At 36.8% G+C, this 57671-nt stretch carries 53 protein-coding genes and 1 riboswitch (2 of these 54 cut by a window edge); of the genes, 33 read left to right on the top strand and 20 right to left on the bottom strand.

Translation table 11 applies throughout. The features are described 5' to 3' along the window. From D8M06_RS04100 to D8M06_RS04065, 7 genes are all read right to left on the bottom strand, one after another. On the bottom strand, positions 1-285 hold the 5' portion of the coding sequence (locus tag D8M06_RS04100; protein WP_121203056.1) for a VOC family protein. 96 nt of this gene lie to the left of the window's left edge; 285 of the gene's 381 nt are visible here — the first part of the coding sequence; its start codon is at positions 283-285; the stop codon falls past the left edge of the window. Positions 286-1198: 913 nt separating this feature from the next. Next, entirely contained in the window at positions 1199-2203 is a 1005-nt protein-coding gene (locus D8M06_RS04095; protein ID WP_121203055.1) for a DUF3231 family protein, read from the bottom strand. 258 nt (positions 2204-2461) lie between these two features. Beyond that, the gene (locus D8M06_RS04090; protein WP_121203054.1) at positions 2462-3217 is read right to left on the bottom strand and encodes an amino acid ABC transporter ATP-binding protein; all 756 of its coding nucleotides are present in this window, start codon (positions 3215-3217) and stop codon (positions 2462-2464) included. An 18-nt stretch (positions 3218-3235) separates the two neighbouring features. Continuing rightward, positions 3236-3952 (bottom strand): amino acid ABC transporter permease, encoded by a 717-nt coding sequence (locus tag D8M06_RS04085; protein WP_241558802.1) that lies wholly within the window; start codon positions 3950-3952, stop codon positions 3236-3238. 12 nt (positions 3953-3964) lie between these two features. Continuing rightward, complete coding sequence (locus D8M06_RS04080) at positions 3965-4672, bottom strand: amino acid ABC transporter permease (protein ID WP_121203053.1); 708 nt, start codon at positions 4670-4672, stop codon at positions 3965-3967. A gap of 26 nt (positions 4673-4698) precedes the next feature. Then, entirely contained in the window at positions 4699-5571 is an 873-nt protein-coding gene (locus tag D8M06_RS04075; protein WP_121203052.1) for a transporter substrate-binding domain-containing protein, read from the bottom strand. A gap of 326 nt (positions 5572-5897) precedes the next feature. After that, positions 5898-7055 carry an acyl-CoA dehydrogenase family protein gene (locus tag D8M06_RS04065; RefSeq protein WP_241558801.1) on the bottom strand — a complete coding sequence of 386 codons (1158 nt, stop codon included), beginning with the start codon at positions 7053-7055 and terminating at the stop codon, positions 5898-5900. Between the two features lie 273 nt (positions 7056-7328). Here D8M06_RS04065 and D8M06_RS04060 point away from each other — a divergent pair, with 273 nt between their 5' ends. The 4 genes from D8M06_RS04060 to D8M06_RS04050 all read left to right on the top strand — a co-directional run bounded on the left by D8M06_RS04060 (position 7329) and on the right by D8M06_RS04050 (position 11437). Then, a complete protein-coding gene (locus D8M06_RS04060; protein WP_121203099.1) occupies positions 7329-7793 on the top strand; it encodes a flavin reductase family protein in 465 nt (154 codons plus the stop codon). A gap of 156 nt (positions 7794-7949) precedes the next feature. Further along, positions 7950-8054: riboswitch (SAM riboswitch) on the top strand. A 158-nt stretch (positions 8055-8212) separates the two neighbouring features. Next, positions 8213-8347: a hypothetical protein gene (locus D8M06_RS20255; RefSeq protein ID WP_277749462.1), complete on the top strand. Its 135-nt coding sequence runs from the start codon at positions 8213-8215 to the stop codon at positions 8345-8347. Positions 8348-8463: 116 nt separating this feature from the next. After that, a complete protein-coding gene (locus D8M06_RS04055) occupies positions 8464-9831 on the top strand; it encodes an LLM class flavin-dependent oxidoreductase (protein WP_121203049.1) in 1368 nt (455 codons plus the stop codon). A gap of 97 nt (positions 9832-9928) precedes the next feature. Next, positions 9929-11437, top strand: a complete 1509-nt coding sequence (locus tag D8M06_RS04050; protein ID WP_121203048.1) for a sodium:solute symporter family protein — start codon at positions 9929-9931, stop codon at positions 11435-11437. Between the two features lie 209 nt (positions 11438-11646). Here the strand turns inward: D8M06_RS04050 and D8M06_RS04045 are convergent, their stop codons facing one another. After that, positions 11647-12264, bottom strand: coding sequence for an RraA family protein (locus tag D8M06_RS04045; RefSeq protein ID WP_121203047.1), 618 nt, complete (start codon positions 12262-12264; stop codon positions 11647-11649). Positions 12265-12588: 324 nt separating this feature from the next. Here D8M06_RS04045 and D8M06_RS04040 point away from each other — a divergent pair, with 324 nt between their 5' ends. From D8M06_RS04040 to D8M06_RS04030, 3 genes are all read left to right on the top strand, one after another. Continuing rightward, complete coding sequence (locus D8M06_RS04040; RefSeq protein WP_121203046.1) at positions 12589-13443, top strand: malate synthase; 855 nt, start codon at positions 12589-12591, stop codon at positions 13441-13443. A 423-nt stretch (positions 13444-13866) separates the two neighbouring features. Beyond that, positions 13867-14832 (top strand): aromatic acid exporter family protein, encoded by a 966-nt coding sequence (locus D8M06_RS04035; protein WP_158591725.1) that lies wholly within the window; start codon positions 13867-13869, stop codon positions 14830-14832. A gap of 133 nt (positions 14833-14965) precedes the next feature. Continuing rightward, positions 14966-15115: an FbpB family small basic protein gene (locus D8M06_RS04030; protein ID WP_121203044.1), complete on the top strand. Its 150-nt coding sequence runs from the start codon at positions 14966-14968 to the stop codon at positions 15113-15115. 98 nt (positions 15116-15213) lie between these two features. Here D8M06_RS04030 and D8M06_RS04025 read toward each other — a convergent pair whose 3' ends face one another. Further along, entirely contained in the window at positions 15214-16371 is a 1158-nt protein-coding gene (locus D8M06_RS04025) for a tetratricopeptide repeat protein (RefSeq protein WP_121203043.1), read from the bottom strand. Between the two features lie 215 nt (positions 16372-16586). Here D8M06_RS04025 and D8M06_RS04020 point away from each other — a divergent pair, with 215 nt between their 5' ends. Both D8M06_RS04020 and D8M06_RS04015 read left to right on the top strand, forming a co-directional pair. Continuing rightward, positions 16587-18050 (top strand): MDR family MFS transporter, encoded by a 1464-nt coding sequence (locus D8M06_RS04020; RefSeq protein WP_121203042.1) that lies wholly within the window; start codon positions 16587-16589, stop codon positions 18048-18050. A 92-nt stretch (positions 18051-18142) separates the two neighbouring features. Then, positions 18143-19477, top strand: a complete 1335-nt coding sequence (locus D8M06_RS04015) for a CoA-disulfide reductase (protein WP_121203041.1) — start codon at positions 18143-18145, stop codon at positions 19475-19477. Between the two features lie 111 nt (positions 19478-19588). On the opposite strand, the gene D8M06_RS04010 is transcribed toward D8M06_RS04015, so the two are convergent. Together D8M06_RS04010 and D8M06_RS04005 are read right to left on the bottom strand one after the other, a co-directional pair. Next, a complete protein-coding gene (locus D8M06_RS04010) occupies positions 19589-20050 on the bottom strand; it encodes a hemerythrin domain-containing protein (protein ID WP_241558799.1) in 462 nt (153 codons plus the stop codon). A gap of 137 nt (positions 20051-20187) precedes the next feature. Beyond that, positions 20188-20592, bottom strand: coding sequence for a hypothetical protein (locus D8M06_RS04005; RefSeq protein ID WP_121203040.1), 405 nt, complete (start codon positions 20590-20592; stop codon positions 20188-20190). A gap of 417 nt (positions 20593-21009) precedes the next feature. Here D8M06_RS04005 and D8M06_RS04000 point away from each other — a divergent pair, with 417 nt between their 5' ends. After that, positions 21010-21981, top strand: a complete 972-nt coding sequence (locus tag D8M06_RS04000; protein ID WP_241558798.1) for an alpha/beta fold hydrolase — start codon at positions 21010-21012, stop codon at positions 21979-21981. A gap of 101 nt (positions 21982-22082) precedes the next feature. On the opposite strand, the gene D8M06_RS03995 is transcribed toward D8M06_RS04000, so the two are convergent. The 5 genes from D8M06_RS03995 to D8M06_RS03975 form a co-directional block, all read right to left on the bottom strand. Beyond that, positions 22083-22673 (bottom strand): lytic transglycosylase domain-containing protein, encoded by a 591-nt coding sequence (locus D8M06_RS03995; RefSeq protein WP_121203039.1) that lies wholly within the window; start codon positions 22671-22673, stop codon positions 22083-22085. Between the two features lie 62 nt (positions 22674-22735). Then, positions 22736-23407: an ABC transporter ATP-binding protein gene (locus D8M06_RS03990; protein WP_121203038.1), complete on the bottom strand. Its 672-nt coding sequence runs from the start codon at positions 23405-23407 to the stop codon at positions 22736-22738. Then, entirely contained in the window at positions 23400-24527 is a 1128-nt protein-coding gene (locus tag D8M06_RS03985; RefSeq protein WP_121203037.1) for an ABC transporter permease, read from the bottom strand. Before D8M06_RS03985 ends, D8M06_RS03990 begins: the two co-directional genes overlap by 8 nt. Further along, on the bottom strand, positions 24524-25747 hold the full coding sequence (locus D8M06_RS03980) for an ABC transporter permease (RefSeq protein WP_121203036.1): 1224 nt from the start codon (positions 25745-25747) through the stop codon (positions 24524-24526). Before D8M06_RS03980 ends, D8M06_RS03985 begins: the two co-directional genes overlap by 4 nt. Before the next feature lie 37 nt (positions 25748-25784). Next, positions 25785-27350, bottom strand: a complete 1566-nt coding sequence (locus tag D8M06_RS03975; RefSeq protein WP_241558796.1) for a DUF6583 family protein — start codon at positions 27348-27350, stop codon at positions 25785-25787. A 451-nt stretch (positions 27351-27801) separates the two neighbouring features. On the opposite strand from D8M06_RS03975, the gene D8M06_RS03970 reads away from it, so the two are divergent. Then, on the top strand, positions 27802-28278 hold the full coding sequence (locus D8M06_RS03970; RefSeq protein ID WP_121203035.1) for a GNAT family N-acetyltransferase: 477 nt from the start codon (positions 27802-27804) through the stop codon (positions 28276-28278). 55 nt (positions 28279-28333) lie between these two features. Further along, positions 28334-29245: a Gfo/Idh/MocA family protein gene (locus D8M06_RS03965; protein ID WP_121203034.1), complete on the top strand. Its 912-nt coding sequence runs from the start codon at positions 28334-28336 to the stop codon at positions 29243-29245. 114 nt (positions 29246-29359) lie between these two features. On the opposite strand, the gene sspI is transcribed toward D8M06_RS03965, so the two are convergent. Next, positions 29360-29578 carry a small acid-soluble spore protein SspI gene (sspI, locus tag D8M06_RS03960; protein WP_121203033.1) on the bottom strand — a complete coding sequence of 73 codons (219 nt, stop codon included), beginning with the start codon at positions 29576-29578 and terminating at the stop codon, positions 29360-29362. A gap of 103 nt (positions 29579-29681) precedes the next feature. Between sspI and D8M06_RS03955 the strand changes: the two genes are divergently transcribed. The 4 genes from D8M06_RS03955 (at position 29682) to D8M06_RS03935 (ending at position 35822) form a co-directional block, all read left to right on the top strand. Then, positions 29682-30419: a TrmH family RNA methyltransferase gene (locus D8M06_RS03955; RefSeq protein ID WP_121203032.1), complete on the top strand. Its 738-nt coding sequence runs from the start codon at positions 29682-29684 to the stop codon at positions 30417-30419. Between the two features lie 363 nt (positions 30420-30782). Next, the gene (gene pheS / locus D8M06_RS03950; RefSeq protein ID WP_121203031.1) at positions 30783-31817 is read left to right on the top strand and encodes a phenylalanine--tRNA ligase subunit alpha; all 1035 of its coding nucleotides are present in this window, start codon (positions 30783-30785) and stop codon (positions 31815-31817) included. A 17-nt stretch (positions 31818-31834) separates the two neighbouring features. Continuing rightward, on the top strand, positions 31835-34261 hold the full coding sequence (gene pheT / locus D8M06_RS03945; RefSeq protein WP_121203030.1) for a phenylalanine--tRNA ligase subunit beta: 2427 nt from the start codon (positions 31835-31837) through the stop codon (positions 34259-34261). A gap of 706 nt (positions 34262-34967) precedes the next feature. After that, complete coding sequence (locus tag D8M06_RS03935; RefSeq protein WP_121203028.1) at positions 34968-35822, top strand: LysM peptidoglycan-binding and 3D domain-containing protein; 855 nt, start codon at positions 34968-34970, stop codon at positions 35820-35822. 451 nt (positions 35823-36273) lie between these two features. Here the strand turns inward: D8M06_RS03935 and rnhC are convergent, their stop codons facing one another. Then, complete coding sequence (gene rnhC, locus D8M06_RS03930) at positions 36274-37215, bottom strand: ribonuclease HIII (RefSeq protein ID WP_121203027.1); 942 nt, start codon at positions 37213-37215, stop codon at positions 36274-36276. A 199-nt stretch (positions 37216-37414) separates the two neighbouring features. Between rnhC and zapA the strand changes: the two genes are divergently transcribed. The 12 genes from zapA (at position 37415) to uvrC (ending at position 51620) form a co-directional block, all read left to right on the top strand. Next, on the top strand, positions 37415-37681 hold the full coding sequence (gene zapA / locus D8M06_RS03925; RefSeq protein ID WP_121203026.1) for a cell division protein ZapA: 267 nt from the start codon (positions 37415-37417) through the stop codon (positions 37679-37681). 3 nt (positions 37682-37684) lie between these two features. Then, positions 37685-38230: a CvpA family protein gene (locus D8M06_RS03920; protein WP_121203025.1), complete on the top strand. Its 546-nt coding sequence runs from the start codon at positions 37685-37687 to the stop codon at positions 38228-38230. Positions 38231-38701: 471 nt separating this feature from the next. Then, positions 38702-40420, top strand: coding sequence for a DNA polymerase/3'-5' exonuclease PolX (gene polX, locus D8M06_RS03915; protein ID WP_121203024.1), 1719 nt, complete (start codon positions 38702-38704; stop codon positions 40418-40420). A 116-nt stretch (positions 40421-40536) separates the two neighbouring features. Further along, positions 40537-42876, top strand: a complete 2340-nt coding sequence (locus D8M06_RS03910) for an endonuclease MutS2 (RefSeq protein ID WP_121203023.1) — start codon at positions 40537-40539, stop codon at positions 42874-42876. Between the two features lie 92 nt (positions 42877-42968). Continuing rightward, a complete protein-coding gene (locus D8M06_RS03905) occupies positions 42969-43376 on the top strand; it encodes a DUF350 domain-containing protein (protein ID WP_121203022.1) in 408 nt (135 codons plus the stop codon). Positions 43377-43588: 212 nt separating this feature from the next. Further along, the gene (locus D8M06_RS03900; RefSeq protein WP_121203021.1) at positions 43589-45274 is read left to right on the top strand and encodes a long-chain-fatty-acid--CoA ligase; all 1686 of its coding nucleotides are present in this window, start codon (positions 43589-43591) and stop codon (positions 45272-45274) included. 128 nt (positions 45275-45402) lie between these two features. Then, positions 45403-45993, top strand: a complete 591-nt coding sequence (locus tag D8M06_RS03895; protein WP_121203020.1) for a TetR/AcrR family transcriptional regulator — start codon at positions 45403-45405, stop codon at positions 45991-45993. A gap of 51 nt (positions 45994-46044) precedes the next feature. Further along, positions 46045-46818: an enoyl-CoA hydratase gene (locus D8M06_RS03890; protein ID WP_121203019.1), complete on the top strand. Its 774-nt coding sequence runs from the start codon at positions 46045-46047 to the stop codon at positions 46816-46818. Between the two features lie 27 nt (positions 46819-46845). After that, positions 46846-47619 carry an electron transfer flavoprotein subunit beta/FixA family protein gene (locus tag D8M06_RS03885; RefSeq protein WP_121203018.1) on the top strand — a complete coding sequence of 258 codons (774 nt, stop codon included), beginning with the start codon at positions 46846-46848 and terminating at the stop codon, positions 47617-47619. Positions 47620-47645: 26 nt separating this feature from the next. Continuing rightward, positions 47646-48623: an electron transfer flavoprotein subunit alpha/FixB family protein gene (locus tag D8M06_RS03880; RefSeq protein ID WP_121203017.1), complete on the top strand. Its 978-nt coding sequence runs from the start codon at positions 47646-47648 to the stop codon at positions 48621-48623. 176 nt (positions 48624-48799) lie between these two features. Continuing rightward, complete coding sequence (gene trxA / locus D8M06_RS03875; protein WP_121203016.1) at positions 48800-49114, top strand: thioredoxin; 315 nt, start codon at positions 48800-48802, stop codon at positions 49112-49114. Between the two features lie 718 nt (positions 49115-49832). Continuing rightward, complete coding sequence (uvrC, locus tag D8M06_RS03870; protein ID WP_121203015.1) at positions 49833-51620, top strand: excinuclease ABC subunit UvrC; 1788 nt, start codon at positions 49833-49835, stop codon at positions 51618-51620. A 167-nt stretch (positions 51621-51787) separates the two neighbouring features. On the opposite strand, the gene D8M06_RS03865 is transcribed toward uvrC, so the two are convergent. Next, positions 51788-52225 (bottom strand): YslB family protein, encoded by a 438-nt coding sequence (locus D8M06_RS03865; protein WP_121203014.1) that lies wholly within the window; start codon positions 52223-52225, stop codon positions 51788-51790. Positions 52226-52619: 394 nt separating this feature from the next. Here D8M06_RS03865 and D8M06_RS03860 point away from each other — a divergent pair, with 394 nt between their 5' ends. The 4 genes from D8M06_RS03860 to D8M06_RS03845 all read left to right on the top strand — a co-directional run bounded on the left by D8M06_RS03860 (position 52620) and on the right by D8M06_RS03845 (position 56382). After that, on the top strand, positions 52620-53243 hold the full coding sequence (locus tag D8M06_RS03860; RefSeq protein ID WP_121203013.1) for a succinate dehydrogenase cytochrome b558 subunit: 624 nt from the start codon (positions 52620-52622) through the stop codon (positions 53241-53243). Between the two features lie 32 nt (positions 53244-53275). Next, on the top strand, positions 53276-55027 hold the full coding sequence (gene sdhA, locus D8M06_RS03855) for a succinate dehydrogenase flavoprotein subunit (RefSeq protein WP_121203012.1): 1752 nt from the start codon (positions 53276-53278) through the stop codon (positions 55025-55027). A gap of 20 nt (positions 55028-55047) precedes the next feature. Then, complete coding sequence (sdhB, locus tag D8M06_RS03850) at positions 55048-55812, top strand: succinate dehydrogenase iron-sulfur subunit (RefSeq protein ID WP_121203011.1); 765 nt, start codon at positions 55048-55050, stop codon at positions 55810-55812. 108 nt (positions 55813-55920) lie between these two features. Beyond that, complete coding sequence (locus tag D8M06_RS03845) at positions 55921-56382, top strand: acyl-CoA thioesterase (protein ID WP_121203010.1); 462 nt, start codon at positions 55921-55923, stop codon at positions 56380-56382. A 110-nt stretch (positions 56383-56492) separates the two neighbouring features. Here D8M06_RS03845 and D8M06_RS03840 read toward each other — a convergent pair whose 3' ends face one another. Further along, complete coding sequence (locus D8M06_RS03840; RefSeq protein WP_010651078.1) at positions 56493-56717, bottom strand: helix-turn-helix domain-containing protein; 225 nt, start codon at positions 56715-56717, stop codon at positions 56493-56495. Between the two features lie 751 nt (positions 56718-57468). Here D8M06_RS03840 and D8M06_RS03835 point away from each other — a divergent pair. Continuing rightward, a protein-coding gene (locus tag D8M06_RS03835) for a MarR family winged helix-turn-helix transcriptional regulator (protein ID WP_121203095.1) crosses the window boundary here: on the top strand, positions 57469-57671 show its 5' portion. The gene runs 184 nt beyond the window's last position; the window shows 203 of its 387 coding nt (coding positions 1-203); the start codon lies at positions 57469-57471; the stop codon falls past the right edge of the window.

Here is a 57671-nt window from a genome sequence, read left to right as displayed (position 1 = left end):
GTATCCTTTTGTCATAACTTTGTGATATACATCATTTACGTCTTGTACTTCTAAAACAATTTCCACTCCTAATCCTACTTGTTGAGCATCATCAGAGCTTTTAACTGGATGATTAGCAGGTAAGTTTTTCATTTCTCCTAAGCCTAAGACTACGTTCCCTTTACTAACAGGTATGTAACTGTAACTATTTTTCGTATCGTTTGGTGTATTAAAATCTAAAACATTCCGGTAAAATTCCACTGATTTTTTAATATTTTTAACAAATAATTCAAGTCTCAATTCCATAATTAATATCTTGTCCTTTCCTTAGTCAATGCTCTCTTTTCTTAATGACTTTATCTTACATTTTATATAGATTATTAATATCTATAATTTAGAATAATGTAGCTCTCGCTTACACTTATGATTGATTTGTGCGATCATTCGCTCCGGCAGAATACTTTGCTTTCCGTTGGCACGGCCTTAGCCTCCTCGGAAGAAAATCACTTCCTGCTCAGGTCTGGACACGTGCTATTCCCAAAGGACAAGGAAGGCTTCGTCAGCATTACATCGCACGAAGAAAATGTACTCTTTCATTTTCGAGGAGTCTCCGCATTCTTCCTCCGCTTAAATAGGTGCTCAAGATTATACTTTGAGCTTATATCTCTAGAAATTACGTTTTAAGACCATTATGATCCTTAAAACAGCATATTTCTATTTTATACAAGTAGAGGAGACGCATAGCGGAGGGAATAAACGGAGACTCCCGCGGAAAGCGGAGTGTATTTCCGTAGCGGTGTTAACGAATCGCTCCATTAGTTATATATTCTTAATTAAATATATCAGGAGTTTATATCAACTGTTAAACTTCATAAAGCAACAATCTATCTAGAAAGGGGCTTTGTAAAAATGTGAATTAAGCAGATAGAGCATGTCTAGTTTATCATAAAAAAACATCATTTTCTTAGAATAAACAATATATGAAATAATTTTTATTTAGCTTTATATCCGTGAAATAATTAACCCCTTTTCGAACATTTTAATATACCATCAATAATGTTCTAAATAAATATGAGGAAGTTAAATTCTTGAGTGGTGAGTGATTTAATTATTTAATTAGGGAATCAAAAAAGACCAAATCGTGTTTACGATTTGGTCTTTTCCCTTTGGAATAGAAAGCTGTGATATATTCTTCCTAATTATTATCCATGGTCGGAAATTATGGACGTCTTGCTAAGTTATTGCGATCAATTGCTGACGGAGGGTATTCCATCCAGCCATTTCTGATGGTGATATTCATACCATCTTCTGAAAATAATCCAACCTCCATTAAAAGACGACCAAGATACATGGCAATATCGCGTCTTGGACTTAGAGCCATGGCAACACCATAGTTTCCCATTCCTGCAGCGCTTAAAAGTCCTACATGGTACATTATCAGCTTATCGGAAAATGGTGCCTCTGTTGAGTCAGTTACTTCGTTTTGTCCGGAAGTAGAAAAGGGGATATCGTGTTTTTGTAAAAAAGAGCTGAAAATATCAATATGCTTTTTAGCCATCTTTTTCCCACGCATCATATATTTCCGAATAGTTGCATCCTTAGCTACCTGGCTGAAGCCTATGATAAGAGATAGTCCTAATCGATTGGTTTCAATGTTAGCGTATAATTGGGTAATTTCTGTTCCGGTTAATGTCCTTTGTTCTCCCATCCAACCTGCAAGAAAGTGTTGGTCTTTGACAAAACTCACCTCTTTTGGATAGGGGATAGATGGAGGGCGAATTTCAAATCCTTTGGTTAATAGTAGATCAGTTGCTATATTATAAAGCTCTTTAGTGGAATCTATGGATTTACCTATATAGGAACGAATGTCTTGTCTTACTAAATTTGGTAATGCAGAAGCGTAATTGGCTAAACCACCTTTTGCCATGTTTTTAACATACTTTAGATAAAAGGTATCAGAAAATAAGCGTTTCGCATCTGTATGAACATCCTCCTCACCGAATGCCTTCGGAACGGCAATTCCCTCTTGTTTAAAGATATCTTCTATCGTTTTAACATGTTGTTGTGATAAGTCTATTGCATAGTCTACCACTTTTTTAATTTCGGCATCTTCCAAGTGGGTAAGAAAGTATTTGAATACGCAGATAGACATACTATCTCCTAAGTAGTTAGCCCATAGAGTAGAGATTTCTGCAGATGTTAAGGGCTTCTCATGGTTGTGCATAGGATACTTGCCTCCTAAATAGATATCCTTTTTATTTGCTTTAGTATGTCCAATCCTTATTATATTATTAGCTGATTTTTTATTGGCAAACACCTTCACCTAAGATATCAATGAAGCATGAGATAGAGGGAGGATATCGATATCAACAAAAGTACGGATATATAGAGAGTTGCTCTATATTTATGTCGAGATATTAATACAAGAGGCCAGCCTCGTTCCCTTAGATTGAAGGGGACGAGGAACCTGTCCCCATGTCCCTTAAATATGATAAATAAAATCATCTGGTAAAACTCTTCTTAGAAATTTCCTTGTTCTTTCTTCCTTGGGGTTTTCGAAAAATTCCTTTGGTGGTCCTTCTTCTACGACGACTCCGCCATCCATGAAGACGACCTTATTGGCGACGTCTTTGGCAAAAGACATTTCATGGGTCACGACGAGCATGGTAGTTCCTTCTTTGGCGATGGTTTTCATGACTTCTAATACTTCGCCAACGAGTTCGGGATCCAGTGCGGAAGTTGGTTCATCAAACAGGATGATATCTGGACTTAGGGCGACGGCTCTGGCGATACCGACACGTTGCTGCTGGCCGCCTGACAGTTCAGCTGGATACGCGGTATATTTATCCTCTAATTCAACTTTATTTAAGGCGTTTTTGGCGATCTCAATTGCTTTTTCTTTGGGAATTTTTCTTCCAATGATGAGGCCTTCGGTGACATTTTCCAATACGGTTTTATTATTGAATAGATTATAGTTTTGAAAAACAAAGGCTGTTCGTTTTCTAATTGCTTGGATTTGTTTTTTGGATGCTTGATGTAGGTCTACTTGAATATCTCCAAAAATGGCTTCTCCCTTATCTGCTTTTTCTAGAAAATTAATGCATCGCAGTAGTGTGGTTTTTCCTGAACCACTTGGCCCGAGAACGACCACGACATCTCCTTTTCCAATCTGTAAATCTACTCCACTTAAAACGGTAGTTTCTCCAAAGGATTTGTGGATGTTTTGAATTTCTAGCATGGTTTCACCTCCAATGTATTAAGCAGCTGGTGCAATTTGATATTTTCTGAGACGTTTCTCGTACCGTTTAAAGGCATATTCTACCAAGCTGCAAATCAATAAATAGATAATAAAAATCGCAATGTAAGCCTCGATGTAGTTGTAGCTGGCATTGGCGGCAACTTGTGCTTTTAGCGTGATTTCCGGTAGGGACATGGCATAGCCTAAGGAGGTTGCTTTAATCAAATTAACGGTTGCATTACAAATATTCGGTAAGGCCACGACTAACGTCTGTGGAATAATGATTCGGATAAATGCTTGAGCCGTCGTTAAACCAACCGAATGGGCGGCCTCCAGTTGTCCCTTACTAACCGTGTTGATGGCAGAGCGAAATACCTCAATTAAGGTAGCGATTGTGTTTAAGGAAAACACAATAAAGGCGTACCAAATGGGATTCACTTCATATACATTCATGTTGATGTTGTATTTTTCAAAGATGGTCCCAAGCAATAAGGGGACACTGTTATAGATAATAAAGATCTGAACGATGACAGGTGTTCCGCGTACAAAAGAAACATACACCCGGGAAAATTGATTTAGAATCGGCATTCTATTAATTCTCGTTAATGCCAGTAAAAATCCTAGTGGCAGAGCAATGAGTAAGGAAACGATGGTAATAAGCATTGCGATAGGAACTCCTGTCAAAGCCACGAAAAACGTATCGATTAAAAATGGGATATCTAATCCATTCGGCACACTCCCACCCCCTTAAGCAGTTTTTAAATCTTTTCTCCCTTTGCTGAAGATTTTTTCTAATTTTAGGAAAAATTGTTCGATCATGATGGACAGTACCCAGTAAATGAGGGATAGTCCGATATAAATTTCCAATGCATGGGAATTATAGTTGCCAGCAATAATTAGATTTGCTTTGCCCATCACATCGATTAGGCCGATTGTGTAGGCGAGCGCCCCTTCTTTCATTAATTCCAGCAGGGCATTCCCGAAGTTTGGAAGGGCCACGACAAAGGCCTGTGGAAATATAATTCTCCCGTACGCCTGGGTGTTACTGAGTCCAACCGAAACGGCTGCTTCATATTGTCCTTTATCAATTGATTCATAGGCGGAGCGAATCACCTCGGACATTAAGGCGCCGAATTGAAGGCTGAACGTAATGACAACAAAAAAGGCGGAACTCATGTCGTTCAAGTTAATCCCGAAATTAATGAAAATGGCTGGAACCCCGTAATAGATTAAGAATAAGAGAACAATAGATGGCGTACAGCGCATGACGGTGGTGTACCCATGGGCAATCTGCTGAGAAAGCTTATTTTTTCCGAGTTTCATGATTGCTAAAAGCAGACCTAGCAGGCTTCCGAATAAAACGGAAAGACCTGCCACCATAAAGGTTACTTTTAAAAAGGGAAGCAGCGCTGGAATGGATTCCCATATATAGGTCGCATCGAAATATTTCTCCATATTGTGGCACCTCGTTCCTATTCCAGTTATCTCTCGACAGAGTCTAAGACTTTAAATAAATCTCTGCCATAAAATTCTGTGCTAAGCTCATTCGTTTTCTTTTTCTCTTTCAATTGTTTGATGGCTTCATCATAAGCATCAGCCAACTCTTGTTCATTTAGATTAAATAGTGGCCATGTTTTAATGACATTGAATTCGTTATAAACGACATCATTGACAAGGTTGTGGTAGGGTCCATCTTCTGCAGTTACTTGCTTTTCAAAAGAACCTTCGATCGCAACACCGCCATCGACACGGCCTTCATTCACCCATTGAATTACATCGACAGAGAATTGGTCGCCAGCTTCCAACTGGACAGGGTTATCTGGATTTTTCTGATTGTATTCATCAATAATCGTATATTGTGCATTATTTGCCGCAATTGGTGCTAGCGTGTAACCTGCAGAAGCAAAATCCTCTAGCGTTTCAATATGGGCATTTTCATTGGTTAAAACAAGGCCGATACTGCTTAACCCCAGGAATTCCTCTGGATAAATAAAGTTCTCCGACCGTTCCTCCGTCCAGAAAGCATTTTTCACCCCAGCATGGTATTTCCCTTGCTGTACTCCAATTAGTAAGTCATCACTGGTCGTTCCAACAAATTCAAACTCGTATTCTGGCAGTAGCTCATCTACTAGTTTCATCACTTCTACATCATAGCCCGTCGGATTTCCATCATCATCCAACCAGGAAATTGGCTTGGATGCTTGATCATAAGCGATTTTTACTGTCCGTACCTCGCCGTCAGAGGAAGCCTCTGCTTCTTGGGTACTGGAGGTAGTGTCTGAACCGCAACCGGCTAGGAGGGTGATTACCGCTAGGCCGGTAAGAAAAGGTTTGAAAAGGTTATTCTTTTTCATGAGTAATTCTCCTTTTGTTGTGATTTTTTGGATTTCGAAATGTGATCGGGTTGGGCGATATAAATTTAAGGGAAGCCCGATATAATCTCAGGAAGCCCGTTAAATTTAAGGGAAGCCGATATAATCCCAGGAAACCTGATAAATTCTCAGGAAACCCGATAAATATGCGGGAAGCCTGATATAATCTCAAGAAACCCGATATATCCCCAGCCCCCCAAAAAAACTCGAAATATCCCAATTCCTCCCACAAAAATTAACATCTCACCTAAACATATAATTCAAATGATTTTAGTCGGACTAACAACGTAATCTTACCTCTACTTCATTTATTCCTGATAACCCGCGATCGATTTTCCTGCTAACTGCATTATAGTCATATCATCCATTGGTGGGTTGTGCAGGCCTGCTCGAACGTCGCGATAGTAGAGTTGTAGGTTATTTTTCTCGGATAAGCTTCTTGCGCCAACAATTCGCATGGCTAGGTCTACTATTTCAACAGATTTATTGACGACCGATAATTTGGCTGCTCCTAGTTCAGGACCCATGGTGTCTCTGGTGGATTCATCACTTTCATCCCATTTTCTTGCTATAGAGAAAAGGAAATGTCTCGCTTCTAGTACAGCAAGTTCGATTTCACCGAGTTTTTGTTTTACATTTGGCAATTCTGAGATGGTGCCTTTGATACTGTTTGGCGAGTAGGTGGTTGCGAATTCTAAGGCTGCTTGTTGGGCGGCTTGGGCAATCCCTATATAGCAAGCAGGGATGTGTAATAGCCAGCCAGCTGGCTTTCTTTTGCCGGTAGATAGGATTTCCACTAGGTCGTCTTTGTCGACATGAACGTCTTCTAATACGAGATCGTGACTTCCTGTCCCACGCATTGCGATTGAATCCCAAGTTTCCTCGACTTTAACGCCATTTCTGTCGCGTTTTATTAAGAAGTTCCCCACATCATCGCTACCATCAATCGAAGCACTGACGACGAAATAGCTAAGGATAGGGGAGAGGGTCGTGAATGTTTTCCGGCCGTTAATTACCCATCCGGTTCCGTCTTCTTTGGCAAATGTCTCTGGTTTGCCACCACGTGTCGGGCTTCCGGTTGCGGGTTCTGAGGCAGCGTTATTCAAAAGGGCGCCTGTTTTCTTCACATCTTCTGCGACAGAAGTAAACGTTTCTTCCTTCCACGTTTTATTTTCGCCAAGATGTTTCATGATTCCCATGTGCCAACCGATGGAAAGGGCAGTGGATCCGTCTGCTTTTCCAATGATTTCCTGGTAACGAAGCATTTCATAAAGCGAGATTCCTAGTCCACCGTATTCTTTAGGTAAGGTTAGGGCTGGATAGCCAATGGCCTGTAATTCATGAAAATTTTCAAAAGGAAAGGTTCCGTTTTTATCATGTTCCAGTGCTCGTTTGGAAAATGGTTCTACGGTTTTGGTTAAAAGTTGAATTCGTTCTTCGCTGCTTCTTTGATTAAATAAACTCACTTGTATTCCCTCCATGTATTTCTTTTTTGTTTAATTCATACAATTCAAATCGGAATTATAAAGAATATTATTCCATGACATCCAATAATTTTCAATCCTTTTTTAATTTTTTATATATTCCATTAGAACATATAAACAAAGTTGACAACTCGGAATAATATGATTTAGCATATATTACTATATATGAATAAATTTGTATAGTGGGAATATTAATTTTATTTATTCGGAAGGGTGTTAGGAATGGTAATAGGGAAAGCTGAGGGGTATGGTTTGATGGATGATAAAAAGTTTCGTGAAGCAATGGGAAAGTTCGCTACTGGGGTTACCGTTATTTTAACGGAAGAGGATGGGGTTGTTCATGGGATGACAGCTAACGCCTTTATGTCCGTATCGCTTCATCCTAAATTAGTAACCATTTCGATTGGGGAAAAGACACGGATACTGAGTAAGGTTAAAAAGTCTAAAGAGTTTACAGTAAATATATTAGCGTCACATCAAGAAGAGTTGTCGCGTGTTTTTTCTGGTTCATTAAAAGATGAATGGGAAATGGATTTTGACCGAATCGATGGGAAGCCAGCTTTGCCTGGATCAATTGCGCAAATAGCTTGTGAGGTTGTTTCCGAATACGTGGAGGGGGACCATACCTTGTTTATTGGTAGGGTAAGAGAAGTTCAATTAGAAGAGGAGGACCCTCTTATATTTTATAATAGGAAATATCGATCTTTGTCTGAACTTTAATTCTGTTGGATGGTTCTCATGAGGAGAACAGTCCTAGTTCTATTCGGCGGAGTCCAACTATCCTACTATTTTTGAAAAAATCTAAAATTTCTGTTGACAACTCATTTGTTAATTCGCTAAGATATTAACAATTCCTACTAACTAAATATGATTTATCTCTTATCAAGAGTCGGGGGAGGAATCTGGTCCGTGGATCCCGCAGCAACCGTTACATGGTAACAAGGTGCTAATTCCAGCAAGCTTATGCTTGAAAGATGAGTGTATGAGACATAGATATTGCCTCTTTCCTCATCGGAAGAGGCTTTTTCATTTTCAGGCAGTGCTATGCAGCCAAGGGGTTATTCTTGTACTAAACCAAGTAAGATTATAGGTTAAATTGTATTTTGTTTGGGGAAAGAAAATGAAAGGAGAGATATAGGATGACGATGGCGAAAACATTGTACAAGAAAGAATATTTTCAAAGGATTCATGAATTAAAAGAGTATGCACCAACAGGATCGACCATTGATCATGGTGTGAATGTGTTGCATGCTTATCACTATAATCATTTCTAAATTTCTGCTTAGTGAAATATTTTTTGATACATGGAAGTTACCCTAGTCTTGAAGTTTTACAGTTGATAAAGAGAGTCAAAAGAAAAGATAAATTCAAATAAAAGGAGTGTTGATAAATGGCAAAACAAATTCATTTAAACGGTTTTGTACAAAATTCCCCTTCTCCACATTCAACGGGTTTATGGAAGCATAAGAAAGATGAGGGAATCAAACATAATCAGATAAGCTATTGGACAGAGACGGCAAAAGTTTTGGAACGTGGGATGTTTGATGCGGTTTTTATTGCCGATGTTCTTGGAACGTATTCGGTTTATGGAGGGAATCATGAATCCGCGGTAAGGCATGCGGTTCAGCTTCCGGCGCATGATCCGCTCCTGCCAATTTCGGCGATGGCTGCGGTGACAGAACACATTGGTTTTGCTCCGACGATTTCTGCGACCTATGCTCAGCCATATTCGTTAGCACGACAGCTGTCGACGTTGGATCATTTGACAGAAGGAAGGATTGCCTGGAATGTGGTGACATCTTATTTGGAAAGTGAAGCTATTAATCTCGGATTATCAGGACGACTTCCGAAAGAATTGCGCTATGATCGTGCCGATGAATTTTTAGAGGTTGTATATAAGCTTTGGGAGCACAGCTGGGAAGAAGATGCGGTTGTTTATAATCGGGAGAAGGATATTTTTGCAAATCCAGAAAAAGTACATGCAATCGATCACGAGGGAGAATTTTTCCGTGTGCCTGGTGTTCATCTGACGGAACCTTCTCCCCAACGGACTCCAGTGCTGTTTCAAGCAGGTGCCTCACCTAGAGGAAGGGATTTTGCTGCCAAACATGCAGAGGCTGTTTTCACGAAAGGTCATTCTTTGGAGGCTTTAAAGAGTTATACGAAAGATCTTCGGAATCGAACCATCCAACAAGGAAGAAAAGGAGAAGATATTCGTATTTTTCCAATGGTGCTGCCAATTATTGGTTCCACGGAAGCGGAGGCGTATGCCAAGTATGAAGACTTGAAGAATCATGTGAGTTATGAGGGAACAGCAGCATTACTTTCTGGACATACCGGTATTGATTTTTCTGTTTATAATCCGGATCAGTATTTGGAAGATATGGAGACCGAAGCGGTTCAGGGGAATTTGGATATGTATACGAAAGATCCGAATAAAAAATGGACGTTGCGGGAAGCGGTTCAAAACCATGGACTTGGCAATGGGACAGTGAAATTCATTGGTACTCCGGAGCAGATTGCAGATAAGTTGGAAACTTGGGCCATTGAAGGAGATGCAGATGGATTTAATATTGCACAATCCTATTCACTTGAAACTTTTCGAGAATTTGTGGACCACGTTGTACCGGAATTACAGAAGCGTGGAATTTATCGTACGGAATACAAAGGGAAAACGTTAAGAGAAAATTTGTTCGAAACAGGAAACCCACATTTGCCTGATAATCATCCGGCAAGGAAGAGGAAATCACTTATCTAATGTAAAGGGTCTTTGCTGAACTTTGTTTACGTTCTTAATTAAAGTAATCAACAGTCTATACAAATTGGGTGTTATTTTTTAGGAGGTGTGAAAAGAAATGAATGAAGTGACGCTTTATACATGGATAGGGTTTGTGTTGTTCTTAGTGATTATGCTGGCCCTTGGTTTTATTAGTTCGAGGAAAACGAAGAATGTCCGAGATTTTGCTATTGGTGGCGGAAGTCTTGGCCCTTATGTTCTTGGTTTTTCTTTCGCAGCTACGTACTTAAGTGCGGCGACTTTTCTTGGATATCCAGGGTGGTCGTATGAATGGGGGTTATCTAATCTCTGGCTGTTTCTAGCGATTATTGGTGGCGGTCCTATAGGGGTATTGATGGTGGCCAAAAAGGTAAGGAAATTAAATAGCAAGCAGAAGTCCCTATCATTGCCTGATTGGCTTGGTGATTTTTATAAAAGTGATATTCTTCGAGTGGGAACCGGACTGATCCTCCTTTTTAATATTTTCTATATCGCTGCTCAATTTGTGGCGGGTGCGAGAATATTTGAATACTTGCTCGGTATGAACTATACGACTGGACTACTATTTATTACAGCCATTGTGGTTTTGTATGTGTTTGTCGGTGGGGCGGTTGCTGATATTTATACAGATGCTGTTCAGGCCGTGACCATGGCTATCGCAGGGTTAACTATATTTATTTCGGGACTTGTCCTCTTTTGGGAAGGTGGGATTATTGGAACTTTTTCTGGTGTTGCCACCACACTTAGTCACCAGGATTATAACTTCGTTCAAGTATTTAATCCTGAATCTACCCATTTTTATTCGATAGGAACGGTGTTAGGTGCGATTACCATGCAATGGGCTTTTGCATCTGCTCCGCATTTATTCAACAAAGTATTAGGTTTGAAAAAGGAGAAAGACCTAGGTAAGATGATCCTAACATATGTGGTAACAGCTTCTTTAAGTGTCTTGGTCCTTTTTGGAGGCATTTATAGTAGAGTTGCGATTGGAGATGTGGCAGTTACAGCCGATTTAGCTTTGATGGAATATGTGACCTGGGCATTCCCAGCCATTCTTGTTGCTGTCTTTGGAGTCGTTATCCTAGCTGCTGCTATGTCCACAACAGATGGTTTGTTTGTCTCTATTTCGACCGTATTTGCCAACGATATTTTTCTGAAAGTCTTAGTCAAACGTGGCTATGTAAAAGTAGGGGAAGAAAAAGCACAAAGAATTGCTCTTCAGATTAGTAGATTTATGGTACCGTTAGTAGGTCTTGCTGCATTTTTACTCGTGCTTCATCCACCAGCCTATTTGGGGGATATCATGTGGATAGGGATATCTGGCGTTGCTGCAGGAACTTTAGGGCCGATTTTGTATGCCGTCTACGGAAAAAGAAAGGCTTCGGCTCGAGCGGCAGAAGCTTCGATGATTATTGGATTGGTTTCCTATCTTATCCTCTATTTCGGTAATATTATACCAAGTACGATGTCTGCTGGGGCGGTATCGACGTTTATCGGTATTGCAGCCATCATTGTATTATCTAGGTTTTTGAAAGATAAAGTCGAGACAGGGGAAGAAGTTTTTCAACAAGAAATGAAAGCAAATTGAATGAGGTTAGTAGTTTTTCCAAAAGGGAAGGTGGAATGAGGTGTTTGTGAATGGTATGTTATCGGTTTGGTTATATGGATTATTGGGATTTTATGTAATTATTGGTTTTTCTTTGTGGAAGTGGTATTGGAAGGAAAGGTAAGAGGATGAAAAAGGTACGGTTCTCGTTGGTCATTTTTTAAATGATGTATGAGAACCGCCCCTATGTTTCATTTTTTACTCAAAACCCCATCAATATATTTGTACACTTCTTCTGGTTTTCCTAAGACTTTTTGGTCGCGTGCGTTGTCTTTTGCTAGTTTCTTTTTGGCTTTTTGCAGTGTTTCCTCGGCCTTCTCTTGAGGTACGATAACGATACCGTTTACATCCCCTACGATAATGTCCCCCGGGTTTACTGGAACACCACCACATGAAATAGGGATATTGATTTCTCCTGGGTCGACTTTCAGACTAGCGGCTACGGTTGATCCTTTACAAAATACAGGATAATTTAATTCCCTTATCTCTGCAACATCTCTTACTACTCCATCTACGATGAATCCGCCTAGACCGACAGTCTGCGCCATGCCAATAACGAAATCACCAGCAATTGCTCGGTAAGTTTCTCCTTTTCCATCTATTACAAGGATATCACCTTGTGATGCTTCTTTAATAGCTCTTTGTATACCTAGATTATCCCCTGCAGGAATCTTTACGGTGAAGGCTCTTCCAGCTATTTTATATTCCTCCTTAAGAGGTTTGATTGAAGGATCAAGGTTGTTTAAGCCCCTTAATACATCGGAGACACAAGTGGTAGGCAGCGATTTAAATTCTTCTATCAGGTCCATTTATACCAACCTTTCATCAACAAATGATATGGATAATTTTATTATACAGAAAGATGTAAAAATAGAAAATAGACTATTATTAAAAAATTAATATATAACGTTATTGTTTATGTGTTCAAGATTTATGTTTAAATAAAATAATCTTTTATTTTACAATACCATTACATGCGTGTCAATAAGGAATTTGTGATTTTTTTGAGAACATGTTATAATTATCTTACAATTATTTTTTTAATCGAAATTCAGATATCAATGTAATGTTTCTAAAAGGAATGCGGGAAGCTCTTTTTTTATGTTCTTTTTACTATAAGGAGGATAAGGATCATGAATCTAATCAATAAGGAAGTTACACATAAGCGCTTTGGCAAGGGTAGTGTTGTTAAACATAATGAATCTTTAATAGAAGTACATTTTGCAACGGAAAATAAAAAGTTCGTATTCCCTGATGCGTTTGGTAAATATTTAAAACTAAATGATCAAAGTGCTGCTCATTCACTCGAAAAAGTTATACAAAAGCAGGAAGTGGAGCGACTAAAGAGAGAACAAGAGAAGGATGAGGAAAAAAAACTGCTTCGGAAAGAACGACTGCTTCGCTTAGAACATGAAAAACTGATGAAAAACCATAAACTTCACCCTAAATCACAAATGGTCTTTTGGTGTGACACTGAAGATCAGAAACGTTCGTTTACAGAGTGGGAATGTTTTACTGGTATTATAAAAAGTGGTATTAATAAAGGAAAACCTAACAAACCAACTCGTATACATCAAAATAGTGCTTGTCTTATTACAGCAAGAGACTCCGCTATGCCTGAAAAAGACAGACGTATATTAGGCGTTTATATGGTGGGGGAAGATTTTATTGGGAAGCTATGTGAAGATGGATATATTCCTGCTCATTCTGAATACAGACTTCAACTAACAGACGAAGAATCGGAGAGGATGCTTTTCTGGGATTATTATGTAAATGAAAAATATCCTAACAAAATGACATGGAACACAGGGAAATACCGTTATTTTGATAACTTATGGATGGCTCAGATTTTACATGATTTAGTTTCGGTGAAAACTGACCCAAATGAACAAAAGTTGGCACAACAATTTTTAGATCATTTCTGTAGAATGAATCAAATAAGAAAAGAAGAGATACCAAAAGCTAATGGTGCATTAATGCGTATTTAAATGGTAATTCCCACAATGCTTTAAAAGTAAAAATAGGGCTGATTTGATTTAAAAGACGAATAAAGTATAAAAGTGGCTTCGGAAATATTCGTAGATTCCTATAGGGAGAAAAGTATTTGTGAGAACACGTAGGAAACTCCCCAACTCTCCAATGAATCTGATTATATTACCGAAGCATTTTTACGCCTTTTTTATATTCTCCAATTAGCGATTTGTCATCTAACAAGAGGATTTTCTAAGTTACATTTATTTTACATTGTGAATTATTATACATACAATGAAGTGGAAATACATTGTTTTTTTCAGGCAATAGCATAGAAATTAAGCACGAAAGAATGGGGGAGTTTTATTATAAGTTGCGGTTTATTAAATCGAAATATGAAACCATTTATATATTAAATACAGAGTAGGTGCATGGAAATAATGAGTGGTATGGGTTATCGGACGTTAAAGACAGCAGTTGGAGCGGGGTTAGCGATTTGGGTGGCTGATTTACTGCAGCTGGAGTTTGCGACATTTGCAGCAATTATCGTTATTATGTGTATTGAAAAAACTAAGAAAAAGACACTCCACACGATACAAAAAAAGTTCTTTGCTTCAATTTTATCTGTCATCTTAGGAGCAGTGTTCTTTGAATTATTCGGTTATAATCCTATTGTTTTTTCCTTCTTCATTCTATTGTTTATCCCAGTCCTCGTAAAAGCACGGATACAAGGCGGTTTTGTTACGAGTATGGTAGTTGTTTTGCACCTTTATACAGTGCAAAACGCAGATATGAATATCTTCCTAAATGAATTATCCCTTATTATCATAGGAATGAGCATTGCCTTATTCGTTAACAGTTTTATGCCAAACCTCAAGAGAGAGATTGAAAACTATAAGTATAAAATTGAACAAAAGTTTGAAGTCATTCTCTATGAACTGGCTGCTTACTTAAGGGATAGTGAACGAAACTGGAGTGGCAAAGAATTATTAGAGGCAGAAGAAATTATTAATCAATCTAAAAGTGTTGCCATTCAGGATGTAGAAAACCATTTTCTTAGAAAACAAAATAAGGATTATTATTATCTTGAAATGCGAGAAGATCAATTGGAATTGCTAAATCGAATAGTAAAAATGGTTTCTATTGTGTCTTCCTTAGGCATTCATGTCAAACAAAAGGAAATGTTTGCTGAATACTTGGAGAATTTAAGCAAACATGTTCATTCCGGGGATACAACCGAAATCTCTTTACATAAATTAGAGCAATTAAAAGCATCTATGCGAGATACGGAACTGCCAACGACCAGAGAAGAGTTCGAATTACGAGCAAATTTATTTTATCTTATTTATGAAATTGAAAATTACATCACTATAAAGAAAATGCTATTTGCGAAAATTAGTAATTAAAGTTTTACAGGAATTGGAAAGTGAAAATAAATAAAATAAAATATTCATAAAATGTTCAAACAATTTAGGTTAATAGTCAGAAATTTCGGGTATAATATAAGTAGAAACATAATAGATAAAAGGAGTAGGTAAGATGAGGGCACGATCTATTAATTTTGAACAATTGGTTCAACAAAATAAACAGGAAATATTAGAAGATAAAAAGCGCATCAAACAAATAGAAATGCGGTTGGAGAAAAAACAAGAAGACTTAGTAAAGAGAAAATTACAAGAAATGAAGTAAAGGATTTAAATCCAATATCAAATCATGCTCCTATATAATATAACGATACTCTTAAACTGTGTGGAAGGATATTATATAGGAGTTTTTTCATGAAGAAATTAATGGGGCAAGGAACCCTTCCCTCTGTCCATTTTTACAAATTTATTTTCATAGAGGCGTTTTTTTCGTGGGTTATCTATACTTCCGAAAAAGGCGATTACATCTGCGAGGGCATTCTCTAGTAATTCGATATCAGTCGTTTTTTCTAGCTGCTCTATTGCTTGCTCATAGTTTCTGGCTGCAAGTGATTTATCTGGTTGCTCCTTATGCTCCAGGGAGTAAGCATATTGCATATAAATCATTCCAAGTTGTCTCGGAGAATAATTAGGGAGTCCTAAATGCATAGTGATTGCCTTTTCATAGTAAGGCACTGCCTCATCAAGCATGGATTGATCGAAATAATTAAATGCCATCTCTGTAAAAGCTTCCGCGTGTACTAATTTATTTTCCAGAGAGGAACCTTCTAGTAATGGAATAGCTTCCTGCAAATATGTAATAGCTTTCTCGTGTTCCTCTTTACTTCCATACATTTTCGCTAAACTCACCAGACTGTTTATTCTAATTTCTATATCATTTTTATCTATATCATTTTCTTCTGTAAGTTTGATTGTCTCTTTCAAATATTCGATGGCTTTATCCGTTTCATTAATCAGGGAATGGAGTGCACCAAGTTTAAAGTGTAAGAAAACAATCATTTCCATGTTCTGTGTGCTCTCTTCCTGATAATATGTTAGGCCAGTTTTGAAGTATTTAATTGCTCGAATGAATTTTTCTAGCTTCTCTTCGGCTTCCCCTAATACTAAGTAAGCATGAGCAGCTTTTGCTTTGTCCAACGCTTCTTCATTTTCGATTTGTTTTACGGCATCTGACATTATTTTTCTTGCAAGCTTATAGTCGCACATGAAAGCTAGGTCAGCATATATGATTAAGTCATCAACTGGCTTTTCCACTGAATCCTCATATAGATTCTTGATAATACCAGCTGCTCGTTTCTCTTCTCCGATTTGCGAATGACAAGTAGCATCAATCAAGGATAATGTTCTCGCTAGCTCTTTGTCTATTTCATGGTTTTTGCGAAATTCAGTTGTAGCTGATAAGACCATTGCATAACGTCCATGCTTAAATTCTTCTACGATAGCTTCTAAATCGTTTTTGTTTGTTTCATTTATATGATCCTTTATATTCTCATATAAATTAAAAATATCCATTTTTGACATACGTATACTCCAATCTTAAAATTTTATTCTAAGTGTATCAGTTCACCTGTAAATTTAAAAATAATTTGATATACATTCTTTTTCAAGTATCCAGAGTTCAAGTCTCCAATCTTACCAGTTATAAATTACTGTAGATTAATAGACTATTTTCATGTATTCTATATAAAGTAAATAAATACTCCATAAGAAATGGTGTGCAGCATGAGGTGGAAGTTATGAAAAATATAGAGTTTAACAGAAAAACGATTGTTGCCCTGTTGCTTGCAGGGTCGTTTATTGCTATTTTGAACCAGACATTAATGATTACAGCAATCCCTCCAGTAATGGATGAAATGGGGATTACTGCGAATACTGCTCAGTGGTTAACAACGGTCTTTATGCTTGTCAGTGGTATTATGATCCCTGTCAGCGCCTTTTTATTAGAACGTTTTACAACCAGACAACTATTTATTACGGCAATGAGTATTTTTGCTTTTGGCACATTAGTTGCTGGGATTGCTTCAAATTTTACTATTTTATTAGTCGGAAGGGTCATCCAGTCTGTTGGGGCAGGTGTCATGCTCCCATTGATGCAGACTGTATTTTTAATGATTTTTCCGGTCCATAGGCGTGGAGCAGCGATGGGCTTAATTGGCCTGGTTATTTCATTTGCTCCAGCTATTGGTCCAGCTTTATCTGGTTGGGTGACTGAACATTATTCCTGGAGAGTATTGTTCTTTATTATTCTTCCAATCGCTATTATTGATATCGTTATTGCTTTTTTTGCCTTGAAAAATGTAACGGAATTATCGAAACCCAAGCTTGATATTCCATCAGTTATTTTATCTTCATTTGGCTTTGGTGGACTGCTGTACGGATTCACTTCAGCAGGGAACAATGGCTGGCTAGCTGGTATTACTATCTTGGCACTTTCCATTGGGGCAATAGCGCTTGTGGTGTTTATCCTGAGACAGTTAAGATTAAATCACCCAATGTTAGAGTTTAGAGTTTTTACTTACTCTATTTTTCCTTTAGCAGTTGCTATCGGAATGATTGCGTTCATGGGGTTGATTGGGGTAGAAACATTAATTCCGCTTTATATGCAAAACATGCGTGATTTTACTGCTTTTGAAGCAGGTTTAGCCTTGCTGCCAGGTGCATTAATTACTGGATTCATGTCTCCGATTACGGGAAGAATATTTGATAGATTTGGAGCGAGAAAACTAGTAATGATTGGGTTAAGTATCATCACTTTGTCATCCATTCCTTTTACAAGGTTAGATCCGTCTACCTCTCTAGCTTTCTTAACCATTATGTACAGCATTCGAATGTTTGGGTTATCAATGGTGATGATGCCTATTGCTACGGCAGGATTAAATCAATTGCCAAAACGATTAATCCCTCACGGTGCAGCAATGGATAATACGATGAGACAAATTGCGGCTTCTGTTGGTACTGCCATACTTGTTACAGTAATGACGACATCAGAAGAGTCCTTAGCGAATACGGAAGTGGTCCGACCGGATATTTATGGTGCCAATGTTGCATTCATGGTAGTTGCTGCACTATCCCTTCTTGGTTTAATTATTTCTTACTTTGTGAAAGACAAGAGAATTTCGCAAGACGAACTAGAAAGAATGGACCAAGAGAGGTTGAAGGAAAAGGAACAGGCGAAAGAAAAACTGTTCGAAAAAATTTAACGAAAGTAGCTCAAATCTTTTATGGATTTGGGCTATTTTTTGTTAAATTTTCTACAATAAGGGTAATGTAAAAGAAAAGGAGGAATGTTATTTTGCGTTATGTGATTATTGGTGGTGTAGCTGCTGGAATGAGTGCAGCAATGGAAATTATTCGTACAGATCAGTCTGCACAAGTTACGGTTCTTGAGAAAGGGGAAGATTATTCGTATGGCCAGTGTGGATTGCCTTATGTAATAGGTGGTATCATCCCCTCTTTGGATAAGGTTATTGCGCGAAGTGTGGAGACGTTTCGTGAAAAATATCATATAGATGCCAGAATAAATACAGAGGTAACCAGTATTGATGCAAAACAACAGACAGTTAGCGGAATCCACACAAACACCAAGGAGAAGTTTCAAATTACGTATGATCGTTTGCTTATCGCCTCAGGGTCTGATCCTATCGTACCAGATTGGAACGGTGTTCATTTAAAGGGAATTCATACGTTAAAAACCATGCCTGATACAACAGAGATTATGAAGGATCTTACGGACGATCGAAAGCATGTGACGATTGTTGGTGGTGGATATGTTGGATTGGAAATGGCTGAGAACTTTAAGAATCTTGGTAAACATGTCTCACTCATACAGCGCGGTGAACAGGTTGCTAATATATTTGATGAAGAGATGGCTGAACTGATTCATGATGAAGCTAGAAAAGAAGGAATAGAACTTATACTTGGTGAGTCAGTACAAGGCTTTTCCGGTGACGGAAGGGTAGAATCTGTTCATACGGATAAACAATCATACAAAACAGATTTTGTGCTTATAGGAATAGGAGTCCAACCGAATACAAATATGCTAAAAGATACAGGGATTTATATAAATGGGCAAGGAGCTATCCACGTAAATGCCTATATGGAAACATCGCTTAAGAATATTTATGCGGCGGGTAATTGTGCAACTCAATATCATATTATCAAACAAGTTGATGACTATATCCCGCTAGGTACCACTGCGAACAAGCAGGGAAGGATTGCTGGTGCAAACATGGCAGGAAACGCCTTGACATTTAATGGAATTGTCGGGACATCTATAATGAAATTCTTTGATTTAACCTTAGGAAGGACAGGGTTAAGTGAAAAAGAAGCAAAACGATATAAATTACCATACGAGGTTCAAGTTACGCAAGCTAATTCCCATGCAGGGTATTATCCGGGTGGTGAAACACTACATATAAAACTTATTTTTCATAAAGAGACCAAACAATTACTTGGAGGTCAAGTCATAGGTAAATCAGGAGTGGATAAACGAATTGATGTATTAGCCACGGCTCTCTATAATAAAATGACGATCCATCAGTTACTGGATTTGGACCTTGCCTACGCTCCGCCATATAACGGAGTATGGGATCCCGTGCAGCAAATGGCTAGAAAGGTAAAAAGATGAGTGTTTCCAGGAGATTCGATTTTAAATTAGGCGGAATAATTAAGCATACCAATCAGTAATGAATTGGTATGCTAACGACTTCTTGTAGTTTACTTATTATTTGGTGGAACTTCAATCCACGTGTAAATAGGGTTTTAATTTTTTCAATTCATATTCTGGCAATGATTTTTCAATCATGGGGAAGATGACACGTTCTTCTTTTCTAACGTGTGTTTCTAATAAATGACCGAGATTGTTCATTAAAAAAACTAGATTCTCATCTGAAGTAAGTATTTGTTGTACTTGTGAACGTATTGTTACATGTTCTACTAACATTTCAACAATTTCAGCTTGGTTAATGTCCTTATATTTGGCATATATCGGCAGAAGAATTTCATCTTCATCTCGGAAATGCTGATTTCCGTCCTTAATCCAGAAAGTCTCTAGTCTGCTTTTCATCTCTTCTGCCGTTAATTCACTTTTATCTGTTCCGATTCTTTTCAATTGTAATGCTAAAAACAATGCATGATGATGGTGGTGAGAGAGTGGATATAATGATTCATGCCGGTTGATTCCTTTTTTCCGTTTATCCATTGAAAGCCTCCTCCGTAATTAATGCTGTTAATCTTAGTATACATTTTACCCCCTAGTGAATGGGTAATACATCTACGATACGGTTTCAAGAGATAAGCAGAAAAAGGGAAATCCTCAATAAAAAATGATGATGCTAGTTACTCATGGTATAACCTAAAAGTGCTGTAACCTAAAATAACTTGTATGAATCCTAAAGCCAAATAGACTGGTTGTAACCAACTTACCCAACCAACCCAATATACTTGAATGGAAATCCACATGGCCAGTGCTAGTCCAAGAAACATGGAAATCTTTCCAGAAAAGAAATATTGTTTAAAAGATAGGTAACTGCCAAAGATGCTACCAAGTCCTATGATGGTTAATAAAACAATACCAGGAATTAAAAAATCTTCAAACGGTGATTTCTTCAAAATCTCGACAGACATCCATGAATAACTGCCGTTTGATTGTAAAATAAAACCAATTCCAGCAGCTACAGCCCCTAGACCTACGAACAATTGCATTGAACCGGTTAAAAAGAAAAGTTGTTTTTTTTGATTCATAATCCATCCCATCCCTTATTTCTGTATAACAAGAATAGACTCATTGCATGCTATCTTTATTTTACCGATTATTTTAAGAGGTGTGTTTGTTATATAAGTACAATTAAGTGAATTTAACTGCTATCCAAATGTGCTCTTTCATTTTCAAGGAGTTTCCTGACCTCCGTTCCAATCAACTAGCTTAATAGTGGTCAACGTGGTTATATAATATAGATACATCTTAAGGAGTTAAAAAGCACCAAATTAGCGGAAATACACGAAGACTTCTGTGGTAGCAAAAGTAAAGGTGATTCTCCTTAAGACGCGATAGCACAAGGAGACACAAACGAAAGTAGTTGTCATTCGAAAAAAAACTATAGCATATTGTTGCTAATGAAGTAGTTTAGTTGAATAGATAATAAGGGTGGTGTAGTGGTTTTGGCTGTTGATGATGTAACGAATGTTCACTTCATGAAAGAATTTGTAGATATTGAAGGTCATAAAAATGGGTTATTTATCGAGTCGACGGATTTCGAGAATCCCGTTCTTTTATTTTTGCATGGAGGACCTGGGTTTCCGCAATATCCTATCATTAAACAATCTGGACTTTCGTGGGAAGATAGTTTTACAATATGTTATTGGGAACAAAGAGGTACAGGTATGTCTTATAACCCATCAACTCAAGGTGACCTTACATTAGAACGGTTAATCTCGGATGCATTGAAAATATCAAATTATCTCAGGGAAAAGTTTAACAAGAAAAAGATTTACATTTGTGGTCACTCTTTTGGCACATTACTAGCTAGTATTGTTGTTAGTCGATATCCTCAGTATTTTCATGCTTATATTGGTGTGGGGCAGTTTGGAAGACATTTTGAATCTAACAGAGATACATATGAATTTTTGTTGGAAACAGCGATTAAAAAAGGGGACAAAAGGGCAGAGAAGGATATTCGTTCCGTTACGTTCGATAAAGATTTTTATAAGAATCAGGGTTTTCGTAGAATTCTAGGGAAATATCTCAATAAATTTGGTGGGGGAGTGAAGAGAACAGGATATTCCAATTGGCAAGGCATTAAAGACCTACTCACTTGCAGAAAATATTCATGGAAAGAGCGTTTAAATATACCAAGTGGGATTTATTATAGTTATGACGCATTAAGTGAGATAATGGCAAAAGCTGATGCTGCATTAATGGCACCTCGTTATGACGTTCCTGTTGTAATCATACATGGTATGCATGATTACCAAACTTCTTACAAAGAGGCCAGGAGATTTTATAAAAAAATAGAGGCACCATCAAAAAACTTCTATACTTTTGAGGACTCCGCTCATTCTCCGTTTATCGAAGAAAAAGAGAAGTTTTTACAAATTCTGCAAACAGATGTATTGAATATAAGTAGTAACTAAATCGTGAAAAACTTAAGCTATTGTAATTATAGCAGCGTACTAAAATAAAGAACTCAGAAGTAAATCTGAGTCTTTTAATGCAAGAAACTTAGAATTTAAAATCATGCAAGATAGTCATTCATTACCTTTTTTACATAAATTTGTGTTTCTTTAAAAGGAGGAATACCCTGATATTTATCGACATTTCCAGGGCCTGCATTGTATGCCGCAAGAGCAAGTTCTGTGTTTCCATTATAACGTTGCAACATCTGGGTTAGATATTTTGTGCCACCTTCAATATTCTGTTTGGCATCAAAAGAATTGGTTACCCCTAGTGCTCTAGCTGTAGAAGGCATTAATTGCATCAGCCCTTGTGCACCGGCAGAACTCTTGGCAAAAGCATTATAATTAGATTCGTTCTTAATAACGGCGTGTATCAGATTCTGATCAATCCCATATTTGGAAGCTGCTTCTTGAACTTCTGATTGATAAGATGTAGTAATAGGTACATTCTTCATTGGTGGGAATATCATGGGATCTGAACCATTCATCATTTTGTTTTGTTTCATGACAGCTTGATCGATTTTTTCCTGAAGTAATTGTTTAAACGCAGCATCTGCCATAGGGGAAACTTCTGAGGCAGTGTTGGTTCTTGATGTCATTAAGGACATTGCCTGTAATTGCATGAGTTGCTGCAAATCTCTTATTTCCATGTTAAATTTCCCCCTTATCAATCTATCATATATTTTAAGGTGAAGCGCGCTAATTAGCAAATTTAAAAGGCAAGCAATGGTTTACCAGATGATTCCAATAGATTTTGATAGAAAGCATCTTGCCCGATACAGAGAACGCGGTCACAAATACTTGTAATTTCATCCATATCATGGGAAGTATAAATAATCATTTTTTCATGTTCCGTTGCTAAAGATTTCAAATAGCTCCCAATTTCCTTTCGCGATTTTAAGTCAATGCCAGCGGTAGGTTCATCAAGTAATAGCAATTCTGGATCATGGATTAAGCTAATTGCTAAATTGAGCTTTCTTTTCATGCCCCCTGATAAATTCTTCACTGGTTCTTTCCACTTATCCAGATTCATACTTAGACAAAGCTGTCTTAGTTCTTTGTTGTTTTTATTTTTCCAGGATAACTTTTCAAAAAAAATCATATTTTCTTCAACGGTAAAGTTATCCCAAATTGCAATGTCCTGGGGAACGAAACCAATCTTCTCTCTCAGTAATTTTCTATGCGATAAATAGTTGAGATTTTCTAAAGCAATTGTCCCTTTAGTTGGTTTAAGAAGTGTTGCCAGAATAGACAGAAGAGTGGACTTACCGGCACCATTTTCACCAACTAGACCAACAATTTCTGTTGGCTGAACCGTAAAGGAAATATCTTGAATAATTGTTTTATTGCCGTACGACTTAGACAGTGAATGTACTTCAAGCATTGTATTTCACTCCTTTTATCCTCCATAGTATAACTACTAGTAGTAATAGTAAAAGCCAAGGATTAAACCATTCTTGTTCTAGAAAACTATAGAGCGGATTGTATATTACTATCCATGGAAAACGATTGGTTAACCCGTCTATTGGTACGGTAGCCCCGCTTAGGATACTGATAAACATAGTAATAATAAATGAAAAACCATAGTAGCTCATGAGACGATGAAACATCAAACCACTAAGAAATGCACCTAAATTAATCATAAAACGGTACATGAAAAGTAATCCTATCCCCGCTAGTGTTAATGATTCATTGAGTACGTAATGAAACAAAATTACTGTGATGATGTCCACGAAGAATAATAACATAGTATATAAGAGTAAATTCCGCAAAAGAAAACTTTTTATCGAAAACCTTATAAATGGATATCGTAAGAGGAGTACGCTCTTCCTTTCTTTAATGACCCAATCAAATATTAGAAAAGTCGATAAAAGGCTAAGGACCGCCCAAATTCCCCATGTATTTACCGGAGTTATGTTGGGATCTTTACTAGCATTAGGCGTATTGGCAAATGAAAAAGTCGTCAGAAGTAAATCTTCTTCTACTTGAATATTCTTTGCCTTTTTGGTCACTTCTTCCCATGAAAATTTGATTTCAGAATCAGTGCTTAAATCATGAACTGTATGAGCAGTTTTGGATCGACCGGTTTCTTCTTGCACGAAAGAAATGATCATTTCCTTTACTGGTGTAAATGCAAAAGATAAATTAGAAGAATAACTCTTAATCAGCCAGTTTCTTTTTCCTTTTTTAATATTTTCTTCATAATCTTCTTGTATAACAAAGGCACTATCTAATTCATGGCTTTCTACTTTTTGTTTAGCTTCTGTTTCTGTAACATTAACAACCCGGAGAATGGGGGTGTTTTTGATTTTTGCGTATAGGTGATTGGCAAGAACCGTATCTTCTTCCATAACAATGCCAACTGGTATTTGGCTATCTTCTTGTATAGCCGTTATTAATTGAATAATAAATATTGTGCAAATCATTGGAAATAGCAGCCAAAAGAGGAGGCTAATTCTTTGTTTTTTCCAATGAATGAAGCGTGTTTTTATTATATCTATCAATCAATCACACGCTCCTTCCACAATGAGATTCCTACTAGGGTACTTATTGCTATCGATGCCATGATGGATATAGGCAGAAAGTCAATAAAAATCCGATTATTAAGCAACATTTCAATCAGCCAATAAAATGTTTCGTATGTAAAACTATAGGTAACCAACCCCTGCAACCATTGAGGATAGTAAATTACTGGTATTATGGCCCCACTTACAACGAGACTCATTAGTAGAACAATAGATTGTGCAAGTAAACGTAACTTATTTGATACGATAACAACTTCTATGATGGCCAGAATACCCAGTAAAGTAATACTGTAAAGGACCGTTAACATTATTCCTTTGCTATAATCAGGAACACTTAGTTCGAAATCCAATAATTTATCGATGGAGAAAAATAGGATACCACAGAATAACAAGGAACTTATCATGGATACGATTATTCTAGCAATTATTTGCTGCAGTTCGGTTACACCATATAGCCGCACTCTCTGTTTCATTCGTAAGTGACTATCTGTATATAGATAATTATAAATAATGAAAAGCCAAATGGATAGACAGATAAACCAGAAACCCATACCAAAATAGTGAAAAGGAGAGGTGGTTGCCTGATTGGTAATGTCTCTTTCATTTACTATTTGGTTCGAGCCTAAAGTATAAAAGACAAACTCTTTAAATTGTTCAAATACAAGTTCATTCCTCTGTTCATCGTTCATACCTAACTCTTTAGCGAAATAGTTAATCGTCAAGATGTTTGCTTGGGAAGCTCGAATGTGACGTGAAACACTCTCTATGATTTCACGGATCAATAAACTATCCATTTGCTTTTTAGGATTTCCTACGATTGGCAGTTCTACTGGATGGCCTTGATATAAACTTTTGGTAAACTTGTTTGGGAAAATAATATAGGCACTAATCTCATTATTGCCAATCGATTCCTGTGCTTCTTTTTCTTTCATTTTATGTACCTGAATGTATGAACCAAGTTGGGAGGATTCTTCAATTAGGTCTGTAACTAATTGGGTTTCATCTGATTCGTCGAGATCAACAATACCTATTTGAATAGGCTGCTGTTCATCTGGATAGAAGAATGAAGCGATAATGGTTATGACTAGTCCAACAGCAATAATAGGAAAGACGAAAAGAAGAGGAAGTGAGATCCACTTCCTCTTTACCTGCACTACAATATTTTTTATGAACAGTAAGATATGTTTTATTGTTTTCATGTAGGCACTTCCATTTCATTAAGAGGATCGTTATGAATTAAAATCCAGCTCCCCCAGACATAAGTCCAAATAGCCATTGCTGGAAATTAGGGGTTAATTCTAATTCGAAATAGTCCATGAGCTCGTTAGCACTCATTCCTCCCAGGTCTCTTACATTATCATCTGAAGGGACGGTAACACTGTCAATTAGTTTTCCATCAACTAAAAGTTGAAGAGAAATGATGTTACTCAAATCATCTGTCTCTACTGAAAAATGGTTTTCTGAATTCACTTGATCCTTATTGTAGGTAGAAAATCCGTCCCAATTTAGACTTCCACCTGTCATACTATCATTATAAGAAAATACTCGTTCAAAATCGCGTGTTCCATCTTCTAATGTCTCATGACCTTCATAGGAGAGGTTATATTCTCCAAAAGTTAGTTTAATAGAATCGGTTGCTTGATTATCTTCCCATGACAAGTCACCAGTGATATTCATCGTTCCTGAACTTACAGGATCTGCAAAGTCTAAGTCATAAGTAAAAGTTTGAGATGTATCCGTAAGTAATTGGGATCCTGTCATCCCAAAAGATACGAGTTCCTCAGGGTTGGGTCCGAGTTCAATTTTTAAATCACGTTGAGCGACCATGTCATTGTAAATCCATATCGTCGAAAGGAATCCATCTGTAATTTGAAAATCTTGAATACCATCCTTTATTTCCTTTATTCCCGTTTCAAATTCAGTAATCATAAGATCCATCTCATCGTTTAAGGCAGGTCCTCCTACTTGACCAGCAGCAAGTTGTTCTTTTAATAAATCTTTTAATTTCTCATCTGATTCCATTTTTTCTAGAATAGTAGTTAATAAGTCTATTACTTGCTGTTCAGAGAGATGAAGCTCGATTTTTTCAGCGTTAAGTGATTCTCCATTCACATCAATTGTTTCCTCAGAGGAGCTAAAAGCATCATCTGGAAGTTCTTTATATATCATTTCTCCGTATTCTGTTTTGAGGTATTCCATATCTACTTCACTAATAACTGAATTTCCTTCAAAGAGAGAATCTAATTCTAACGTTTCCTCTCCGGTAAAAGTCATAGGGTCCAATTCATGTAAAAGTGGTCCTAAATCTTTATCCATTACTTGTAGATATTCTTCAATAAATGGTAATCCAAGCATTACTTTCTCATCTGTTACGTATGCACTTAACCCATCAATTTTCATTCCCGAAAAGTCTAAAGAGATGTCACTCGCTAACTGTTTGCTTTCCATATCTGCCTGAGCAGTAATAGAAATACTTGAATTATTAATGAACTGTGCTGGGTCTACCGTCTGATAACCATCTGAACCAGTTGGACCACTGTATTCAGCTGATAGCTCTAATGTTTGTTCCGTTGGATTCTCATAAGATTGGTCACTCCATTCTAACTCTGGTTCGTACCGTTCCTTCATCTTGTCTTCCAGATAATCCAGCGTATTCTTTTCTGCTAAAAAGTAGTTTTGTTTCGGAGAGGCGTTATTTGATATTACAAACGCAGCTACACTCCCGCCAATAACTAAAACTGCAACTATAGCAATAGCTATAATTCCTTTACTGACCCCTTTTTTCTTGTATGATTGTTCCACAGTATTTCCCCTTTCAAAGTATCTCTTTCTAATGTATTTATGTATTCTTTAAAACATACTACTGTGTCCTCACTTTTTATATCACTTCATGTTATCCTAGTCAAACAGTACTTTGGCCTTATTCAAGTTATATAAGTTATAATGATAGCTAGGTTTACGTTTTATGGTTGATTCTTTAGACCTATAAATGTAACTATTGAAGATCATTGTTGCCTATCATTTATTTTAACATAGGTTATAATGATTATTTTCATCTTTTAGGCTTTTTTAATATTTTTGCACTTATAAATTGTTGTAGGTGATAGAAAGCCCAGTACAGTAAAAGTTAGTTTGCAGGGTGAAAGCCTCATTACTTAAAGAAAAGTACACTAACATGAATATTCAGTTATGTTGCTTTCTAGACCTTATAATAATTGTAGGTATTAGATTTTAAAAAAATTGGGGTGTTACGATGCAAATTCGTGAAATAGTGGAAAAAGATAATCAAAGAATGGAACAGATAATTAAGCAATCCTTGGAATCCTTTGATCTGGATATTCGAGGAACCGCATACTTTGACCCTCAACTTGGTGAACTCGCACAATTTTACAAGCGACAACCCTATGCAAAATATTGGGTAGTTGTAAATAATCAAGACGAAGTGGTTGGTGGGGTAGGAATTGGTCCGTTCGGGAATCAGGAGAAGATCTGTGAGCTGCAAAAGCTTTACATTGCTCCAGAAGCTCAAAGGAAAGGATTAGCAAAGCAATTAATGAAGGTCGCTCTAAACTTTGCTAAACAGCACTATACATATTGTTATTTAGAAACATTTGAAAAACTCCAAGAAGCAAATCGTCTGTATGATTTATTTGGTTTTGAACAACGTGAAAGTCCCTTAGATGAATCCGAGCACAATGCCTGTGATACCTGGTATATAAAAAAGTTATAGATGCAAAATTACATGACAAATAATATGATTTTTAAAGATAAGGAATGGTGATGTAATGACAAAGCCGAAAGTGGGTATGGTAGGTTTGGGGGCTATTGCTCAAAAAGCGTATCTGCCAATTCTTACAAATGAAACTGACTGGGATTTCGTTGGGGCTTTTTCCCCGAGCAAAGATAAAAGAACAAAGTTATGTAAGCAATATCGTATTCAGGATTATTCCAGTTTATCAGCTTTGGCTTCATCCTGTGATGCAGTGTTCGTACATAGCTCAACATCCTCTCACTATGAAGTAATATCAGAACTCCTGAGCAAAGGGAAGGATATCTATGTGGATAAACCTCTAGCATCTACTATTAATGATGCTGAAAAACTTGTTAAACAAAGCAATAAACTTGGAAGGAAACTGATGGTGGGCTTTAATCGCCGATTTGCTCCTATGTATATAGAAGCTAAACAAATGGCCAATCATTTAGAATGGGGAAGTATGGAAAAACATAGATCTAATAAAATTGGTCCTTATTCCTATGATTTTACCATGTTGGATGATTACATCCATGTAGTTGATACGATTCGGTGGTTGGCGGGGGAGGAAAAGTTAAAACTAGCGTATAGCAACATGAAAGTTAATAAAGATAATCAGCTTCAACATGCTCAGCATATATTTGAATCAGACAACCGTACGATGTTTCAAACTGCAATGCACCGAAATGCGGGAAGTAATTTAGAACAATTAGAGCTTTATGCAGAGGGAGTCACCATACGTATTAAAAATATGCATACAGTTGAAATCGAAAAAAATAACAGAAAAACTATTCAAACACCTCCATCGTGGGACAGTGTATTAAAGCAAAGAGGTTTTGAAGGTGCTGTTTATCATTTTATTCAATGTCTCAATAACGATGAAAATCCAAAAATTGATGGATTAGAAGCGTTAAGAACCCAAATGGCGGTAACTGAATTGATATAAAAGTGATACTCTCGTAGAAAACTGCGTAACTATAAGAAAACGACCATCAAAATCTTTCAAGATGGTCGTTTGAACGTTGTGTTTTCTATAGGGGTAGGATAAAATTTCTAAATGTTAGTTTCCTGCTTGTTTTACACCTTGTTCTAATGCTTCAATCATTTCCTGTTTTTCTTGCTCGTCAGATTGCTTCCAAATTAATTCAAATAGAACACCTAGTCCAGGTAACATTTTTTCCTCTCCGCCTTGTATTGCATCGACAATAGTAGCTTCTAATTCGTCTTGATTATTATTTGTTATATTATGCAAGATGGCTTTGCGAATATTTAAATCCATTTGTTCCACTCCTTTCCTTCCAAATTAAAACTTAAGGATAGTTTGACCGGTACTAGTAAAAATATGTATGATGGATGGAGAAAAAATAAGAAGGATGAACCATATGATTACATCAATAAAAAATGAAAAAGTAAAAGCATGGAAAAAATTACATAAACGAAAAGAGCGTATTAATACAAATTCCTTTCTCGTAGAAGGGTTCCATTTATTGGAGGAAGCATGGAAAAGTGAGTGGCAGATCAAAGAAATCATTGCACAAGAAAATGTGGATTTACCAGCCTGGGCAGAAAGTTTTCCTGTAACATGGGTTACTGATCATGTTTTTGAACACATATCTCAGACGAAAACGCCCCAAGGGGTAGCAGCGATTATGGAAATGAAACGATTCAATAATCTAGATGGAGATTATATCTTATTGATCGATGCAATACAGGATCCAGGCAATTTAGGTACGATTATCCGCACGGCTGATGCAGCAGGTTTTGATGGTATTATTTTAGGTGATGGAACAGTGGATTTATATAATGATAAAGTTATTCGTGCGACACAAGGATCGATTTTTCATATTCCCTTACATCAAAAAAATTTACAAACATCCATTATAACACTGAAAGAGATTGGATTTTCTGTTTGGGCAACGGCACTTGATAATGCAGTAAAATACAACGAGACAGAAATAGATTCAAAAGTAGCGCTTATATTAGGGAATGAGGGTGCAGGAGTTAAAACAGCGCTTATAAAAGAAGCTGATAAAATAGTAAACATACCGATACATGGGGAAGCAGAGTCATTAAATGTAAGTATTGCCGCCGGTATTTTAATGTATTATGTGAAAGGATAGTTGCAAACTGGAGATGAATTATCTATAATGTAATATTATATGAAATCAGTGAATGAAATATACGAAAGCGTTGAACGAGCCAGATAACATTAATGAGCGAAAAAGGGAAGGAATGCCCCAGACTGAAAGCATTTCTGTCGTATGTAATGTTATTGTTTCACTCTGGAGCTGACACTTAGACCGTATGGATCATCATACGTAAAGGTGTTCCGGATTTACTCCGTTATCTTGTTTAAAGTTGGGCACAAGTGGACACTTTGTGCCAACAAGGGTGGTACCGCGAAACAAAGTCCTCGTCCCTTATTGGGATAGAGGGCTTTTTCTATTTTCATTCAAACTGTAATATAAAGGAGGCTATAACTAATGAAAGAGCAATTAGAGGCAATTCAAGCAGAAGCCTTGGAAAAAGTCGAACAGGCTAAAAATCCAAAAGAACTCCAAGAGATTCGAGTTACATATCTCGGGAAAAAAGGCTCCCTTACAAAAGTATTAAAAGGGATGGGGAAACTTTCTAAGGAAGAACGTCCTGTAGTAGGACAAATCGCTAATGTCGTTCGTGATGCCATTGCGAAAGCACTGGATGATAAAAGTGAAATGTTAGAACAGATTGCATTGGAAAAACAACTAGAATCAGAGGCAATTGATGTAACACTGCCAGGAAGACCTGTAAATGTTGGGGGTCCTCATCTTTTAACTAGTATTGTAGAAGAAATCGAGGATTTATTTATCGGAATGGGTTATGAGGTAAGAGAAGGACCAGAAGTGGAAACTGATTACTATAATTTTGAAGCTTTAAATTTACCAAAAAATCATCCGGCACGTGATATGCAAGATACCTTTTACATTACAAACGAACTACTAATGCGTACCCACACGTCTCCAGTACAAGCACGTACGATGCAGGAATACAAAGGTGAAAAGCCTTTTAAAATGATATGTCCGGGAAAAGTTTATCGCCGTGACACCGACGATGCGACACATTCCCATCAATTTACACAAATTGAAGGATTGTATGTAGATAAAAATGTGCGAATGAGCGATTTGAAAGGAACTTTAGATAAATTTGCCAAGAAGATGTTTGGCGAAGAAAGAGAAATTCGTTTAAGACCAAGTTTCTTCCCATTCACGGAGCCATCCGTTGAAATGGATATCTCCTGTAAGGTTTGTCAAGGTGCGGGATGTAGTGTCTGTAAAGGGACTGGATGGATTGAAATTCTAGGTGGTGGAATGGTTCATCCGAAAGTATTATCGATGGCCGGATATAATCCAGAAGTGTATTCAGGTTTTGCATTCGGAATGGGCCCTGAAAGAATCGCGATGCTGAAATATGGGGTCAATGATATTCGTGGATTCTATTTAAATGATAAACGATTCTTAAAACAATACCATAAGGCTTAAATGAAGGAGGGACCATCTTGTTAGTATCCTATAATTGGTTGAAAAATTATGTAGATCTTGAAGATATGACACCGGAAGAGTTAGCAGAAAAAATTACGAAATCCGGTATTGAAGTAGAAAGTGTAGAATATTTTGCAGAGAAAAGTGACCATGTAGTAGTTGGTTATGTTGCTTCATGTGAACAGCATCCAAATGCAGATAAACTAAACCTTTGTCAGGTAGATGTTGGAGATGAAACATTACAAATAATCTGTGGTGCTCCAAATATTGCGCAAGGGCAAAAAGTGGCTGTTGCTAAACCAGGTGCAAAACTACCTGGAAATATGAAAATTAAAAGGGTGAAATTACGTGGAGTAGAATCCAATGGCATGATTTGTTCTCTGCAGGAATTAGGAATGGATGAAAAATACATACCAACAGACATTGCTGAAGGTATCTTTGTCTTCCCTGAAGACGCACCAGTTGGAGACAGCGTAGTACCACTGCTAAATCTGGATGATGCTATTTTAGAATTAGATATTTTGGCTAACCGTGCTGATGCAATGAGCATGCTTGGAGTTGCTTATGAAGTAGCGGCTATTTTGGATAAAGAGGTTCAATTTCCAGATGAATCACTCCCTGTTTCAGATGAATCTGCAGAAGACTATATTTCTGTTGAGGTGGAAGCAGCTGATTTAAACCCTTATTATGGCGCATTCGTTATAAAAGATGTAGAAATTAAATCATCCCCGTTATGGATGAGAAATTATCTAATGGCTGCTGGCGTACGTCCTATCAACAATGTAGTGGATATTACCAACTATGTTTTAATGGAATACGGTCAGCCGCTTCATGCTTTTGATTATGATCGATTTTCTTCAGATAAAATCGTCGTTCGTCGTGCAGATCCAGGAGAAACAATGATTACTCTCGATAATCAGGAACGAAAATTAAATGAAGAAAGACTTGTCATTACTAATGGTAAAGAAGCAACAGCACTTGCGGGTGTGATGGGTGGAGCAAATACAGAAGTTAATAATGAAACGAAGAATGTTTTATTAGAAGCAGCTTACTTTAATGGTGGATCTATACGCAAAACCGTAAAAGCTACTGGTCTTCGCAGCGAATCTAGTACACGTTTTGAAAAAGGCGTTGATCCAAATCGTGTGAAAAAAGCTGGTATGCGTGCAAGCCATTTATTGCAGAAGTATGCAAATGGAACAGTTTTATCAGGAGTTGCTGAGTTTGATGAACTTGATAAATCTGAAAAAATAATTGTTGTGAATACGGAAGATATAAATAAGCGATTAGGTACCGATATTGCTACAAAAGAAGTAGCATCTATCCTGTCTCGTTTGCAATTTCCATATACCCAGAATAAAGATACCTTTACAATTCAAGTACCGACACGCCGTGGAGACATTACTATTTTTGAAGACATGTTAGAAGAAGTGGCAAGAATCTATGGGTATGATAAATTGCCATTTACTTTGCCAGAAGGTTCGAATCAAGCAGGCGGATTAACAGAACGCCAATTATTGAAACGCAAAATCAAGCAGCTCATGCAAAGTATTGGATTATCAGAAACACTCACTTACTCCTTAACGAACGGAGGAGATATTAAGAGGTTGATCAGTCCAGAAATAGTAGAGCAACATCCTACACCAGTTGCGCTTGCTATGCCAATGAGTGAAGAACATAAATATTTAAGGTTAAGTATTTTACCTGAAATGCTTCGTACTCTGTCTTATAATATTGCTAGAAACCAATCCAATCTTGCATACTACGAGATGGGTTCCGTGTTTATATCCGATGAAAAGGAAATCACGAAGCAGCCAAAAGAACAGTTGCGATTATCAGGAGCGCTAACTGGAAAATGGTTGGAACAGCCATGGCAGCAAGAAAAGAAAGAAGTTGATTTTTACCTTGTGAAGGGTATGGTAGAAAAATTGTTCCATTACCTTGAAATTCCGGTTCGTTTCGAGCAAGCAAGAGTGAAGGATATGCATCCAGGAAGAACGGCAATAGTGAATATAGGGGCACAGAAAGTAGGATTTATTGGCCAACTTCACCCAGGATTGGCAAAGGAATTAGATTTAAAAGAAACATATGTATTTGATCTCAATTTAGAGGCGATTTACGGTGCATATGAAAATATTCTGTCATTCCAAGATATTCCTAAGTACCCTTCTGTAGCTAGAGACATTGCTTTTATTTTAGATAAAGAGGTCTTAGCTGGAGAGGTGAAGCAAGTTATTGAAGAAGTTGGAGCACCTTTGGTAAAACATGTGCAAATTTTTGATGTATATCAAGGTGAAAATGTTCCAGAAGGTAAGAAATCAATTGCGTATAGCCTTCTATATCAAGATCCAAATAAAACATTGAAAGATAATGAAGTAGAAGAGTCTTATGAAAAGATTGTAGAAGCTGTAAATAGTAAGTTTAATGCGTACGTCCGATCATAAGAATCGTATTTACCATAAAATAATTATGTTAACACGTTAGAAATTCCTGAGGGATACTCTAATAAATGAAATGGAAAACACATTTGATTTCTCCTAGAAATCGAATGTGTTTTTTTATAGGCTTTTTCGTATATTTTGTTGCTTTTTTGAACTTTTACAGTTGATAGAGATTGTTGATTTATGTGGGGTCTTCAGACTCGTGCTTTTCCCGCAGGACAAGGAAGGCTTCGTCTGCATTACATCGCACGAAGAAAATTGGTTTTTATTTTCGAGGAGTCTCCGTATTCTGCCTCCATTATATTACATGCACTAGATATTTTTAAAGCTAAACTTCATAATTTTACCTTTAGGGTAGTTTATAAAATGTATAACAAAATTATATTAAAAAGCACAATCTTTTAGAAAAAGAGCTTTTTAATATCTCTATACGCAATAATGGTTGACTGGAAACTAAGTTAAGCAAGAGAGTCGAAAAAAGTGGAGGAGGATGTCAGATCTTTTAAGTATTTGTTAGAAAAACTCGAAACTTTTTTCATAAATAAAAACCCCTACGTATAGTATATGCAGGCACTTAGGAGAGTAGAACCAATTAATCTAAATTTCTTAAAATTGTAACTTTGGACATAAACTCTTAAACGGGCTGTAACCACAAAGCTGGGCTTGTCATGTTACGATGTGCTTGTCAAAACAAAAGGGGGAATAAGTAATGAAAAAATTAGTTGCCGTACTATTAGGACTAATCATTGCAAGTGTTTTTGCAACAACTGTATCCGCAGATGAGTATAAAGTGCAAAAAGGAGATACCCTTTGGGAGATAGCAAAAGTACATAACACTACCGTGAAAACGTTAATGGAGAATAATAATCTGAACTCATCTTTAATTTTTCCTGAGCAGGTTTTAACCATAGATGAAAATGAAGTCGAGTATTATGAAGTAGAAAAGGGAGACACATTAAGTAAAATTAGTAAAACAATTGGAGAAGATGTAACCGTTTCTAATTTAAGAGAATGGAATAACTTGTCATCTGACCTTATTCTCGTTGGCCAAGAGTTAGCTGTGAATGGACCGGTAAATACCGTCTCTTCAGAGCCGAAGAATCAGGATAAGCAGGATCAAATAGCGGAATCAGATAAATCATCTGAATCTAAAACTGTCAGCGTTGCAAGTGCAGAAGTGAAAGAAGATGATGCAAATGTAGAAAATGAATCTAAAGTAGAAAGTAAAACTACTGAGGAAGAAACTTCTACCGAACAGCAAACTCAACCGGAAGGAAAAACGTTCACAGTAGAAGCGACAGCATACACGGCATATTGTAATGGATGTTCTGGAATTACTGCAACAGGTATCAATCTGAAAGACAACCCGAATGCAAAAGTAATTGCTGTTGATCCAAACGTTATTCCACTCGGATCGAAGGTTTATGTGGAAGGCTACGGTCAAGCGATAGCAGGTGATACAGGAGGAGCGATTAAAGGCAATAAAATAGATATTCATGTACCTACAAAAGATGAAGCATATAATTGGGGGAGAAGAAGTGTACAGGTTACGATTGTGGAGTGATTAATTTTCATAAGGGTGTAAGATAAATAAGGATGACATTACAATATGGTAATTAAAAGCATAGTGTTGAAAACCAAAGAGTATATATAGCGAGTTTTAAACAACACGTTTATTTGATAAATTACAGTTAAAAGACTTAGAGAATATTTTCTCTAAGTCTTTTTATTATAGCTCTTCTCTAATAGATAGTTATTTTAGTATAACTTACTCCATATTTTGTATAGGCTATGGATATTATTAATTGAGAATAGTTTAGCTCTCGCTAAGACCTATAATTGATTTGTGCGGTCACTCGCTTCGGCAGAATACTCCACTTTCCGTAGAGTGGTTAAGCACATGAACATTGCTATGAATTCAGATTATCCACAGTTTGTTTCAATTCCGATACAGTTCATAAGCAGTCAAAAACTAAATAAAGAGGCTTTGCCTAGTTTTTATGCTGTCAAACAAATTATAAATATTTATTGGCTTTTTTAGTGTTAGCGAAATGAACTTTTGCACAAGACTGTAAAGCACCTTCGCCTTTCCTTCGAATAATTCGGGCTATAGTTTGATCCACTTTATTGGAAGCGCCTTTCGGGAGTTCAATCCCAATTTTCTCTGATAATTTATCCATTTCATTTACAAAACTCGTTCTAGCAATGATAGAGCCTGCAGCTACAGCAATTGAGTAACTTTCTGCTTTAGTCATAAAGTATGTCTTCTCTGGCAATGTTCGTTTTTCTGATTTGAGGTAATTTAGATAAACGCCGGGCTCGCAGAATTGATCAATTAAAATCCCATCATATGGTGAATCACCAGTTTTCCGCTTTAGATGGTTAATTGCGGAATGATGAAGCATGGCTTTCATTTTACCTTGGGACCAGCCTTTTTTCTGGAGTTGGTTATACTTTTCATTATGTAAAATAACCAGTGAATAGGGAATCTTTAGCCTTATTATTTCTTTAGATAGTTTTTTTATCGTAGGATCCGTTAAATTTTTACTATCCTTAATTCCCATCTCTTTTAATAATTCAATTTGTTCTTTTTCAACATAAGCAGCACCAACGGTAATTGGACCGAAATAGTCACCAGTACCAGCTTCATCTGAACCAATGTGATTGCTTGTAAATAAAGTTGGGGATGGAGTATAGATGGTTGACTTCTTGCTTTTTGCTTTTGGTTTTGTAGCAGAACCTGTCAATGATTTACTTTTATCAGTCCACTTATTTGCTTCTGTCTGAGGGGACCCTCCTTGAAAGAGCACTTTTCCCGACCTGTAGGATGTTATTACTGCGTGTTGTGTTTTTGCTCGAAATATCGCTCCTTGTGGCGTGGATGTAAGTGAATGTTGATAATAGCTTTTCATTTCATGGATAGTTTCCAATGGAAATTCAGCAACAATTTGACCCAAAATATCTCTCCTTTTCTTTCTAAAATTAGTTGATTGTTTGCAAAAAATTACTCTTGAATAATAATTGCCGTATGTAACGCGTAAACTCTAATTATATATAGACTATAGCAAAATAGGAGATATAAAGAAATACTTCTTTTTAAACCGTCCACTTCATGTTAATATAAAGTGTAGAATTCTTAAGCGGGGGGCTTTTCGCGTGACGCAGGAGAAGAAGGAACGTGTAACCGTAGATATACATAACAGATCATATACTGTAGTTGGAGATGAAGAGTCATCTACTCATGTTCGATTGGTGGCAAGCCTAGTTGACCAGAAAATGAAAGATATCCAAAGTGCAAATAAACATTTGGATACAGCGAGTCTAGCAGTACTGACTGCGCTTAATACAATGAATGATTACCTGAAATTAAAAGAAGATTATGCTAGACTGCTAGGTTCAATGAATAGGAAAGAGGATAAATAGGTTATGTTTAGTCTTATATTATTATTGAGTTTGATTTTTGGTTTCTTTAGGGGACTAAAGAGAGGCTTTATTTTACAGCTATTACATTTGCTTAGTTTCATCATAGCATTTGTGGTTGCTGCAATGTATTATGATGAGATTGGGCCAAAACTTGCTTTATGGATACCCTATCCAGAATTATCGGATGAAAGTGCATGGGCTGCTTTTCTGCAAGCATTGCCTTTAGAAAATGCTTTTTATAATGCGATAGCATTTGCTTTAATTTTCTTTGCTGTGAAAATTATTCTTCAAATAGTTGCGTCCATGCTTGATTTTGTAGCATCCATACCAATTATTAATTCTGTTAATAAGTTATTAGGCGGTGTTCTAGGGTTTGTTGAGTTTTATTTAGTTGTATTTATCATTTTATACATACTTGCGTTAACTCCCGTTCAAACCGTTCAAGACTGGATTAATGGTTCAACCGTTGCATTATATATATTGGAACAAACTCCTTATTTTTCAGAAAAGATCTTGGAATTATGGTTTGCGTATATAGGCGAGGAATAAGTACTTGATTATTTTCAGCCCCATCCTTTAAAGACTGATTCATCTTATTAGTGATACCATTGTATGTCATGTACAATAGTATTAAAATAAGGAATCAGTCTTTTCATTTGGAACGGAATCAAATCAATTTAAAAAATTGTTTACGTAAGGCTATTTATCTAAAAAGTTTTTGCTTTTTGCACATAATTTGTTCCGTATTTTCTATAGACTGTGAATTACTTTAATTAAAGATAAATGTAGTGCCTTGTTGATTTCCTCTCCGGACAGTCGCTTTCCGCGGGCGGCTGATGAGCCTCCTCGTGCTACCGCACTGCGGGGTCTCACCAGCTCCCCGCGGAAAGCGTAGTGTATTTCCGTAGCGAAGACTAAGCAGTATTCTTAATAAATTTATTCGGAGTTTCTATCAACTGTGAAAAAGCAACTAAACGTATGAAAGAGGCCTTATGACAACTGAAAGAAAAGGTGAAAGATATGTCTGTAAATAAAAAAGATGTTATAAAGTTACTTGAAAAAATTGCTATATATTTAGAGTTGAAAGGTGAAAATCCTTTTAAAATTTCTGCTTACCGAAGAGCGGCGCAAGTGTTGGAACGAGACGAGCGTTCTCTAGCAGATATCAATGATTTTACTAAAATAAAAGGAATTGGCAAAGGAACTAGCGCGGTAATTGTAGAATACATAGAAAATGGACAATCAGAAGTTCTGCAGGAGTTGGAAGAAGAAATTCCAAGTGGTTTAGTTCCTTTATTAAACCTTCCGGGTATGGGAGGGAAAAAATTAGCCAAACTGTACCAGGAACTCCATGTGACAGATGCAGAGTCATTGAAAAAAATGTGTGAAAATGGGGAAGTAGAAAAACTAGCAGGATTTGGAAAGAAGACGGCAGAGAAAATTCTATCTGCATTAAATGAAGCAGGGAGCCGTCCAGAAAGATTACCAATTTCATTGGTTATTCCAGTAGCTGAAAGTATCGAATCTTATTTGAATAATTTGAAAGATGTAGAAGTTTTTTCACTTGCTGGAAGCTTGCGCAGGATGAGAGAAACGATAAAGGATATTGACTTTATCATTGCAACAGAAAATCCGGCATCTGTTAGAGAGCAACTTCTTGACATACCAAATATAAAAGAAGTAATTGCAAAAGGATATACAAAAGTATCTGTAACGATTGATGATGTGTACGATATTAATGTTGATTTCCGTTTAGTATCCAAAGATGAGTATCCAACAACATTACATCATTTTACTGGATCAAAAGAACATAACGTCGCCATGAGACAATTAGCTAAATCACGAGGTGAAAAAATTAACGAGTACGGAGTAGAGGTTGAAGAAACGAATGAGGTTCTTACCTTTTCAAGTGAAGAGGAATTCTTTAAACATTTTGGTTTAACCTATGTTCCTCCAGAAGTCCGAGAAAATAAAGGAGAAGTGGAAGCATTTAAGAATAGTTATCCCCTTATCAATCTGGGGGATATTAAAGGTGACCTTCACATGCATACAATGTATAGTGATGGTGCTCAATCCATTGAAGAAATGGTGAATCAGGTTCGAAGTAAGGGATATTCTTATATGGCAATTACGGACCATTCTAAATATTTGCGGGTTGCAAATGGATTGGATGAAGCGCGTCTCCGAAAACAAAGAGAAGTTATTAGAGAGTTAAATGAAAAATATAACGATATCCATATTTTTGCAGGAGTAGAAATGGACATTTTGCCGGATGGCAGTTTGGACTTTACGGATGAATTTTTAAAAGAAATGGACTTTGTCATTGGTGCTATACATTCTAGTTTCAACCAAACCGAAGAACAGATTATGTATCGTTTGTTTACAGCTTTAGAAAATCCTTATGTGTCCTTAATTGCTCATCCAACCGGAAGATTAATTGGCAGACGAGATGGTTATAAAGTAAATGTAGACAAACTCTTACAGAAAGCCAAGGAAACGGACACTGCTTTAGAAATTAACGCAAATCCAAATCGCTTGGATTTATCAGCGGATTGGGTAAGGAAGGCACAGGAATTAGGTGTAACGTTAGCGATAAATACGGATGCACACAGTTATCATATGTTAGAGCATATGAAATATGGTGTTGGAACCGCTAGAAGAGGGTGGATTCGTAAAGATACCGTTTTAAATACTTGGGATAAAGAGAAATTAATGAACTATTTTAATCGAAACAAATAAATGAGGATGTTTAAAAAAAGTGAGTAATGGACAAATGGAACAGATGTAATCCAACTGTTAATTTCCTGGATTATACGATCCTTCTATTTGAACAACTATCAAAGGAGTTACAAAGCATGAATGAGCGCGTCCTTCGTGTATTAGAATTTCATAAAATTATAGAACAATTAACCGATAACGCAGCAACTTCGATTGGAAAGGATTATGCTTCGAAGCTGAAGCCACTCTCTCAACTAGAAGATGTTGTAAGATTACAGAATGAAACGGATGAAGCTTCACAAATTATCCGTTTAAATAAAACGATTCCTTTAGGTGGAATTTCGGACATTCGAATGAGTATAAAACGCAGTGTGATTGGTGGAGTCCTTTCCACTGGTGAATGTTTGGATGTAGCCAATACTATTTATGGTGGACGTCAAGTGAAGAACTTTATTGAAAACCTGGAAGAGGAATTTCCAATTTTACAAGAATTTGTCGAGCGAATTGCCCCGTTACGTGAACTAGAAAGGGAAATAAAAAACTGTATCGATGATCACGGGCAAGTCATGGACAGTGCGACGTCTCAATTGCGTAGCATACGCAGTTCCATTCGTACCTTTGAGTCAAGAGTTCGTGAAAAATTGGAAAGTTATACCAGGTCTAATAGCAAGATGCTATCTGATGCTATTGTAACGATTCGTAACGACCGCTATGTATTACCCGTAAAACAAGAATATCGTGGAGCGATTGGTGGAATTGTTCATGACCAGTCTTCTTCAGGACAAACACTCTTCATGGAACCGAAAGCAGTAGTAGAATTAAATAATCAATTACAAGCAGCATATGTGAAAGAAAAACAGGAAATAGATCGCATATTAAAAGATCTAAGTTCCTTAATAGCAGAGCAGCATATGTTCTTAACAGAAAATATATCAATTTTAGCAGAAATTGATTTTATTCATGCAAGAGCTCTTTTAGGGAGTCAAATGAAAGCAGCGAAACCCAAAATGAATGATCAAGGAATCATCAAGATGAGACAAGCCAGACACCCGCTCATCCCAGCAGATGAAGTTGTAGCAAATGATATTGAGATTGGAAAGACATATACCTCTATTGTCATTACTGGTCCAAATACAGGTGGTAAAACCGTCACACTAAAAATGGTAGGGTTATGTACGTTAATGGCACAATCAGGATTACAAATACCAGCTCTAGACGGCTGTGAACTTGCTGTATTTAAAGAAGTGTTTGCAGATATTGGCGATGAACAATCCATCGAACAAAATCTAAGTACATTTTCCTCGCATATGACTAATATCGTTGAAATTATCAAATATGTAGATCATGAATCCCTTGTGTTGTTTGATGAACTTGGTTCAGGCACTGACCCAGGGGAAGGTGCTGCACTGGCTATGTCTATCTTGGATGAGGTGATTGGTAGAGATGCACGTATTATTGCTACGACTCACTACCCAGAATTAAAAGCGTATGGTTATAATCGAGATAAGGTTATCAATGCATCCGTTGAGTTTGATGTGGAAACATTACAGCCAACGTATCGTCTACTTATTGGAATTCCAGGAAGAAGTAATGCTTTTGAGATTTCCAAACGCTTAGGATTAGATGAGCAGATAATTGAGCAAGCAAAAGGCTTAATTGGTGTCGATTCGAAAAGTGTAGAAAATATGATTGCCTCACTAGAGGAGTCGCAAATTTCAGCAGAAAAAGACTATGAAAAAGCACACGAAATATTACGGGAAAGTGAAACCCTTCGTGATCAATTGGATAAAGAATGGAAACAATTCCAGCATAAACGGGAAGAACTGTTCAAAAAAGCCGAAATGAAGGCTGAGAAAGCTGTAAGCAAAGCTCGTGAAGAGGCCGAATCGATTGTAGAAGAAATTCGTAAAATGAAAGCAAGTGTGAACATAAAAGAACATGAGTGGATTGAAGCAAAGAAAATGCTGGAAGAGGCTAAGCCAACCCTTGCGAATAAACAAGAGGCGCAAACGTCTCAACCAAAAGAAAGTAAAGCACTTTATCCTGGTGATGAGATAAAATTGCTTACTGTGAATCAAAAAGGAGAAGTATTGGAAAAAGTCAGTGAGAATGAATACCTAGTTCAAGTCGGTATTATGAAAGTGAAAGTAAAGAGACAGGATCTCCAGTTGCTTGGCAAACCAAAACCAACCTATGAAAAACCAGTAGCAACTATAAAAGGTACGGAATATCACGTGAAAACAGAACTCGATTTACGTGGGGAAAGATACGAAGATGCCTTATTAAAACTAGAAAAATATATCGATGATAGCTTGCTTGCTGGTTATCCAAAAGTCTCCATTATTCATGGAAAAGGGACTGGAGCCCTTCGAAAAGGAGTTCATGAGTTTGTAAAAAAACATCCAAGTATTGCCTCTTCTAGACCAGGCTCAGGTGGTGAGGGAGGTAGCGGAGTTACAGTGATTGAATTCCGGTAAAAATCAAGGGATGGTTTACCACATCTATATAATCTCATGCAGAAGTGGACTTATTGGGTGTGGTAAATCTCAAAGAAGGAGGGTGTGTGGAAATGGAAGCATTTTGGGATAATGTTGTTGTACTAACTGCTGCAAGGTATAGTGTTGTCGTTCTCTGTACAATGGTTTTTCTTGCACTTTTTGAGGTAGTTACCTCTTATAAAAATTGGGAAGAAATAAAAAAAGGAAACTTTGCTGTTGCAATGGCTACTGGAGGAAAGTTGTTTGGAATCGCCACTATATTCCGTTATTCAATAGAGCATAACGATACTATTCTTCAAAGTGTAGGCTGGGGGGCATTTGGTTTCGTAATGTTGTTATTTGGATATTTTATTTTCGAATTTTTAACACCGACCATTAAAGTGGATGAAGAAATAGGAAAAGGGAACAAAGCAGTAGGTTTTATGTCCATGATGATATCAATGGGGTTAGGCTTTGTTATAGGTGCTAGTATTTTATAAGGGGGAAGTTTCATGGTTTTTGAAAGATTAGCGAAAATATTAATTGTCGTTGCTATTATTTTTATAATTGCTGGTATTGTGTACTTTTTATAAGGTGTTTTAGTGAAACAAAGAGATAAATGTAATTTTTTCTAAAATAAATTAAATAAAATTTCTAAAAATAGAAATTTATCGGTATAATGATTATAATAAGATAATAAGGAGGTATGTAAATGGAAAATAAGAGATGGCATAATCATTATCCGAATGAAATTCCAACAAGCATCGAGTATGTCGAAAAGCCTTTGCAAGTTTTTTTGGAAGAGAGTGTACAGCGTCATGGCGAAGAGAAAGCTATTCATTTCATGGGCAAAGAAATGACTTACAATGAGGTCTATTCGCAATCCCAAAAAATGGCAAACTATTTACAATCACTCGGCTTAAACAAAGGAGATAAAGTAGCTATCATGCTTCCTAATAGCCCACAATCAGTAATTGGCTATTATGGGACATTGATGGCGGGTGGGGTAGTAGTGCAGACAAATCCGTTATATACGGAGAGGGAGCTTGAATTCCAACTGATTGATTCTGAGGCAAAATTTATCATCTGCCTGGATATATTAGTTCCTAGAGTAACGAATGTACGAGGAAGGACGCACTTGGAACATACGATTGTAACAGGTATAAAAGACTATTTGCCTTTCCCGAAGAATTTAATATATCCTTTTATACAAAAACGAGAATACAACATGGTTGTGAAAGTCGAGCAAACTGAAGACACGCATGTATGGAAACATTTGATGGAGATGGCTGCTACAGATTATCTGGAGCCTGAAATTAAGCCGAAAGAAGATTTAGCATTGCTGCAGTACACAGGTGGAACAACTGGTAATCCAAAAGGTGTTATGTTAACTCATTATAACTTGGTATCTAATGTACAAATGTGTGAGGCGTGGCTATATAAGACGAAAGATTCTAGACAATCCACATTAGCGGTACTTCCATTCTTTCATGTTTATGGTATGACTACTGTAATGAACTTTTCCGTGATGCAAGGATCCAAGATGATTTTAATGCCTAAATTTAATCCTAATGACGTTTTGAAAACGATTTCAAAAGAGAAGCCAACACTATTCCCGGGAGCTCCGACAATTTATATTGGTCTATTAAATCATCCAGACTTACACAAATATGATTTATCCTCCATTGAAGCGTGTATAAGTGGTTCCGCACCATTGCCACATGAAGTGCAAGAGCAATTTGAGAAAGTTACAGGAGGCCGTTTGGTGGAAGGATATGGGCTAACAGAATCATCACCAGTAACACATGCTAATTTTGTATGGAATAAAAGAGTAAACGGCAGTATTGGAGTTCCATGGCCTGACACCGATGCAAAAATATTCCGCGCAGATACTGATTTAGAAGAAGCTGATATAGGTGAAGTTGGAGAACTTGCAGTTAAAGGGCCACAAATAATGAAAGGATATTGGAAAAATCCTGAAGAGACCGAGAAAGTCTTAAAAGACGGTTGGTTATTTACAGGAGATTTAGGTTATATGGATGAAGACGGTTATTTTTATATTGTCGATCGTAAGAAAGATATGATTATTGCTGGTGGTTATAATATTTATCCTAGAGAAGTTGAAGAAGTATTATATGAACATGAAGCTATTCAAGAAGCTGTCGTTGCTGGTATTCCTGATCCGTACCGAGGAGAAACGGTAAAAGCATATGTGGTATTAAAAGAAGGATCGAATGTGACGGAAGATGAATTAAATGCTTTTGCACGTGAGAATCTTGCTGCATATAAAGTTCCTAGAATTTATGAGTTCCGTTCTGAATTACCAAAAACAGCTGTTGGAAAAATATTAAGAAGGAGATTAGTAGATGAAGAGAAAGAAAAATTAAGTAAAGTGTAAGGCTCTCTCTTTTTTAAGAGATTTTTGGACAGGCTTAGTATTGACATACTTGGTCAGTATCCTTTAGTATTAGAATATGAATGAATAATCATTCATTTCATTAGTTTGTTGTTAGTTAGGAGAAAAAAATGAGAACGAATAAGCCGAAATATCATCAGATTATAGAAGCAGCGGTGAGAGTCATCGCTAAAAATGGCTTCCACGGTTCACAAGTTTCAAAGATTGCCAAAGAAGCAAGAGTAGCCGATGGAACAATATATCTCTATTTTAAAAATAAAGAAGATATTCTTATTACCATGTTCAAAGAAAAAATGGGACAATTTATAGAGAAAATCGTAGAGCAGACAAGTAAGAGGGAATACGCAGATGAGAAGCTGTTAACCCTTATTGAAATGCATTTTGGTCAGCTTTCCAAAGATCATGATTTAGCTATTGTCACTCAATTAGAACTCAGGCAATCTAATTACGATTTACGTTTAGAAATTAATAATGTTCTAAAACCGTACCTATCGGTAATTGATGATATTCTGAAAGAGGGAATAGAACAAGATATTTTCCGGGATGATATAAAGATAACGCTAGTAAGACAGATGATTTTTGGAACGTTGGATGAGATCGTAACGAACTGGGTAATGAAAGAATGCAAATATGATTTATTAGAAGAAATTCCACTTGTGCATCAATTATTACTTGGTGGAATAGAAAAAATAAAAAAATAAGTTTAAATTTTTGCTTAACTCTATTACAATATAAAGAAAGGGGGATAGAATTTGGAGATATTAAACTTGGAACTCAATAATCATATTGCCTATCTAACGATTCAGAGTCCGCCGGCAAACGCCTTATCTAGTAATCTATTACAAGAATTGGAATTGAAACTTGATAGGATTGAAGAAGAAAATACAGCAAAGGTGGTGGTTATTAAAGGAGAAGGAAAATTTTTCTCAGCTGGAGCGGATATAAAAGAATTCACCTCGCTTCAAGAAGCTACTGGTTATCAGTCGTTTTCTGAAAAGGGACAAAATGTATTTCATAGACTAGAAAACCTTTCCATACCTGTTATTGCAGCTATTCATGGCGCTGCATTAGGTGGTGGTCTTGAACTAGCGATGTCATGTCATATGCGCATTGTTACTGAAAACGCTAAACTGGGATTGCCAGAGCTAACACTTGGGATAATTCCAGGTTATGGTGGGACACAGCGTCTCCCAAGGTATGTAGGAAACGCGAAGGCTTATGAAATGATTTTAACTGGTACTCCAATTTCTGGTAATGATGCATTTTCACTAGGATTAGTTAATAAAGTGGTAACAGAAGATGCCTTAGTTAATGAAACAAATAATTTAGCGAAAAAAATAGCCTCTATGAGTAAACCATCCATAAATGAAATTATGCATCTACTTTCTTTATCTAGGGATGAACAATTGGAAAGAGGTGTAAAAGAAGAAGCAATTTCTTTTGGGAGAGTATTTGCTTCAGAGGATGCAAAAGAAGGGGTACAAGCCTTTATCGAAAAACGAAAACCAAACTTTCGAGATAAATAATATGGTTAGAATAAGGAGGATTTCTATATGAACATTTATGTACTATTAAAAAAGACATTTGATACAGAGGAAAAAATTGTTGTATCAAATGGAGCCATTGAAGAAGATGGTGCAGAATTTATTATCAATCCCTATGATGAATACGCTGTGGAAGAGGCAATTAAACAGCGTGACGAGCATGGTGGAGAAGTAACTGTCGTGACCATTGGGGATGAAGATTCAGAGAAACAATTACGTACTGCTTTAGCTATGGGGGCGGATAAGGCTGTCTTGATTAATACAGAGGAAGATTTGGAAGAAGGCGATCAATTTACGACAGCTAAAATTTTGGAAGCGTTTTTTGAAGATAAAGAAGTTGACTTAATTTTAGCAGGTAATGTTGCGATAGATGAAGCGAGTGGACAAGTAGGACCTCGTGTTGCTGAACTTCTTGATATTCCATATGTTACTACTATTACTAGCTTGTCTATTGATGGTGATACAGTAAATATTGAGAAAGACGTGGAAGGTGACGTGGAAGTTATTGAAACCAAGTTACCAGTACTCGTTACATGTCAGCAAGGATTAAATGAACCTCGTTATCCATCATTACCAGGTATTATGAAAGCTAAGAAAAAACCTTTAGATGAATTAGAATTGGATGACTTGGACATAGATGAAGACGATGTAGAACCGAAGACGGAAACAGTTGACGTATTTTTACCTCCTGAAAAAGAAGCAGGTAGGGTACTAGAAGGTGAATTGCAAGACCAAGTACAGGAATTAGTAACATTACTTAAAGATGAAGCGAAAGTACTTTAATAGGTGGAGAGAAAGGAGAGTATATTATGAGTGATAAAATCTTAGTTATTGCAGAGACAAAAGAAGGGGAATTGCGTAATGTTTCATTTGAAGCAATTGCTGCAGCAAGAAAAATAAAACCAGATGGTGAAATTGTTGGAGTCGTTTGTGCTGATGATGATTTAGAAAATTTAGCTCAAGAACTAATTTATTATGGGGCAGACCGTGCTGTTACTGTAAAACACGAAAAATTGAAATCGTATACATCTGAAGGCTTTGGTCAAGCAGTTCTAGCAGTAATTGATCAAGAATCACCTGATGGAATAGTTATGGGCCACACATCCGTGGGGAAAGATTTGTCACCAAAATTAGCTAGTAAATTGGATACAGGTTTAATCTCTGATGCTGTTGATATTGATGTAGATGGAGATCAGCCTGTATTTACTCGACCAATCTACTCAGGAAAAGCCTTTGAAAAGAAAGTAATTACAAGTGGTTTGCCATTTGTGACAATTCGTCCAAACAATATAGCGGCACTTGAACGTGATGACTCTCTTACAGGAGACATAAGCAGTGTTGATGTAGACATCAAAGACTTGCGCACGATCGTAAAAGATGTAGTTCGCAAAACTACAGAAGGTGTAGATTTATCTGAAGCGAAAGTGGTTGTTGCAGGTGGTCGTGGCGTTAAAAGTGCAGATGGATTTAAGCCATTATACGAATTAGCGGACGTATTAGGTGGAGCGGTTGGTGCTTCCCGTGGTGCGTGTGACGCTGATTACTGTGATTATTCCTTGCAAATCGGTCAAACCGGTAAGGTTGTAACCCCTGACCTATACATTGCGGTAGGGATTTCAGGAGCAATCCAGCACCTTGCAGGAATGTCTAACTCCAAAGTAATAGTTGCCATTAATAAAGATGCAGAAGCTAATATTTTTAATATAGCTGATTATGGAATAGTTGGTGACTTATTCGAAGTTGTTCCAATGTTGATTGAAGAATTTAAAAAAGTTGCTGTTAGCTAAATAAAGAATTAAAGTAGCCTGGTATAGTCTATACCAGGCTATTTTATTTACTAATGATTGTATTTTTGCAATCACTTTGTTTTTTACTAATGCATAAGCAAAGTATTAGGAAGTAAATACTAACGATGATATACTTTATTAAAGTGGTTAATGTATATAAAAGGGAGGAAAAATAAATGGCTATTGAACATGTAACAGATAAAAACTTTGCTGAGCAAACGTCTAAAGGATTGGTTCTAGCTGACTTTTGGGCACCATGGTGTGGACCTTGTAAAATGATTGCACCAGTATTAGAAGAAATTGACGGTGAAATGAGCGAAAAAGTTCAAATCGTTAAATTAGATGTAGACGAAAACCAAGAAACTGCTGGTAAATTTGGTGTTATGAGTATCCCAACGTTACTATTATTTAAAGATGGAAATGTTGTGGACCAAGTAATCGGTTATCAGCCAAAAGAAGCTCTAGTTGACTTAATTAACAAACATGCATAAATAAATAACCACACATAATCCCTTGTTGCTTAGGTAACAAGGGATTTTCTAAGAGAGTTGTTATACCAAACAAAAAGTTTATGTATGATTGGAGAACCTGACCGATCAAAAGAAATTCAATCCATATTTTATATTGTGTTCCAATTCGCATTTTGTATAGACTGTTGATATCCTTAATTCAGAATAGTATTACTCTTGCTCACACTGATGATTATTTTGTGTAGTCATTCGCTCCGGCAGAATACTTCGCTTTCCGCGGGCACGGCCTCAGCCTCCTCGCAGAATACCACTGCTGCGGGGTCTTCGGACACGTGCTTTTCCCGCAGGAGTCTCCGTATTCTGCCTCCGCTTAGTAAGATGACCTAGATTTTTTTGAAGTTATAACTCATGTAATCACGTTAAAGACAGTTGTCATCTGTGAAAACAGCATATTACAATTTAACAAGTAGAGCAGGCAACATAGCGGAAATACACGGAGACTCCTGCGGGAAGAAGAGCATCGGTGAGACTACGTAGTGCGACAGCACGAAGGAGGCTCACCAGCTCCCCGCGGAAAGCGGAGTGTATTTCCGTAGCGAGTATTACGCAGTATTCTTAATTAAATATATTAATAATTTCTATCAACTGCACAACTTCAAAAAGCAACAAACTATACGAAAAGAACCTTAAAGAAATAGCCTTATGAAAGAGCTAAATTTTAAAAGGAATGGAATTAAGAATGAATCGAGTGATTAGTGAAAAATTAGCCGTTTTACCTGCTCAGCCAGGTTGTTATTTAATGAAAGATAAGCATGGAACGGTTATTTATGTGGGGAAGTCTAAAGCTCTAAGAAATCGGGTGCGCTCCTATTTCACAGGTGCACACGATCGGAAAACACAAAGATTAGTTCAAGAAATTGTTGACTTTGAATATGTGGTTACTTCTACAGAGATGGAAGCATTAATCTTAGAGATGAATTTAATTAAAAAATACGACCCTAAATACAATGTGATGTTAAAGGATGACAAATCTTATCCCTATTTAAAAATCACATCCGAAAGACATCCTCGTCTTTTGATAACAAGAAAAGTCAAAAAGGATAAAGGGAAATACTTTGGTCCCTATCCTAATGTTATAGCAGCCAGAGAAACAAAAAAACTTTTGGACAGGCTGTATCCTTTAAGAAAATGTAAGAATCCACCAGGCCGTCCTTGTCTTTATTATCATATGAATCAATGTCTAGCTTGTAGTGAAAAACCTCCATCTACTAGTGAATACAATAAAATTGTTCAGGAAATAACCTCCTTTCTTCATGGTGGTTTTAAGGAAATTAAAAAGAGCTTAACTGATAAAATGTTAGAGGCAAGTGAACAGCTGAATTTTGAGCGTGCAAAAGAATTCCGTGACCAGATACAACATATAGAAGCAGTAATGGAACAACAGAAGATGACATTAAATGACCGTATTGATCGTGATATTTTTGGATATAGTTACGACAAAGGATGGATGTGTATACAAGTATTCTTTGTGAGACAAGGTAAATTAATTGAACGTGATGTCTCAATCTTTCCATTCTTTGATCATCCTGAAGAGACTTTTATAAGTTTTATTGGAAGGTTTTATTTGCATAAACAGCACATAAAGCCAAAACAACTCCTGGTTCCGATTGGCACAGATACTGAGATGTTAAGTGAATTATTAGAAATCGAAGTTCACACTCCATTTAGAGGAAGAAAAAAAGAGCTAGTAGAGTTAGCAAATGAAAATGCCAAGATTGCTGTTAATGAGAAGTTCTCATTAATTGAGCGGGATGAAGAGCGTACAATTGTTGCTGTGGAGAAATTAGGTGAATCCTTAAAGATAGAGACACCACATCGTATAGAAGCTTTTGATAATTCTAATATTCAAGGTACAAATCCTGTATCGGCGATGGTTGTTTTTATCGATGGGAAGCCAAGTAAAAAGGATTATCGAAAATATAAAATTAAAGATGTTGAAGGACCGGATGATTATGAAACAATGAGAGAAGTAATTCGCAGAAGATATTCTAGAGTATTAAAAGAAGGATTGCCACTTCCAGACTTAATCGTTGTAGATGGTGCAAAAGGTCAGATGAGTGCTGCATTAGACGTCTTAGAAAATGAGTTAGGATTGGATATTCCTTTATGTGGGCTAGCGAAAGATGATAGACATCGAACGAGTGAATTATTGTATGGCAACCCCCCATCCGTTGTACCGTTATCTAGGAAGTCGCAAGAGTTTTATCTTGTTCAACGTCTTCAAGACGAAGTACATCGATTCGCGATTACCTTTCATAGACAATTACGCGGGAAAAATCTGGTTCAGTCTGAATTAGATAATATTCCAGGTGTAGGAGAAAAACGACGTAAGTTATTACTTGTTCATTTTAAATCAGTTGAAGAAATCAAAAATGCTAATTTAGAAGAAATTACTAAACTTGGTATTCCTAGTAATATTGCTCGAGATATTCTGGAGCATTTAAATAGCTCAACAGATAAAGAATAAAAAGCTGTCGTTCATTGAACGGCAGCTTTTTATTGGTTTTTCTAGAAGTATTGGCGATGACATAGCATGGAATGATCATTTGCTTTATTCTATCCAAAAGTCATATTAAGTAAGATACATCCAACTTTCCTTTAACTATGTAGGAGAAGTTAAGTATAAAATAAGGATTAGTCAGTAAATATTACTGTAAATTTAACCGTATGAATTTTATGGATAACATCCTCTGTACACTCGCATTCTCTTCCTAGCAGTTGTTGAATAGCCTCTGCTAAAAAACCTGACTCTAACCGAAATTCGGTTTCGAATGGTGCTTGGAGTCTTAAAACCACAGAATCAGCCATTAATTGAAATGTAAGTTCTTTTCGCTTTTCTTTTACTAACTCTAATTCGCCCCATCCCATTTGTTTAAAAGTCTTACACAACGTTTCCATGGAATCTACTTCGAACTTTCTAGCAAGGTCTCTTCCAATAAAATAAAGAAGTGTGTTTGATTCCTTGCCGAGTAATTCAGGTAAACTAATGTATCGTAAGACATCATAGCCAGCACCAGATGTATGTAGATTACTAAGTTGTGAAATCGTAAGTTGTTCTAGTTTCTTTGACATGGATGTCATCCTTTCTTCATCCGTTCCCTCACTTACACTATATTTCCTCAGATACAATCTAAAATACCTTTAAAAAAAGAAGAATTTACTGCAAGTGTCAGGCATAAAATTTGGCTGAACAATCTAAAGATTAGAATGTACGGCTAGAATATATTATCTATTTTATTGTGTAAATTATCAAGTATAGTTGTAAGATTTTATACAGGATAAATTCAAATTATTACTAAATTATTTAAATTTACTGTTTGGTTTTCTTGACGCTTTTTGTAGATAGAAGTACAATTAACTTGTTAAAAGATTGTACAATTGTAAAAAGTAACGCAAGTTTTAATAAAAGCGCTTTACTTTTTTACAGTACACAACCAGACTATTAATCTACTAAGGGGGGATAACCATGGCAGATCAACAACGTGAGTTTTTTTACAGAAGATTACATTCACTTTTAGGTGTTGTACCAATAGGGCTGTTTTTAACTCAACACTTATTTGTGAACCATTTTGCCGTGTATGGTGAAGAAAGCTTTAATAAGGCTGCGGGATTTATGGCAGAACTTCCATTCGTAATTTTATTGGAAATTTTCGTGATTTATCTTCCAATCCTGTATCATGCGGTATTAGGGGTGTATATTGCATTTACCGCAAAAAACAATACGAGCAGATTTAGTTATTTCAGAAACTGGATGTTCCGATTGCAGCGCATTACAGGTATCATTACACTTATTTTTATTGTGTGGCATGTGTGGGAAACACGTGTTCAGGTAGGTTTAGGTAATGCTGAGGTAGAATATAGCCTAATGGAAAATATTCTTACCAATCCATTTATGTTCTGGTTCTACTTAGTTGGAATCATCTCTGCTGTATTCCACTTTGCTAACGGCTTGTGGAGCTTCCTTGTATCTTGGGGAATTACACAATCTCCAAAATCACAAAAGGTTGCAACTTACGCAGTAGTACTTGTGTTTTTAGTTGTTAGTTATCTTGGAGTTAGAACATTAATTCAATTTGCTTATGGAGTTTAATAGATAGAGAGAAAAGGAGAGTGAGTATTAATATGAGTAATCGTAAAGTTGCTGTCGTTGGCGGTGGCTTAGCTGGACTAATGGCCACTATCAAAGCTGCTGAAGCAGGTGTAAACGTAGAACTATTCTCAGTTGTACCTGTTAAACGCTCTCACTCAGTATGTGCACAAGGTGGTATTAATGGAGCTGTTAATACAAAGGGTGAAGGTGATTCACCATGGATTCACTTTGATGACACAGTTTATGGTGGGGACTTTTTGGCAAATCAGCCACAAGTTAAAGCTATGTGTGATGCTGCTCCAGGCATTATACATATGTTTGATCGTATGGGAGTTATGTTTAACCGTACACCAGAAGGCTTATTAGACTTTCGTCGCTTTGGTGGCACGCAACATCACCGGACCGCTTATGCTGGAGCGACAACTGGTCAGCAATTATTGTATGCGTTAGATGAACAAGTTCGACGTTATGAAGTGGAAGGACTTGTTACGAAATATGAAGGATGGGAATTTGTAGGTGCAGTAATTGATGACGATGGTGTAGCCAGAGGAATCGTTGCACAAGACATTAAAACGCATGAAATTAAATCGTTCCGGTCCGATGCAACTATTTTCGCAACAGGCGGACCAGGAATTATCTTTGGAAAATCAACAAACTCGATGATTAATACTGGATCTGCAGCAAGTATTCTTTATCAGCAGGGCGTTAAATACGCTAATGGAGAGTTTATCCAAATTCACCCTACTGCTATTCCTGGGGACGATAAACTTCGTCTTATGAGTGAATCTGCACGTGGGGAAGGCGGACGTGTCTGGACATATAAAGATGGTGAACCTTGGTATTTCCTTGAAGAAAAATATCCAGCTTATGGTAACTTGGTACCTCGTGATATTGCAACACGTGAAATCTTTGATGTGTGTGTCAATCAAAAATTAGGTATTAATGGGGAAAACATGGTTTATCTTGATTTATCACATAAGGATCCAAAAGAATTGGATATTAAACTTGGTGGTATTATTGAGATTTATGAGAAATTCGTTGGAGAAGATCCACGTAAAGTACCAATGAAAATTTTCCCTGCAGTCCACTATTCTATGGGTGGTATGTGGGTTGATATTAATCAAATGACCAATATCCCTGGTATTTTCGCAGCTGGTGAGTGTGATTACTCTCAGCATGGTGGAAACAGACTAGGTGCCAACTCTCTACTATCTGCTGTTTATGGTGGTTCAGTTGCAGGTCCGAAAGCAATTGAATATATTGAAGGGCTTGAAAAACATGCTGAGGATTTATCATCTGAACTCTTTGATTCCAAAGTAAGGGAAGAAGAAGAGAAATTTGAACAGCTTATGAGTATGGATGGCGAAGAAAATGCTTATCAGCTTCATCAGGAACTAGGGGAATGGATGACTGATAATGTAACGGTTGTTCGTGAAAATGAAAAACTGCTCAAAACAGATGAAAAAATTCAAGAATTGCTTCAAAGGTGGGAAAACATTAACATCAATGATACTTCCAATTGGAGTAATCAGGGTGTTATGTTTACACGTCAATTGAAAAATATGCTTCATTTAGCTCGTGTCATTACGCTTGGTGCTTACAACCGTAATGAAAGTCGCGGAGCGCACTATAAACCGGAATTTCCTGAACGTAATGATGAGGAATTCTTGAAAACTACAATTGCTGAATTTGATGCGAAAAATCAAGCGCCAAATTTAAGTTATGAAGATGTAGATGTTTCTTTAATTGAACCGCGTAAACGTGACTATACGACAAAACATTAAAATAGGGGGAGAGAAGTAGAATGGCTGAACAAAAGACTGTTACGTTCATTATAACTCGGCAAGACGGCCCGGATTCTGCTCCTTACGAGGAAACCTTTGAGGTACCTTACCGGACTAATATGAATGTTATTTCTGGGTTAATGGAAATCCGTAAAAATCCTGTGAATGCAAAAGGGGAAAAAACCACACCTGTTCAATGGGATATGAACTGCTTGGAAGAAGTATGTGGTGCTTGTTCTATGGTTATTAATGGGACACCAAGACAATCCTGTGCGGCACTAGTGGATGAATTGGAAACACCAATTCGACTTGCTCCGATGGCTACATTTCCTGTAGTTCGTGATTTAATTGTTGATCGTGAGCGAATGTTTGATGCTTTGAAACAAGTAAAAGCATGGATTCCAATAGATGGGACGCATGATCTGGGGCCAGGACCGCGTATGCCTGAGAAGAAACGCCAGTGGGCTTATGAATTATCTAAGTGTATGACATGTGGGGTATGTTTGGAAGCATGTCCAAATGTAAATGATAAGTCTGACTTTATTGGCCCTGCAGCAATTTCACAAGCACGTTTATTTAATTCACATCCTACAGGGGATATGAATAAGAGTGAGCGTTTAGAAGGTTTAATGGAAGATGGCGGCGTCAGTGGCTGTGGTAACTCACAGAACTGTGTACAGGTTTGTCCTAAAGGCATTCCATTAACAACATCCATTGCTGCAATGAACCGTGCAACAAATATTCAAGCATTTAAAAACTTCTTCGGTAGTGATAATGCTCATTAATTAATAGCTTGAATCAATGAGGCTGTTCAAAGGATTTGTTTTCCTCGTGTTACCAGAGGGACAAAACCACCATGGACAGCCTCTGTTTTGTATAAAGGGGGGATTTTGATGGCAGATTATATTGAAAACATGGAAAAGTGGAAATCGGAATTTGAATTTTGGATTCCCATTAAAATTCGTTTTTCTGAGACTGATATGTATGGGCATGTAAATAATGTTTCTGCATTTATCTATTTTGAGGAAGCGCGAATAGATTTTCTCTATGCAAAAGGACTCCATCATTTGATGGAAGAAGATGGCGGGGCGGTTATGGTTGCCGATCAGCAGTGTGATTATCGTAGGCAAATCTTTTTTAATGAAACCATAAGGCTGTATGTTAAAATTGCGCACGTTGGGAGAACTTCGTTTGATTTGCACTATATGGCTGTAAATGCAAAAGGGGAGGTTGCTCTGACAGGCCGAGGGAGAGTAGTATACATTGATTTGAGTTCTTCTAAACCAAAAGCACTCAACGATAAAATTAGGGAAAAACTATTTAATAAAAAAGCAAAAACCGACTCCTTACAATAGGAGGACGGTTTTTGCTGTTTTACTGGCAAGTGATTACCAGTAAATATTAGATAAGTTAACAAACCGCCTGAAAATAACTGCTGTTTCCAGGGGGTAAAATTAACCAATCTTTAAAGCTTTAATTCCCCCATACGAAGTAGCTCCACTACGGCTTGTGATCGCCCCTTGACTCCTAATTTTTGCATAGCATTTGAAATGTGGTTACGGACAGTTTTCTCTGAAATAAATAATTCCTGGGCAATTTCTTTTGTTGTTTTGTCTTGTACTAACAATTCAAAAACTTCTTTTTCTCGTTTGGTTAATAATTGCTTCGGTTTATACTCGTTGTCCTTCAAATGTTAACCCCTCCTTGCTCTTATAGAGCTGCATGTTGAAGGGAAATTATTTAGTCACTATAGCTTATGTCGGTATGTGAAAATAGTGAGCACATTTATTGGTGAAAAGTCATTTATCTTAACAAATAATAATTCCTGTATCACTTCTTTGGTATAATATGAAAATATGGTAATTTTGTTAGTGTCATTTAACTTCACTGTATAACTTTTAAACTTGTCGGATTTGATAGAAGTTTTGATGTAGTTCACCAACTATCTAGAAAGAAAAATATCTTTACCTTTTAAAAGGGCTGCTTTCTAAAGGCTGTTTCTAATAGATTGTTGCTTTTTTTAAATGACTTTATTTACATTTTGTATAGACTGTGAATTACTTTAATTAAAGATAAATGTAGTGCCTTGTTGATTTCCTCTCCGGGCAGTCGCTTTCCGTAGCGAAGACTAAGCAGTATTCTTAATTAAATTTATTCGGAGTTTCTATCAACTGTAAAACATCCAAAGCAACAAAATATACGATAATAGCCTTTAAAAAACATTACTTAATTTTATTGGTATTAGTAACATGATTCCTTTTGCTTACATACTTTTTAGTAGTTAGTGAACTTCATTTTAGACAACCTAATTAAAGAAACGAGCATCTGCATAAATGAATATGGTAAACTAATGTCTAAGGACATGTAGGAGGGTAATGTAGTTGGATGAATCAACAGAAACAATCATAAAATTAGAAAAGCGGTTGCGTTATATTTCAGGAATGATTAAACAAAATGGAAGAAAAATCTTAAATAATTATCCTATTACACCACCACAGTTCGTTGCACTCCAATGGTTACTTGAAGAGGGTGATCTAACTATCGGTGAATTATCCAACAAGATAAATTTGGCGTTTAGTACTACAACCGATTTAGTGGATCGTATGGAGAGAAACGAACTTGTGGAAAGAATTAAAGATTTAAA

This window comes from Oceanobacillus halophilus, from assembly GCF_003628505.1.
GTDB lineage: Bacteria > Bacillota > Bacilli > Bacillales > Amphibacillaceae > Oceanobacillus > Oceanobacillus halophilus.
Note: the sequence above shows the minus strand (reverse complement) of the source record. Positions and strands in the feature narration are given on the sequence as shown.

Excerpts from the sequence above, each read along its gene's own strand:
- D8M06_RS04095 (WP_121203055.1), bottom strand. The coding sequence starts at position 2,203 with ATGCACAACCATGAGAAGCCCTTAACATCTGCAGAAATCTCTACTCTA.
- D8M06_RS04060 (WP_121203099.1), top strand. The coding sequence starts at position 7,329 with ATGGATGATAAAAAGTTTCGTGAAGCAATGGGAAAGTTCGCTACTGGG.
- D8M06_RS03845 (WP_121203010.1), top strand. The coding sequence starts at position 55,921 with ATGGCAGATTATATTGAAAACATGGAAAAGTGGAAATCGGAATTTGAA.
- D8M06_RS04025 (WP_121203043.1), bottom strand. The coding sequence starts at position 16,371 with ATGTCAAAAATGGATATTTTTAATTTATATGAGAATATAAAGGATCAT.
- D8M06_RS03880 (WP_121203017.1), top strand. The coding sequence starts at position 47,646 with ATGAGTGATAAAATCTTAGTTATTGCAGAGACAAAAGAAGGGGAATTG.
- D8M06_RS04075 (WP_121203052.1), bottom strand. The coding sequence starts at position 5,571 with ATGAAAAAGAATAACCTTTTCAAACCTTTTCTTACCGGCCTAGCGGTA.
- D8M06_RS03905 (WP_121203022.1), top strand. The coding sequence starts at position 42,969 with ATGGAAGCATTTTGGGATAATGTTGTTGTACTAACTGCTGCAAGGTAT.
- sdhB (WP_121203011.1), top strand. The coding sequence starts at position 55,048 with ATGGCTGAACAAAAGACTGTTACGTTCATTATAACTCGGCAAGACGGC.
- polX (WP_121203024.1), top strand. The coding sequence starts at position 38,702 with ATGTCTGTAAATAAAAAAGATGTTATAAAGTTACTTGAAAAAATTGCT.
- D8M06_RS04010 (WP_241558799.1), bottom strand. The coding sequence starts at position 20,050 with ATGGATAAACGGAAAAAAGGAATCAACCGGCATGAATCATTATATCCA.
- D8M06_RS03865 (WP_121203014.1), bottom strand. The coding sequence starts at position 52,225 with ATGTCAAAGAAACTAGAACAACTTACGATTTCACAACTTAGTAATCTA.
- D8M06_RS04080 (WP_121203053.1), bottom strand. The coding sequence starts at position 4,672 with ATGGAGAAATATTTCGATGCGACCTATATATGGGAATCCATTCCAGCG.
- D8M06_RS03990 (WP_121203038.1), bottom strand. The coding sequence starts at position 23,407 with ATGCTTGAAGTACATTCACTGTCTAAGTCGTACGGCAATAAAACAATT.
- D8M06_RS03900 (WP_121203021.1), top strand. The coding sequence starts at position 43,589 with ATGGAAAATAAGAGATGGCATAATCATTATCCGAATGAAATTCCAACA.
- pheS (WP_121203031.1), top strand. The coding sequence starts at position 30,783 with ATGAAAGAGCAATTAGAGGCAATTCAAGCAGAAGCCTTGGAAAAAGTC.
- sspI (WP_121203033.1), bottom strand. The coding sequence starts at position 29,578 with ATGGATTTAAATATTCGCAAAGCCATCTTGCATAATATAACAAATAAT.
- D8M06_RS04020 (WP_121203042.1), top strand. The coding sequence starts at position 16,587 with ATGAAAAATATAGAGTTTAACAGAAAAACGATTGTTGCCCTGTTGCTT.
- D8M06_RS04005 (WP_121203040.1), bottom strand. The coding sequence starts at position 20,592 with ATGAATCAAAAAAAACAACTTTTCTTTTTAACCGGTTCAATGCAATTG.
- D8M06_RS04030 (WP_121203044.1), top strand. The coding sequence starts at position 14,966 with ATGAGGGCACGATCTATTAATTTTGAACAATTGGTTCAACAAAATAAA.
- D8M06_RS03965 (WP_121203034.1), top strand. The coding sequence starts at position 28,334 with ATGACAAAGCCGAAAGTGGGTATGGTAGGTTTGGGGGCTATTGCTCAA.
- D8M06_RS04050 (WP_121203048.1), top strand. The coding sequence starts at position 9,929 with ATGAATGAAGTGACGCTTTATACATGGATAGGGTTTGTGTTGTTCTTA.
- D8M06_RS03970 (WP_121203035.1), top strand. The coding sequence starts at position 27,802 with ATGCAAATTCGTGAAATAGTGGAAAAAGATAATCAAAGAATGGAACAG.
- D8M06_RS04045 (WP_121203047.1), bottom strand. The coding sequence starts at position 12,264 with ATGGACCTGATAGAAGAATTTAAATCGCTGCCTACCACTTGTGTCTCC.
- D8M06_RS20255 (WP_277749462.1), top strand. The coding sequence starts at position 8,213 with ATGACGATGGCGAAAACATTGTACAAGAAAGAATATTTTCAAAGGATT.
- D8M06_RS03895 (WP_121203020.1), top strand. The coding sequence starts at position 45,403 with ATGAGAACGAATAAGCCGAAATATCATCAGATTATAGAAGCAGCGGTG.
- D8M06_RS03885 (WP_121203018.1), top strand. The coding sequence starts at position 46,846 with ATGAACATTTATGTACTATTAAAAAAGACATTTGATACAGAGGAAAAA.
- D8M06_RS03910 (WP_121203023.1), top strand. The coding sequence starts at position 40,537 with ATGAATGAGCGCGTCCTTCGTGTATTAGAATTTCATAAAATTATAGAA.
- trxA (WP_121203016.1), top strand. The coding sequence starts at position 48,800 with ATGGCTATTGAACATGTAACAGATAAAAACTTTGCTGAGCAAACGTCT.
- uvrC (WP_121203015.1), top strand. The coding sequence starts at position 49,833 with ATGAATCGAGTGATTAGTGAAAAATTAGCCGTTTTACCTGCTCAGCCA.
- D8M06_RS04040 (WP_121203046.1), top strand. The coding sequence starts at position 12,589 with ATGAATCTAATCAATAAGGAAGTTACACATAAGCGCTTTGGCAAGGGT.
- D8M06_RS03920 (WP_121203025.1), top strand. The coding sequence starts at position 37,685 with ATGTTTAGTCTTATATTATTATTGAGTTTGATTTTTGGTTTCTTTAGG.
- D8M06_RS03980 (WP_121203036.1), bottom strand. The coding sequence starts at position 25,747 with ATGAAAACAATAAAACATATCTTACTGTTCATAAAAAATATTGTAGTG.
- D8M06_RS04090 (WP_121203054.1), bottom strand. The coding sequence starts at position 3,217 with ATGCTAGAAATTCAAAACATCCACAAATCCTTTGGAGAAACTACCGTT.
- D8M06_RS04055 (WP_121203049.1), top strand. The coding sequence starts at position 8,464 with ATGGCAAAACAAATTCATTTAAACGGTTTTGTACAAAATTCCCCTTCT.
- D8M06_RS03955 (WP_121203032.1), top strand. The coding sequence starts at position 29,682 with ATGATTACATCAATAAAAAATGAAAAAGTAAAAGCATGGAAAAAATTA.
- sdhA (WP_121203012.1), top strand. The coding sequence starts at position 53,276 with ATGAGTAATCGTAAAGTTGCTGTCGTTGGCGGTGGCTTAGCTGGACTA.
- D8M06_RS03860 (WP_121203013.1), top strand. The coding sequence starts at position 52,620 with ATGGCAGATCAACAACGTGAGTTTTTTTACAGAAGATTACATTCACTT.
- D8M06_RS03995 (WP_121203039.1), bottom strand. The coding sequence starts at position 22,673 with ATGGAAATAAGAGATTTGCAGCAACTCATGCAATTACAGGCAATGTCC.
- D8M06_RS04035 (WP_158591725.1), top strand. The coding sequence starts at position 13,867 with ATGAGTGGTATGGGTTATCGGACGTTAAAGACAGCAGTTGGAGCGGGG.
- D8M06_RS03935 (WP_121203028.1), top strand. The coding sequence starts at position 34,968 with ATGAAAAAATTAGTTGCCGTACTATTAGGACTAATCATTGCAAGTGTT.